Here is a 57,671-nt window from a genome sequence, read left to right on the forward strand (position 1 = left end):
ACGTCCGCGCCGCCGAGGCCGTTCTGCGTGATCTCCTCGCCCGTCACCGCGCGGACCACGTCCGGGCCCGTGATGAACATCTGCGACGTCTCGCGGACCATGAACACGAAGTCCGTCAGCGCCGGGCTGTACGCCGCGCCGCCCGCGCACGGGCCCAGCATCACGCTGATCTGCGGGATCACGCCGGACGCCTTGGTGTTGCGCTGGAAGATGCCGCCGTAGCCCGCCAGGGCCGTGACGCCTTCCTGGATGCGCGCGCCGGCGCCGTCGTTCAGCGAGACCAGCGGGGCGCCGGCCGCGATGGCCATGTCCATGATCTTGTGGATCTTCGTGGCGTGGGCCTCGCCCAGCGCCCCGCCGAAGATCCGGAAGTCGTGCGCGTAGACGAAGACCGTACGGCCCTCGACCGTGCCCCAGCCGGTGACGACGCCGTCGGTGTACGGCTTCTTCGCCTCCAGGCCGAAACTGGTCGCCCGGTGCCGGCGCAGGGGTTCGACCTCGCGGAACGAGCCCTCGTCCAGGAGCAGGTCGATGCGCTCGCGGACGGTGAGCTTGCCCTTGGCCTTCTGAGCGGCGGTGGCCGGTTCGCCGGGTCCCGCGAGGACCCGCTCCCGTATGTCCGCCAGCTCCGCGACGTGGAGTCTCATCTCTCCCCTTACCGGTCTCGAAGCCGTCCCCGGCCGTCCCCGGCCTTCCCTGCCGTGACCGGGGACGCGGCGTGTGGTCGGTCGACTGGACGGTCGGTCAGTTGGTCAGCTTGCGCAGGCCGCTGATCTGGAGCACGGCGAACGCGCCGACCACGAGGGCCTGCATGGGAATCCACACGGTGCCGATCGTGTTCGGGTCGAACCAGCCGAAGACCGCGGTGGCGATGCTCGCCACGGCCCAGAGGAGGTTGGCCTCGATGACGATCTTGGTGGCCGCGGCGGACGGCACGTCCTGGCGGGCCAGGAGGCCGACGAGCAGGCCGTACACGGTGAGGAACACGCCGATGCCGCGCAGGAACCCGGCGTCCATGTCGAGCAGGTCGCCGACGGGGCCCGCGGCGACCAGATAGATCAGGCCGTTGCCGGCGGTGACGACGGCGTCGAGGCCGAGGAAGAGACGCAGCGGACGCGCGGCGGACGAGTTCGTGGCCGCGGTGCCGAGGCGAGCGGTGGTCTGGCTCGTGGTCATGAAAACTCCTGGTCTATACGGCTGGTTGGTACGCCTGGTGGGTGTGGGCGGAGGGCGGCGGCGAGGGTTCCTGCCGCCGAACGGGACATGTGGGGACACGTCCCGCGCGGGAGGCGGCCGCCCGCTTTCCGTTCCGATGGTGGCAACCGGCGCTGATGAGGTGCTGACGCGCCACGTGGGGGCGGCTCCCACCGCAGGTGGCGGGCGACGCGGCCTGGCGGGGCCCTAGGGGGAGGGGGTGCGGGTATGGGCTCAAGGGGTACGGGCGACGGGGTGCGGGGCGGCGTACGGGCGGCGGGGGTGCGGGCCCAGGCGCGGGACGGGGGTACGGGCGACAGGGGGCGGGGCCAGAAGCGCAGGGCCAGGGGTATGGGCGCAGGGCCCAGGGGTGCGGGCGCAGGGGCGCGGGCGCAGGGGTGCCGACGGCAGGGGCCACGGGGCCAGGCGGGGGCCCGGGACACGGGCGACAGGGCTACGGGTCCAGGGCAACGGCTCAGGGGTGCGGGGCCAGGGCACGGGCCCACGGGCAAGTGGCACGGGCTGCGCACAGGACGGACGCAAGGCGAGCCCACCGGTAAGAGATGTGGCTGGGCAGGAGTACGAGGCGCCGCGCCCTCGCCCGCGCGTGGCGGGCCCCTTCCGCGAAGGGCGGCTGCTTCCCCGTAGGGTCCCCGCACGGCGACTGCTTCCCCGCACGGCGGCTGCTTCCCCGTAGGGTGGCTGGTTCCCCGCGCGGCGGGTGCTCCCCCGCACGGTCGGGACGCCCGCGGCGAGCCGCGCGGTTCCCGTCACCGCCGAGGAGGCGAACCGCTCACGCCGGCTGCAACAGCACCGCGGCCGCCTTCGTCAGGGAAGGGTCGTGCGCGAGGATCGCGTGTTCCACCTGGCGCAGGGAGGGGGACGGGTCGATGCCGAGTTCGTCCGAGAGGTGTTGCCGCATGGCGCGGTAGACATTGAGCGCGTCCGCCTGGCGGCCCGAGCGGTACAGGGCCACCATCAATTGCTCGCAGAAGCGTTCCCTCAGAGGGTGGTTGCTGTGTGCCTCGTGCAGTTCCGCGAGCATCGCCGCGTGCCGGCTCAGCCGGAGCTCCGCCTCGAAGCGCAGTTCCATGGCCCGCATGCGGTATTCCTCGTAACGGGCGCAGGCCAGCTGGCAGATGGTGCCGCCGGGGAAATCGCCGAATACCGGACCGCGCCACATGGCGAGCGCCTGGCCCAGCAATTGTGCCGTGGCGATGTCGTCCGTGTCGCCCGCGGCCTCCGCCTGTCGGACGGCCTTGGTGAATTCCGCGGCGTCGAATTCGCCCTCGTGAATCGTGAGACGGTAGCCGGAGGGGTGCATCGTCACCCTCGGGAACGCGAGGTCCGGTTCCAGGCTCTTCAATTTGCGGCGGAGCCTGCTGATGTGCGCCTGTAGCGCGTTGACCTGTTTGTCGGGCAGGTCGTCGCCCCACATCTCCTCGACGAGGATTTCGCCCGGGACCGGGCGGCCCTCGCTGACCAGCAGCGTCTGGATCAGGTTTCTCTGGAGATCTCCCGAGATCTCCGCGGCGCCTAATGCGGTGCGGATCTGCAGCGCTCCGAGAATCGAAAAGCTCAGCATGCCGTTTCCCCCTTGGCTTTCGTTGCTGCAACGTCGGGGCTGTTCACCTGCCGGGTCGCCAGGGCCATCGGTGCTGCGGCGTGGGGGACCGCGTGTGGAGGTCGGCGTGGCGATCTCTGGGCGTCCCCGACCGGGGGAGGCAGGGGGCGGGCCCCGCTGACTCCCTTCCGAGGGGAACCCTCCCACAGTATCATTCCTTTGGGAAGGTATTTTTTTGAACCAGTCGGGCCAAGGGGGCTGAATATGCCTTGACCTGCTGGTTCGCCAGGGGAATGTGCGACACGCCCTGGACGTGGGACCGCCCCGGTCGGCCGATTCGCTCTCGCGGGGGCGCCGGGGCGGCCGCTTCGCCGAGGCGGGGGAGGCCCGGCGAAGTGAATATGGAAGCTGAAGTTCCGCTGGCGGAGAGGGCAGGATTCGAACCTGCGTGGGTCCGATGGACCCGACTGTGAGCCGTAGCTCGAAGTCCCCGTTAAGCCGCTCCGGGCACCTCTCCCAGTTGTATGGTCGTGCGGTTGTGCGGGCGCTGATGCTGGTGCGCCTTGCGGAGAGGGCAGGATTCGAACCTGCGTGGGTCCGATGGACCCGACTGTGAGCCGTAGCTCGAAGTCCCCGTTAAGCCGCTCCGGGCACCTCTCCCAGTTGTATGGTCGTGCGGTTGTGCGGGCGCTGATGCTGGTGCGCCTTGCGGAGAGGGCAGGATTCGAACCTGCGTGGGCCCGATGGACCCGACCGTGAGCCGAAGCTCGAAGTCCCCGTTAAGCCGCTCCGGGCACCTCTCCTCGTTCCCGGCCCGGTTTCCCGTGCCGTTCACGAGAACAACATTGCCAGGCGGTTCTGACGGGACGCTGACGCGTCTCTGACACCGGCCGCGAGGAAGCCCGTACGCCCCCGATTTCACCAGCACACAAGGTTTTCCGCCCTTCCCATCAAAGGGCCCGCGGTGCTCTACTCTCATCGACCGCAACGGCCTCCGAAAGGAATTCGGATCATGACCGTCACCACCGTGGAAAACCCGATTCTCCAGGCTGTCCGCACGCATACGCACGCCGAGAATCCGAGCGCGTTCCTCGCGCTCAACAGCGGCAACAGTTCGTTCTCGCTGCCCGGGACGGACGGCGTCGTCGTCTACCGCAGGACCGGCCGGTTCGCCGTCCAGTTCGGCGGGCCCTTCGCCGCCCCGGAGGAGTACGACACCCTCCTCGACGGCTTCCGGCGCCATGTGAAGGAGGAGGGGCTCACCCACGTCGGCGTCCAGCTCCAGCGCGCCGACGCCGAGCGGTACGCGCGGCTCGGCTTCACCGTCAACCAGATCGGCGCCTCCTGGGCGGTGAGCCTCCCGGAGTTCACCCTGCGCGGCACCCGCTTCATGCAGCTGCGCAACAAGATCTCCCGGGCCCACCGCAACGGCCTGCAGATCCAGGAGGTCCCCGCCCACGCCTTCCAGGAGGCGCTGGAGACCATCGACGGCGCCTGGCTCTCCAGCAAGGGCGCCGCCCGACCCCTGGAGTTCCTCGTCGGCGAGATCGGCGGCGAGGTGCAGGAGCAGCGGCGGCTCTTCGTCGGGACGATCGCCGGGGCGCCGGTCGCGTACATCTCGTACTCGCCGGTCTACGGCAGCAGGGCCGGCTGGATGCACGACCTCAGCCGGCGCGTGCCCGACGGGTCGCCGGGGCTGATGGAGGCCATCAACGCGCACGCCATCGAGGTGTTCCGCGGCGAGGGCGTGAAGTGGCTGCACTTCGGCTTCACGCCCTTCACGGGGCTCGACGCCGCACACGAACTGGACGGCCACAGCCCGGCGTTCCAGTGGCTGATGCACGCCCTGTGGGCGGAGGGCGCCGCGCTCTACCCGGCGCAGACGCAGCTCTCGTACAAGCAGAAGTGGGCGCCGGACGCACTCATTCCGGAGTACGTCGCCTTCGACGGGGCCGCGTCGCTCGTCTCGTTCGCGCACATCTTCCGTGCCTGCAACGCCTTCTGAGAGCCAGGCCGGCCAACCCCGCGAAGTCCCCGACCGACAGGAGTCGACAGCCATGACCGACAGCACCGAGAACACCGCGACCGACGAGACCACCGATCCCGCCGACGCCCTCAAGCACGCCATGATCGAGCAGCTCATGGGCATCATCGGGGCCCCCGACGACCAGGGCGTCGCCGACGCGGCCGACGCCGTGGTGCGAGAGCTCGACGCCCTGCTGCGGGCCGAGCCGGAGCCGGCGGCCTGACCGGCGCGACGCGGCGCGGCGCCGTCGCCGGAGGGCCGCGGGGAAGAGTCCCGGCCAGCTCCGCATCAGCGCCACATCAGCGCCGCACGGAACGCTGCAGAGACGTTCGCCCGGCGTCCGGCCGGTGGGGTACCGCACTGTGCCCCAGCGCAACCGGTGCGCCGGGCGGGCGCCGCCGCCCGGTTCGGGCACTTCTTCCGAGGAGAGCTTCGTATGCAGCGTCCGCACGTCCAAGAGACCGGTGTCGCCGTCGCCCCGCCGCGCACCGAGGTCCCGCAGCGCACCGGGGCATCCGCCACGTTCTCCGAGCTGCTGAAACGGGTCAAGGCCGAGGGGCTGCTCGATCTCGACCCGAAGTACTACATAGGGCGGCTGGCCCGGAACACCACGCTGCTGGTGGCCGGGCTCACCGCGTTCTTCCTGGTGGGCGACTCGTGGTGGACGCTCGTCGTGGCGGTGTGGATGGGCCTCTGCGGAGGCCAGTCGTCGTTCATGTGGCACGACGCCGGTCACAAGGCGATGTTCCGGAACAAGAAGGCCGCCTCCGCCGTCGGCTACTTCCACGCCAACTTCGTCAACGGCGTCAGCTTCGGCTGGTGGGTCAACCACCACAACCGTCACCACAGCAACCCCAACCACCTCGACATGGACCCGGACATCGGCCGGCGCACCGCGATCTTCGACCTCAAGCAGTACGCGAGCAGGACCGGTGTGCAGCGCTTCATCGTGCGCTACCAGAGCGTGCTGTTCTTCGTGCTGCTCGTCCTTGAGTCGTTCAAGATGCACAAGACCGCCGTCAAGTCGATCCGGCAGGGGCTCACCAAGCGTCCCGTGCTGGAGTCCACGCTGCTCCTGCTGCGTGCGGCGATCTATCTGACCTGCGTCTTCACCGTTCTGTCGCCGGTGCTCGCGATCGCCTTCATCCTCGTCCAGCAGGCCACCCTCGGCGTCTACTTCGGCATGATCTTCGCCCCGAACCACAAGGGCATGGACGTCCGCGACGGCGACGAGGAGACCCTGGACTGGCTGGAGCGCCAGGTCCTCACCTCGCGCAACATCCGCCCCTCCTGGTTCATCGACTTCCTGTACGGCGGGCTCAACTACCAGGTCGAGCACCACCTGTTCCCGGCCATGCCGCAGAAGAACCTGGGGCGCGCCCGCGAACTCACCCGTGAGTACTGCGCCGAGCGCGGAGTGCCGTACCACGAGGTCGGCTTCTTCGCCTCGTACCGCGAGGTCGCCGGCTACCTGCACGAGGTCAGCGCGCCCGTGCGCCGCGGCGAGGTCGACGCGCACCTGGGACGGGCCGCCTGATGGTCGACACGGTCACCAGACCGGGGGCCGGGCGTGGCACCGGCGCCCGCGAGGGCGGCGCCACGCAGGCCTCGATCGGCGTCCGGCTCGACCGGATGCCGATCACGCCGACGCACCGCAGCATCACCGCGGTCATCGGCGTCGGCCTGCTCTTCGACACCTTCGAGAACAACCTGTCGGGCACCATCGCCAAGGTGCTCCAGGACGACTTCGCGTTCGGCGCCACCGAGCTGAAGCTCGTCCTCGCCTCCGCCTTCATCGGCCAGTTCATCGGCTCGCTGCTGCTCGGCAAGATCGCCGACCGGTACGGGCGGCGCCGGGCGTTCCTGATCAACCTCGCGATCTACTCGGGCTTCTCGCTGCTCGGCGCCTTCTCGCCGAACGCCGCCTGGCTGATCGTGACCCGCTTCTTCGCGGGGGTCGGCATCGGCGCCGAACAGAGCCTGTCCGACTGCTACTTGTCCGACGTGCTGCCCGCCAAGAAGCGCGGAAGGTTCATCGCCTGGGCCTACACCCTGGCCTTCTGCGGGGTGCCCGCCGTGGGCTTCGCCGCCCTGTGGCTCGTCCCGCTGTCGCCTCTCGGCATCGACGGCTGGCGCTGGCTGTTCGTGATCGGGGCGCTCGGCTCGGCCGTGGTGTGGGTGCTGCGCAGGAAGCTGATCGAGTCGCCGCGCTGGCTCGCGACGGCCGGGCGCGAGGACGAGGCGGACGCGCTCGTGTCGCGGATGGAGGCCGAGGTGCCCGAGGGCGCCGCGGTCGCCTACCGCGCCGAGGTGGAGGCCGAGGCGGCCGCCGCGGAGAAGGCCGCCGCCGAAGCCCCCGCCACCCGGCTCCGCGACATCTTCCAACCGCGGCTGCGCCGCCGTACGGTCATGCTCTGGATCTTCTGCGCGCTCTCGGTGGTCGGCTACTACGGCTTCGGCACCCTCGCGCCGCAGATCCTGGCGGCCAAGGGGTACGGGATCGTCGCGGGTCTAGGCTTCACCGCGGTCTGCTTCCTCGGCTACCCGGTGGGCTCCGCGCTCTCGCTGCCGATCATCGACCGCATGGAGCGCAAGAGACTCGTGGCGCTGTCGGCCGCGGCGATGGTCGTGGCCGGGCTCGGCTTCTCCTTCGCGGGCTCGGCGGCCTGGATCATGGTGTTCGGCTTCGTCTACACCGTGTTCAGCAACGTTTTCTCCAGCGTCTCGCACGTGTACCTCGCCGAGCAGTACCCGACCGCCATCCGGGCCGCCGCGTCCGGCGCCGCGTACTCGCTGTCGAAACTCAGCGCCGCCGCGCTGCCGTTCGTGCTGCTGCCGGTCCTGACGTCGTACGGGCCCGGCGCGCTGTTCGGTGTCATCGCCGCCGTGATGACCGCGCTCGCCGTGACCGTCCTGACGCTGGGCGACCGCACCACCGGCGTCTCGGTCGACCGGGTGCCCACCGGCTGACCACCCGATTCCCCGCCCCGAAACCCTTCCCCACGACGGACTGATGAGGAACATGGCATGGCCTACGTCATCGCTCAGCCCTGCGCCGATGTGAAGGACAAGTCCTGCATCGACGAATGCCCCGTGGACTGCATCTACGAGGGCGGCCGCGCCCTCTACATCCACCCCGAGGAGTGCGTGGACTGCGGGGCCTGTGAACCCGTCTGCCCGGTGGAGGCGATCTACTTCGAGGACGACGTGCCCGCGTCCCTCGGCGACCACCGCGCCTCCAACGCCGCGTTCTTCGCGGAGATCGGCTCGCCGGGCGGCGCGTCCGCGCTCGGCGCGCTGCCGCACGACTCCGCCCTCGTGGCGTCCCTGCCGCTGGCGGTGGCGTCATGAGCGGGCTGCTCGCCGGCAAGCGGATTCTCGTGACGGGTGTCCTCACCGAGGGCTCCATCGCCTTCCACGCGGCCAGGATCGCCCAGCTCGAAGGCGCCGAGGTGGTGCTGACCGGCTTCGGGCGGCTCTCCCTGATCGAACGCACCGCGGGCCTGCTGCCGAAGCCGGCCCCGGTCATCGAGCTGGACGTCACCGACCAGGCGCACCTGGACGGGCTCGCGGAGCGGGTGCGTGAGACCTTCGGCGACGCGGGCCGGCTCGACGGCGTCGTGCACTCCATCGCGTACGGGCCGCCGGGCGCCTTCCACTTCCTGGACGGCGCCTGGGAGGACGTGTCGACCGCCGTGCACGTCTCCGCGTACTCCCTGAAGTCCCTGACCACCGCCTGTCTGCCGCTCATGGAACCGCGCGGCGGCTCCGTGGTGGGTGTCACCTTCGACGCCACGGTGGCCTGGCCCAAGTACGACTGGATGGGCGTCGCCAAGGCGGCTCTCGAGTCCACCAGCCGCTACCTCGCCCGCGACCTGGGGGCCCGCGGCGTCCGCTGCAACCTCGTGGCCGCCGGACCCCTGCGGTCCATGGCCGCGAAGTCCATCCCCGGCTTCTCCGAGCTGGCCGACGACTGGCACACCAGGGCCCCGGCCGGCTGGAACCTCAACGACCCGGAACCGGCGGCCCGCGGCATCGTCGCGCTGCTGTCGGACTTCTTCCCCCGCACCACGGGGGAGATCGTGCACGTCGACGGCGGGGCCCACATGATGGGCGCCTGACGCCGCAAGGCGCACACGGAGGTGCGCACGGCAGTGGGGGGAGTCCAGGTGATCACCTGGACTCCCCCCACTCGGCGTTGTGCCGGCCCCGCGTGTCGGTCACTCGGTGGCGCCGTCCGGCAGGATGCGGCGGAACCCGGTGTACGGGACGAGCGCCTGCGGCAGCTCCACCGAACCGTCCGCACGGGCACCCTGCTCCAGGAGCGCGGCCACCGTGCGGCCGATGGGCAGCGCCGAGCCGTTGAGGGTCGCCGCGGGTTCCTTGCGGCCCTCGGCGGTGCGGACGCGGATACCGGCGCGGCGGGCCTGGAACGTGCCGCAGTCGGAGACGGAGGAGATCTCCCGGTAGGAGCCGCTGCCCGGCAGCCACACCTCGATGTCGTACGTCATCCGGGCCGAGAACCCGAGGTCGCCCGCGGGCAGGAGCACCACCCGGTAGGACAGCTCCAGGCGGCGCAGGCACTCCTCCGCGTGGCCCACCATGAGTTCGAGCTGCGCCCGCGCGTCCTCGGCGGCGCAGACGCGGACCAGCTCCACCTTCTCGAACTGGTGCAGCCGCAGGATGCCGCGGGTGTCCCTGCCGTACGCGCCGGCCTCGGCGCGGAAGCAGGGGGTGCGGGACGTGAACGCGTACGGCAGGTCGCGGGCGTCCAGCGTCTGCTGGGCCAGCAGGTTGGTCAGCGGGACCTCGGCGGTCGGGATCAGGAACAGCTCGCGGTCGCCGACCCGGGTGGAGAACAGGTCCTCCTCGAACTTGGGGAGCTGCCCGGTGCCCGTCATGGTGTCGCGGTTGACGAGGAACGGCACCGACTGCTCGGTGTAGCCGTGCTCGGCGGTGTGCAGGTCGAGGAAGAAGGCGGCGAGGGCGCGCTCCAGGCGGGCCCCGGGGCCGCGGGCCACGGTGAAGCGGGCGCCGGAGAGGCGGGCCGCCGACTTGCCGTCGAGGATGCCGAGCCGTTCGCCGATGTCGGCGTGGTGGCGGTCGTCGGCGGCCTCGCAGGGCGGCGGCCCGCCCCGGCGTATCTCGACCGCCTCCTTCTCCGAGTCGCCGTCGGGCACGGTGTCCAGCGGGATGTTGGGGATGGCGAGGACGAGGTCCGCGAGCCGGCGCCCCGCCTCCTTGACGGCGGCCTCGGCGCGCTGGACGTCGGCGCGCAGCGCGCGGGCCGCCTCCTTGTCCTGCTCGGAGGGCGGCCCGGAACGGCGTTCGCGCGACGCCTTGTTCATCTCGGTGCGCAATCGCGTCACCTCGGCCTGCGCCTCCGCCCGGCCGCGGTGGGCCTCTTCGAGCGCGGTGACGTCGAGGTCGTGGCGGCGCCGTGCGAGCCGGCGCACGGCGTCGGGTCCTGCGGCGATGAGTTCGCGAGGATCGTGCATGGCTGCTCCTGGGAGGTAGAGGTCCTGGGGAGGGTCCGTAATGCGCCGAGCCGCCCCCCTGGGCGAGGGGCGGCTGCGGCTCCTGCCGTGGCAGGGGTCGGGGGAGGGGGGAAACCGGGAGGGGAGCGGAGTCGCTCCGGTGCTCACGCGGGGGCGAGGGCGAGGACGGTGTTCTGTCCGCCGAACCCGCAGGAATTGCTGAGCGCCAGATCGATGGGCATGGAGGTCGCCGTGTAGGCGAGCTTGATGTCGACCTCCGGGTCGGGCATCACCAGGTTGGCGATGGGGGGCACCAGTTCGTGTTCGATGCTCAGCAGCGTGAACGCCGCCTCCACCGCCCCGGCCGCCCCGAGGAGGTGGCCGGTCACGCCCTTGGTCGAGGTGACGAGCGGGTCCCCCTGGAGGGTCCGTTTCACCATCCTCGCCTCGGCGATGTCGTTGAGCGGTGTCGACGTCCCGTGGGCGTTCACGTGCTGCACGTCGTCCGGGTCGGCCCCGGCGTCGGCGAGGGCCGCGCGAACGGCCGCCTCCACGCCTGAACCGTCCGGATGCGGTGACGTCATATGATGGGCGTCCGCGGTGGCGCCGTAACCGATGATCCGGCCGTGCTGGTGCGCCCCGCGGGCACGTGCGTCCTCGACGCGTTCCATGACGAGGATGCCCGCGCCCTCACCCGCGACGAAGCCGTCCCGGTCGGCGTCGAAGGGGCGTGACGCGTGGGTCGGGTCGTCCTCGCGCCGGGACAGGGCGCCCATCTGCGCGAAGCCGGCCATCACCAGCGGGGTGATCATGGCCTCGCTGCCGCCCGCGAGGACGACGTCGCAGCGGCCGAGGGCCAGCAGGTCCCTGGCCGTGCCGATGGCCGTCGCCCCGGACGCGCAGGCGGTGGCCACCACCAGGTTCGGTCCCGTCGCCCCGAACTCGATGGCCGTCTGACCGGCCAGCATGTTCGGCAGCTGCATCGGCAGCAGCAGCGGCGAGACCCGGGCCGCGCCCTTCTCCCGCAGGGCGTGGTGCTGTTCCTCGACGGTGCCGGGACCGCCGTCGGCGCAGCCGAGCACCACCCCGACCCGGGCGCCGTCCCAGGTCTGCGGGTCGAGCCCGGCGTCGGCGATGGCTTCCTTCGCCGCGACGAGCGCGAACTGGACGAAACGGTCGAGACGGAGGGCCCGGCGGGCCGACAGCAGCGCTTCGGGGTCGAAGCCGGGCACACGGCAGGAGATCCGTACCGGGTTGTCCGCCAGTACGGGGTCGAACGCCGCGCCCGACCGGCCCTCGCAGACCGCCGCCCAGCTCGGCCCGACCCCGATGCCTCCCGGGGTGACGAGGCCGAGCCCGGTGACGGCGATGTCGATGCCGGCCATCAGACCTTCGCGCTCCTCGTCTCCATGAGCTCCACCATGTCGGCCACCGTGTCGGCCTCCAGGAGGTCGTCGTCGCTGACGTCGATGTCCAGTTCGGACTTGAGCAGCAGCGACAGCTCCACCACGGCGAGCGAATCCAGCTCGATGTCGTCCTTCGTGGCCTCCGGGGTGATGGCCTCGGGGGACACCTTGAGCTTGTTGGACAGGATTTCCTTGAGCTGCTCCAGCATGACGATCCCTTTCGGAAGGCGTACGCGCCGTTCGGCGTACGGGTCTTGAGGAGGTACCGCCCGGCGCCGGCAGGCGTCAGACGGACTGCACTTCGGGCCAGACGAGCGTCGCGGCCCCCCAGGAGAGCCCGCCGCCGAAGGCGGTGAGCAGTACCCGGTGCCCGGCCGTGAGCCGGCCGTCGGCCGCGGCCTGGGACAGCAGCAGCGGCAGGGACGCCGCCCCGGTGTTGCCGACGTGCTCGATGTTGCTGAGCTGCCGTTCCGCGGGGACGCCGAGCCGTTCGGCGACCGAGTCGAGGATGCGGGCGTTGGCCTGGTGCGCCGCGAACCGGTCCACGTCGGCCAGGGTCCAGCCCGCGAGCTCGGCCGCCTCCTGCGACGTGGCGGTCATCCGCTCCACCGCGTGCCGGTAGGTGTCGCGGCCGACCATCCGGAAGTACTCGTCGCCCGGCTCGCCGGGGGTGCCCGACGAGCGCTGGCGGGAGCCGCCGGCCGGCACCTCGATGAGATGGCTCAGTTCGCCGTCGCTGCCGAGGACCAGCGGGCCGACCGCGCCCGGCTCCCCGGGCGAACCGGCCCGCAGGACCACCGCTCCCGCGCCGTCCGCGAAGATCACCGCGGTGGTGCGGTCCTCGGGGTTGATGATGGTGGTGAACGCGTCGGCGGCCACGAGCAGCACCCGCTCCGCGACACCCGAGGCGATCAGCCCCGACGCGGTGGCGAGCCCGTACAGGAAGCCCGAGCAGACGGCGGCGACGTCGAACGCCGCGACCTGGCCGAGCCCGAGCCGCGTCGCGACCTGCGGCGCGGTCGCGGGGCACGGCTGGTCGGGGGTGGTGGTGGCGAGCACGACCGCGTCCACCTGCTCGGTGCTCGCCGACTTCAGGGCGCGCAGACCGGCCTCGACCGCCAGGTCGGAGGTGGCGGTGCCCGGCGAGACCACGTAGCGCTCGGCGATTCCGGTGCGGGTGCGTATCCACGCGTCGGAGGTGTCGAGGCGCTGCGAGAGCTCGTCGTTGGTCACCAGGTTCGGCGGCACGTAGGAGCCGATGCCGCAGATCACCGCCGACCGGCCGAGAGGGCGGGCCGCGCCGCTCATGCGCCCGGCTCCGGGCTGCTGAGGACCTCGACGGGCAGGCCCATGTAGGCCATGCGGGACTCGGCCATCTCGTCGGTCCACTGCTCGGCCATGTCGTACCGCTGCTCGGGGGTGGTGTCGAGCATGCGGACGCCCGGCCAGATCTCGTAGTCGCCGATCTTGTCGGCGTGGTCGGCCATGCCCTTCTGGAACAGCTCCTCGCGGTGGATGACGAACTCCCGGTCGGGCACCTCGTCCCAGAGCTTCACGCCGGCGCGCAGGATCTCCAGCAGCCGCGGCCGGTACTCGGGATGGGCGGCCACGTGGTCGCGGAGGATGGTGCTCGCCACGGTGAGGTGGCGGATCTCGTCGATGGCGGTGCCGCGCGAGATCTCCCCCGTGGCGGGGGAGAGCGGTGTCCACTTGCGCTCGCTCAGCTCGGCGGCCGGCGCGAGCACACCCTCGATGACGATGGCGAACACGGCGACGCCGCCGGGGAAGTCCTGCTGGTCGCGGACGATGTCGAGGGTGAAGTCCACCACCGGGTCCAGGACCCGCTCGCGGTAGTCGGCGGCCATCTCGTCGATGTCCTTGAGCAGGGTGCCCGCGGGCTCGCCCAGCTCCACCAGGTGGTTGCGGAAGACGCGGGCGTGCCGCGCCTCGTCGATGAGCTGGGTCGCGTAGAACTCCATCTCGGGGACGCCGGGCGCGAGCGACACGTAGTGGCCGAGCAGCCGTGTGGCGATCTCCTCGGACAGGCCGCGGAAGCCGAACTCCAGGATCAGCGCGTCCCGCAGCGGGCCCGGCGCCTTCAGGAAGTCCGGGACCGTCGCGTCCGCGTGGTGCCCGGTGGCCCCGCGGTCGCGCAGGGTGCCCTGGGCCACCGAGGTGAACCAGTAGGCGAGGTCGCAGTCGTCGGGACCGAGGGTCAGTTCCTTCGCGCCGTCGAGTAATCCCGGCGCCTTGTCCCAGTCGGCCTCGGGGGCCACAGAACCGGTCATGATGCCGTTGTCTCCTTCGTGGTGCGGGCGGGGTGCAGGGCGCCGGCGACGAGGCCGCCCGCGTAGCTGAACAGGGGCGGGGCGCTCTGGGCGGTGGCGCGCACCACGTAGCCGAGCAGGACCTCGCCGTCGCCCGCCCGGTGCGAGGAGTGCACCCGGCAGGTGTAGTGGGCGAGGGCGCCGGCCAGGCGGGGCGCGTGGGCGTAGGAGTCGTCCGTGTAGGACAGGCCGTCGAACTGGGCGCTGCCGTCGGGGCGGGAGCTGTCCGCGAACCAGCGGGCCAGGTCGCCCTGGCCGCCGTCGAGGACGTTGATGACGAACCGCCCCTCGGCGGCGGCGAGCCGCGCGAACGACGATCCCGGCCGCATGGCGACCCCCACGAGCAGCGGCTCGCGCGAGACCAGCGTGACCGTGCTCGCCGTGGTGCCGTGCAGCACCCCGGCGTGGCCGACGGTGAGCACCGACACGGGCGACGCCAGGTGGTACAGCGCCCTGCGGCGCTCGGCGGGGTCCTGCCGCACCGGGCGGCGCAGCTGGGTGAGTGTGCTCATCGCAGGGCCTCCTCACGGGCCGGAGCGGATGTCGGGGCAGCCGCCGAAGCGGGCGCGGGGACCGCCACCGGGGCGGGGCGCTTGACGATGTGGCCGACCGGCTCCGGGTCCTGGGCGTGGCCCACCGGCTTGGGGTGGGCGAGCCCGAGGTCGTCCAGGATGCGCAGGTAGCCGCTCTGGCGGACCGGCTCGAAGGGCAGCGCGAAGGACTTCATGAAGTTGCCGAACAGACCGCGGTCGCCGAAGAGGTGGAAGGGCAGCACGAGCAGCGCCCACTCGGGACCGATCAGCCAGCACCAGGCGGCGGCCACCGCGGCCTGGGTGATGAGGCTGTGCATGACGTTGTAGAGGACGTAGTACACCTTCGAGATCGGCTGCCCGCCGCTGCGCCGGAACGCGATGGCGCCGGGGATGTAGCCGATCAGGTCGATGTACAGGAACAGCGCGACCGCCGGGAGCCAGCGGATCTCGCCGATGTGGGCGATGAGCAGCCCGGTGGAGACCGCGAAGCCCACCAGGTACTCGGCGCGGTGCAGGGAGAACGTCTTCGGTGTCTCGAAGGGATTTGCCTGGTCCATGGCTGGTCAGCTCCTGGCGGGGTTCTCAGGCGCCGACGGCGGCGGGCTGGGAGAGCTCTATGCCGCCCGAGACACGCGTGGCGGGGAAGAGGCCCGTCAGCGACCAGGCGACGGTCTCCTTGATGACCCGCTCGGCTATCGGGTCGAGGATGCCTTCGAGGCTCGGGATGCCGAAGTCGAAGTCGGCGTCGAAGCGGACGGCGACGTCGTCGCCGTTCTGCGTGAGCGCCCAGGTGCCCACGAACGAGTCGAAGTCGCCGTCGCTCTGCTCGAAGCGGATCTCGCCCTGCTCCGGCAGGAAGACGTCGTCCTCGGTCCAGCGCAGCAGACCGGAGCGGAAGTGCAGTTCCCAGTCGGAACTGCAGTTCGCCTCGGGATAGGTGGCGTGCACGGTGGTGGAGTTCACGTGCGGGGCCAGGTCGGGGTACTTCTCCCAGCGCCGCACGGCGTCGAAGACCGTCGCCATCTGCTCCGCGGGGACCACAGCTTCCAGTTCAACGTGTCGCACGATCAGTTGCCGCCTTTCGGCATGGTGGCCGCGCCCCGCACGAGGTCGCGCGTGGCCAGGTCGAAGGAGTTGAGGAGGAACTCCACGTCGGTGTCGCTCAGGACGGCGGGCGGCGTGAACCGCACCACCGAGCTGCCGTTCATGGAGTGGTTCGCGACCACCCCGTGGTTGAAGAGCTCGATGAGCAGCTCGCCGGCGAGTCCGGCCTCGACGAGCTCCACGCCGATCAGCAGGCCCTGCCCCCGCACGTCGACGACGAGTTCGGGGATGTTGCGGTACGCGATCTCGGCGATCCGCGGCAGGAGGGCGGCGCCCAGGTCGGTGGCCCGGGTCACCAGGCGCTCCTCCTTCATGGCCCGCACCGCGCCCTGCACCGCGGCCATGAGGACGGGCTGTCCCGAGAAGGTGGCGGTGTGGACGTAGGGGTCCTTGTCGAAGGGGCGGAACGCCTTGCGGGTGGCGACGGCCGCGGAGACCGGCAGCACACCGCCGCCGAGGGCCTTGCCGGCGAGCAGCACGTCGGGGCGTACGTCCTCGAAGTCGGCGCCCCACCACTCGCCGAGGCGGCCGAAGCCGGACTGGATCTCGTCGAGGATCAGGAAGCCGTCGTGCTCGCGGACCAGTTCCTCGACGCGCTTGAGATAGCCCTTGGGCGGGATGATGACGCCGCCCTCGCCCTGGACGGGCTCCAGGATGACGCAGACCTCGCCCGGGTGGGCGGCGAGCTCGGCCTCCAGGGCGTCGGCGTCGCCGAAGGGCAGGTGGTGGAAGTCGGGGACCAGCGGCCTGAACGGCTTCTGGTAGACCTCCTTCGCGGTGGCGGACAGGGCGCCGAGGGTCTTGCCGTGGTAGCCGCCCGTCATGGAGACGGTCCGCTTGAAGCCGCCGGCGCGGGCCAGCTTCAGGCCGGTCTCCACGGCCTCGGCGCCCGAGAGGCCGAAGTGCACGCGGTTCAGCCCCTCCGGCATGACGGAGACCAGGGCCTCGGCGGCGCGGGCCACCGTCGGTTCGAGGAGGATGCGGGTCGCGGTGGGGTGGGTACGGAGCTGGCGCTCGATCTCCTCCATCACGATGGGGTGGCGGGCGCCCATGATGAACACGCCGTAGCCGCCCGCGTTGAGGAAGCGCTCGCCGTCGCTGGTGGTGAGCCAGGCTCCTTCGGACGCCACCTCCATGTGGCTGCCGAACAGCTCGGCGAGGGTGGCCCTGCCCTTGCTCAGATGGGCCCGGTACAGGCCGAGGACCTGTGCCTCGGTGTCGGCCGCGGTGGCCGCCGCGGTCGCCGGGTTCTCCTGGATTACGGTCACGGTTTACTCACTCCAAGGAAGCGGGTGCGAATTCGGGGCCGCGGGTCAGGCGAGGACCAGCGGACCGCCGTCGAAGTAGCGCAGGAGCGGCTCGGCGGCGGCGCCGCGGCCGGGCGGGTGGAAGGCGATGGCGCCGGACGCCGCCGCCGCGAGGGCGTGGCTGGACGAGCGGATGAAGTCCAGGCCGCCGAGGAGTTCGAGGGACTGCGAGGTGATGCGGGGCAGCGCGTTCTGCACGGCGTAGCGGGCCACGAGCACCCGGGCCACCGACGCCTCGTCGCCCGGCTCGGGGCCGACCGCGCGCGCCACGCCTTCGAGCAGCGACAGGGCGGCCTCCAGCTCGACGCCGAGCGCCGCCCGCTCCTGGACCGAGCCGCGCTCGCGCTCGTGCACCTGCTCGACGAGGGCGGCGGCGGCCCCCAGGTAGCCGGTGGTGATGAGCATCTCGAACCAGACGAACCCGGCGGTCTGGAGGTCGTCCAGGCGGCGCGGGTCGTCGGCGCCGGCCCTGACGACCATGTCCTTGGGGACGAAGACGTCCTCCAGGCGGACCTCGTCGCTCTCGGCGCCGGCGAGCAGCTCGTTGCCCCAGAAGGCGTGCACGGACAGGCCGGGGGCGTCGGAGGGGACCAGGGCGAGCGCCAGCTCGGGGTCGCCCTCCAGGCCGTGGATGGCGATGCTCGCGGTGAGCAGGCTCATCGAGTGGGCGAGGCTGCACGGCTTCTTGGAGCCGGAGAGCAGGTAGCCGCCCTCGACGGGCCGCGCGGTCACCGACGGGGTGAGGATGTTCTGCTCGGTGCGGCCCTCGGCCCAGCCGGAGGCCATGACCTGCTGGCCGGGCACGATGCGGCGCAGCAGCTCGCTCTGGGCGTCGGTGAGCCGGCCCTCGGCGGTGGCCAGGGAGTACAGCATCGCGACGGTGAAGTGGTGCATGGAGACGGCCGCGGCGAGGGACGGCGACAGGGAGCCGAGGGCGAACTGGGTGTGCAGCGCGTCCAGCGGGCTCGCGCCGTGGCCGCCGTACTCCTCGGGTATCAGCAGGCCGACACCGCCGTGGATGCGGAAGAGGTCGATGGCGGGGCTGCCGGGTTTCTCCCGCTCGGCGTAGGGGATTTCTGCCAGTTCCTTCAGCAGGCCGGGGTGGAAGCGCTCGGAGACGGCCCGAGCGGCATCGAGGGAACGCACGTCAGAACCTCCGGAGGTAGGGGGAAGGGGGGGCAGGGTCAGTCGTCGAAGGCGCCGAAGACCGCGTCATAGGGGCTGACGTCGCGCGCGATGCTGACGCCCTGCACGTGGGAGGTCTTGAGCATCGGGTAGTTGGCCTCGCCGAAGGCGCCGCCGGTGCGGCCGGTGCCGCCGTGGCTCGGCAGGTACGGCAGGAAGCCGATGTGGGAGTCGTTGACCTTCAGCAGGCCGCCGTTGACGACGCGGCGCACGAAGGTGTCGATGATGTGGTCGGACCGCGACCAGAGGGAGTTGCGCAGTCCGTACTCGTTGGAGTTGACGAAGCGGAGGAAGTCCTCCAGGAGCGCGTCGTCGTTGTCGGCCTCCGGCACGATGACGGGGATCAGCGGGAAGAACGTCTCCTCGCGCACCACGTCGTAGGTCCGGGCCCGGTCCAGGCCGTCCACGCGGACGACGGTGGGCTGGAGGAAGACACCCGTCTCCGAGGGGGTGCCGTCGAGCTCGGTGCGGTTGCCGCCGGTGACCAGCTCGGCGCCGTTGTCCAGGGCCTGGCGCAGCAGGCGGAAGAAGCGCTCGCTGCGGCGCACCGGGGAGAGGAGCACGTCCTCTTCCTCGGGGTAGCCGGGCTTGACGGTCTTGACCTGCTCCTTCACCTCGGCGATGAGCGCGTCGGCGACGTCGGGGTGGACCAGGACGTAGTTGGGGACCATGCAGATCTGGCCGGAGCCGAAGAAGGACTCCGTGATGGCCTCCGCGGCCCACTTCACGTCGGCGTCCTTCCACACCACGATGCCGTCGTTGCCGGCCAGTTCGAGGATGGGCTTCTTGCCGTTGGCGACGCAGGCCTGCTCGAAGCGCAGGCCCTCCTGGCTGCCGCCGATGTAGAAGATGTCGTTGATCAGCGGGTCGGTGACCCAGCGGTCCATGGTCTGCTTCGGGTTGGAGCACACCGCGTTCAGGACGCCGGGCGGGGCGTCGAGCTCCTCCAGGATCGGGGCAACGATGTCACGCAGCAGCCACATCGTGGACAGCGCGATGCTCCGCGGGGCCCGGACGACCACGGCGTTGCCGGCCATCAGGGCGAGCACGGAGAGCGCGGCGCTGGGGAGCGGGGCGTTCTGCGGCGGGTTGAAGGCGACCACGCCGTCGGGCTGGCGCTGGAGGATCAGCTTGCGGCCGCCGTACTCCTTCTCGACCCGCATCTGCTTGGTGTACCAGCGCAGGCTGCCGGGGGCGTAGATCTGCAGGAGGCAGCTGAGCTCCCAACGGGCCAGCTTCACGGGGTGGGACTCGGCGACCAGCATCTCCAGGAACTCGTCCTGGTGCTTGATCAGTTCCTCGCGGAAGCGGGTGCCGAGGCGCATCCGCCGCTCCTGCGGGACGGCCGCCCACTCCTGGGCCGCCGCCGCGGCGGCCTGGGTCGCGAGGTCGATGGCGGAGTCGTCGGCGATCGCGCACCGTCCCACCACATACGGGTGGTTGGCCGCGTCGGATTCGGGGTCCTGCTCCAGCGTGCGCTTGAGGCTCACGCTGGTGAACACGTCTTCGAGGAGCGAGCGTCCGCTGACGGTGTAGACCCACCCGTCACCGGCGACATCCTTGCCCGCGATATAGAGGTCATAGCTCTTGAGGTCGGAATGTGCCGGAGCACTTTCCTCCTGTATGGCGCCGCGCAGCATATCCAGCCTTTCGGGTGGGGTATCTCCGAGTGGATTCCGATCTGGTGAGCTCTTTGGCGAAGCATCTCGATCGTGGCAGCAGCATCTGACTCGGCGCTGACGCGGTGCTGATCGCGGGAATGGCGAATCTATTGAGCCAACCCTGTGTCCGGTCGCGGCCGTGAAGACTGAGTGACGGGCGTGAGGGGTACGCGCGCGACGTCAGTGGGGCGTCAGGGGTCATTGCTTCCATGGCCGCATGTCTCCCCTACACATGACACTTCAGCAATTCCGCGAACTTCCGCGGGCCGAACTGGCCGAGGAAATGGAGCAGCTCCTCGTCGCCAAGTTCAGGGAGAGCCTGCTCATGGACGAGACCGAGGACCTCCCGCTCGACGTCAGCTACTTCGACCTCGGCCTCACCTCGCTGAAGCTCACCGAGATGCGGCAGACCCTCGAAGACGTCCTCGCCGTCTCCATCAACGCGAACGTGCTCTTCAACGAGCCCACGGTCAGCCGCCTCATCGACCACCTCGTCGACGCGGTGTCCGATCCGTCCCCCCGCACGGCCGGCGCGATACCCGGCACCGCCTGATCCCCAGGGTCCCGGACAGAAGGAGACGTGGAATGCCGCACGAGGAATCAGAGAAGAACCAGGTGTCCGGCCGGGCGCCCGAGCCGATCGCGATCGTCGGTGTTGGCCTGCGATTCCCCGGCGGCAGTAATTCGCTGGACGAATTCGACACCTTCCTGCGCGAGGGGCGCTCCGGCATCGGGCCCATTCCGGGCGACCGGTGGGACGTCGACGCCTTCACTCCGCAGAGCCCGGACGACAAGGGGAAGATTCACACCACGTCCGGTGGATTCCTCGACCGCATAGACCGGTTCGACGCGTCTTTCTTCAACATCTCGCCGAAGGAAGCGCAGTACATGGACCCCCAGCAGCGGATGCTCCTGGAGACCGCCTGGCAGGCCCTTGAGCACGCCAACATCGACCCGGCGCCGCTGCGCCGCGGCAACGGCGGCGTCTACATCGGGGCCAGCTCCATCGACTACGCCCTAGAACTGGACTCCCTGCCCTACGAGGAGCTGGACGGGCTCCTCGCCTCCGGCATCACCATGTTCCCGCTCTCGGGACGGCTCTCCTACTTCCTCGGCTGGCGCGGCCCGAGCATGAGCATCGACACGGCCTGCTCGTCCTCGCTCGCCGCCCTGCACGTCGCCGTGCAGGGGCTGCGCTCCGGCGAGACCGACATCGCGCTCTGCGGCGGCGTCAACGCCCTGCACCACCCGCGCATCCCCGTGATGTTCTCCAACGCGCAGATGCTGTCGCCCGACGGCCGGTGCAAGACCTTCGACGAGTCCGCCGACGGCTACGCCCGCGCCGAGGGCTGCGGCATCGTCGTCCTCAAGCGCCTCTCCGACGCCACCCGCGACGGCGACACCGTCCTCGCCCTGGTCCGGGGCACCGCCGTCGGCCAGGACGGCGACAGCGCGGGCCTGACCGTGCCCAACGGCCCCGCCCAGGAGAAGGTCATCCGCAGCGCGCTCGCCGCCGCCGCGCTGGCCCCCGAGGACATCCAGTACGTGGAGGCGCACGGCACCGGCACCCCGCTGGGCGACCCCATCGAGTTCGGCGCCATCGGCGACACCTTCGCCGACTCGCACACCAAGAGCGACCCGCTGCTCGTCGGCTCGGTGAAGACCAACCTGGGCCACATGGAGCCCGCCTCCGGCATCGTCGGCGTCATCAAGGCGGTCCTGCAGATCCGCTCCGCCACGATCTACCCGCACCTCAACCTCGACACCCCCTCCGGGCGCATCCCGTGGGACCTGTACCCGGTGCGGGTGCCCACCGCCTGCGAGCCGTGGAAGGCGCCGGTCAGGCGCGCGGTCGTCAACAGCTTCGGCTTCGCCGGCACCATCGGCGCCGTCGTCCTCGAACAGCCGCCCGCGCCGACGGCGGACCGGGAGACCGCGGAGCTCGAAGCCCCCGCGACCCCGATGTTCACGCTCTCCGCCAAGACCGCGGCCGCGCTGCGCGAGCAGGTGGACCGCTACCGGCAGCTCCTCGCCGACGACCCCGCGCTGCCGGTCGACGGCCTCTGCCACACCGCCAACGTGGCCCGCACCCACCACCCGTACCGCCTCGCCGGCCCGGTCACCGACCGCGCCGCCCTCACCAAGCTCCTGGACAAGGCCGCCGACCGCGACCACGAGGGCCCCTCCGGCATCCGCAAGGTCGCCTTCATGTTCAGCGGTCAGGGCGCGCAGTACGCGGGCATGGGCGCCGCCCTGTACGAGCGCTTCCCGGTGTTCCGCCGCCACGTCGACGCGTGCGACCGCCTCTTCTCGGCCCACCTGGACCGCTCCGTACGGGACCTCGTCATCGGCACCGCCGACGACCCCGGGGCGATCGACCGCACCGAGTACACCCAGCCCGCCCTGTTCACCCTGGAGTACTCCCTCGCCCAGCTGTGGATGTCCTGGGGCGTGCGCCCCAACGTGCTGATCGGGCACAGCATCGGCGAGGCCTCGGCCGCCGCGGTCGCGGGCCTGTTCAGCCTCGCCGACGCCGTGACGCTGGTGGCGGCGCGGGCCCGGCTGATGCAGGCCGTGCGCGCCGAGGGAGGCATGGCGGCGGTCGCCGCCCCCGCCGAGGACGTCCTGCCGCTCCTGGAGGCCCACCCGGACCTCGCGCTCGCCGCGGCCAACGCCCCCGACCAGTGCGTCATCTCCGGCGCCTCGGACGCGCTCGCGGAGGTCACCGCCGAGCTGGCCGGACGCGGCCTGCGCGTGGACCGTCTCGCCGTCAGCCACGCCTTCCACTCGCCCCTGATGGCCGAGGTGTACGACGACTTCCGCTCCGCCCTGGACGCCATCACCTTCCGCGAGCCGGCCATCAGCCTGATCTCCAACGTCACCGGCAAGCTCGCCCGCTTCCGCGAGATCGGCACTCCCGACTACTGGGTGCGCCACATCGGCGAGCCCGTGCAGTTCCTCTCCGGCATCCGCGCGGTCGCCCGGCGCGGACGCCACGCCCTGGTCGAGATCGGCCCGTCGACCGCGCTGACCGCGCTCGCCCAGCGCTCGCTGCCCGTCGAGGACCACCTGTGGCTGGCCAGCCTGCGGCGGCGCGACCGCGGCGGCGACACCACGCTGCGGGCGCTCGCCGAGTACTACGCCGCCGGGCTCCCGGTCTCCTGGACCGGCTACCACGAGGGCCGTGCCGTCCCCGCCAAACTGGCCCTTCCCACCTACGCCTTCCAGCGCAAGCGCTACTGGCTGCCCTCCGTCACCCCGCGCAGGGGCGCCGCGCAGGGCGGCGCGGCCCACCACCCGCTGCTCGGCGCCGAGACCCGGCTCCCGCAGGGCGGCCGAATACGGGAGTTCACCGCCGAGTTCACCGTCGAGGAACTGGGCGCGCTCGCCGACTTCGCCGCAGGCGACCGCACGACACTGCCCGCCGGCGCCTACGTGGACCTGCTGCTCGCCCTCCAGGACGCCGTGCACGGACACACCCGCGCCGCCGTCCGCGACGTGCGGCTGCGTGAACCGCTCACCCTCACCGCCGAGACCCCCCTCACGCTGACCACCCGGCTCACCGCGCGTGCGGACGGCGACGCCGAGGTCACGGTGGTGACCACCGCGGAGGCGGAGGAGGGCCGGGAGGCGGAGGAGCGCGTGCACGTCACCGCCGTGCTCGCCGCCGCCGTCGACCAGGACGAGCCGGGCCTCACCGCCCTCGCCCTGGAGGCCCCCGTCCTGGAGAGCGACGCCGAGGACCTGTACACCGACCTCGCCTCCGTCGGCCGCCCGCACGGCCCGCGCGCCCGGGTGCTCGTCGGCGCCGCCCGCCACCAGGACGGCGTCGCCTCGGGCGAACTGGAGTGCCGCGGCACCACCGCCGTCCAGCAGGTGCCCGCCGAACTGGTCGAGGCCGCGCTCCAGGCCGCCGTCGCCCTCGACCCCGAGGGCCCGGTCTTCCACGCCAGGGAGATCGCCTCCGTACGGCACTTCAAGAAGCCCCGCGGCGAGCGGCTGCGCGCCGTCGCCCGTGTCCGCACGGAGCAGGACCGCCGCCTCGCCGACATCCTGCTCACCGAGGACGGCCGCCCCGTCCTCGAACTCGGCGGCGTCACCCTCGCCCGCCCCGAGGGCCCCGCGGGCCAGCGGCAGTTCCTGCACCGCCCCGAGTGGGTGCGCCGCGCGCTGCCCGCCCTGGACGACACCACGCCGCGCCACGCGCTGCTCCTGGGCGCGACGGCCGACGCCGGCGCGGGCACGGCACGGGTCACGCCCGTCGCCGACCTGGCCGCGCTCAAGGCCGCCCTGGACGACACCTCCGTCACCGACGTCTGCTGGGTCTGGCGGCCCGAGGCCGGCGCCATGTCCGCCGAGCTGATGCGCGCCGAGTGCGAGCGCAACTACCGGGAGCTGCTCGGCCTCGTCACCGTCCTCGACGCCGCCGCGCAGCAGCGCCCGCCGAGGCTCTGGCTGGTCACCGAGGGAGCCCAGCGGCTGCCCGGCGACCGGCCGGGAGACGGCTCCCACCTCGCCGCCGCCACCCTCTGGGGCTTCGGCCGCGTCCTGCTCACCGAGTCCCCGCAGTACCGGACCACCCTGGTCGACGTCGAGCCCGGCAGCGGCCTGACGGCCCTGTTCGACGAGTGCCGCGCCGAGGCGCCGGGCGAGTACCAGGTCGCGCACCGCGCGGGCGGGCGCTACGTCCGCAGGCTGCTGCCCGGCGACGCCACCCGCACCTGGCCCGGCGGCTTCGCCCTGCACACCCCCGGCTCCGGGGACCTCTCCGACCTCTTCCTCGCACCCGTCGAGGACCGCGCGCCCGCGGCCGGCGAGGTCCAGGTGCGGGTCGCCTCGGTCGCCCTGACCGCGGCCGACGCCCGCACCGCCCTGGAGGGCGAGGAGTCCGGCGGGAACGGCCCCGTCCTCGGCTCGCTGGCCGCGGGAACCGTCCTCGCGGCGGGCGCCGAGGCGGCGTTCACCGCGGGCGACGAGGTCCACGTACGCCATGACGGCGCCCTGCGCGCCACCCTGACCGTGCCCGCCTCCGCCGTGACGCTGGCCCCCGGCACGGCGGCCGGCGGGGAGCGGGACGGAGCCACCGCGTTCCGCCTCGACGAGATCGGCGAGGCGCTGCGCACCGCCGCCGCGGACACCGGCGCCGAGGTGTGGGTGGACGTGCCCGGCGGCCCGGAGACCGAGCCCGCCCCGGCCCGCGTCCGCCCGGACCGCACCTATCTCGTCACCGGCGGTCTCGGCGGCCTCGGCCTGGTCACCGCCCGCAAGCTGGTCGCCCTGGGCGCCCGGCACCTGACCCTGGTCAGCCGCGGCGGCAAGGCCACCAAGGAGGCCGCGCAGGTCCTCGCCGAACTGTCCGAGCGGGCCGAGGTCGCCATCCTGCGGGCGGACGTCAGCGACGCGCGGGACGTGCGGCGCCTCGCCGGCGAACTGGCGGCGGGACCGCACCCGGTGGGCGGCGTCGTGCACGCGGCCGGCTCCTTCGACAAGCGCCTCATCGCCGAGCTGACCTGGGAGGCCCTCGACGCCCAGCTGGCGCCGAAGGCGTACGGCGGCTGGCTGCTGCACGAGGCGGCCGAGGCCTCCTTCCCCGACCTGGAGTTCTTCGTCACGTACTCCTCGATCGCCTCCGTGCTCGGCGGCGCGACCCAGGGCCACTACGCCGCCGCGAGCGCCGGCCTCGACAGCCTCGCCGAATGGCGCGGCCTCAAGGGACTGCCCGGCCTCTCGGTCAACTGGGGCGCGTGGGCGCGGGTCGGCATGTCGGCCCGCCTCGACGAGCAGCTCGCGGCGGAGATCGACCGCAGCGGCGTCCGCTTCTTCTCGCCCACCCGGGCCCTGGACACCCTGGCCAGGCTCTGGCAGCGGCCCGGCAGCCGCCGCGTGGTCGGCGAGTTCGACTGGGCGCGCTATGTGTCGGGCGGCGGCGTCGACGACGCCTTCTACGACCGGCTCGCCCGGCAGGACCAGGCGGGCGCGGACGGCGCCGGCGTCGACCTGGCCGCGCTCGTGGCCCTGCCGAAGCCGGAGCGGACCGCGCTGATCGCCGCGCGAGTGCGGGAGCAGGTCGCGGGGGCCCTGCACATGGACGACGGCGACGATCTCGACCAGAACGCCGAGTTCGTCTCGCTCGGCCTGGACTCGCTGATGGCCCAGACCGTCAAGGGCGGCCTGGAGACGCTGTTCCGGCTGCCGCTGCCGGCCTCGCTGACCTTCGACCACCCCACGGTCCGCAGGCTCACCGAGTTCCTCGACGGCCGCCTGGCCCCGGCGGCGCAACAGCACCCCTGAGACACCCGCCCGGCGGCGGTCGCGGGACAGCCCCCGACCGCCGCCGGGCGGCGGACCCACCTCAGCACACACCCCCACGACATCCACTCACCTCACGACACCCACCGAGATGTCCAAGGCAGCGGGGAGACCACAGTGGAAGACCACACCACCAGAGACTGGACGCTGACGCGCAGCTCCCGGGCCCACGCCGGGGGCCGCGCGGAGCACGCGGCGATCGTCTGCGAGGGCCGCACCACCACGTACGCGAAGCTGCACCGGGAGAGCAACCGGGCGGCCCACGCGCTGCGCGACGCGGGGATCGGGACGGGCGACCGCGTCGCCTACCTGGGCCGCGAGTCGGAGAACTACTACCTCACGATCCTGGCCTGCGCGAAGGCCGGCGCCGTCCTCGTACCGGTCAACTGGCGCCTCACCCGCGCCGAGGTGGACCACATCCTGCGCGACTCGGGCGCCGCGCTCCTCTTCGTGGACGACGAGTTCTGGGAGACCGCGGACCGCGTGAAGCCGCACCTGCCGGGGCTGCGCACCGTCGTCCGCGTCGACGGCACCGACAGCGAGGGCGAACCGGCGCGCGGCACGGGCCTGCCCGCCTGGTACGCCAACCACCCCACCACCGACCTGGAGCCGGGCACCGGGCCCGACGACGCGGTGGTGCAGATCTACACCAGCGGCACCACCGGCCTGCCCAAGGGCGCGGTCCTGCCCCACCGGAGCTTCTTCACGCTGCCCGCCGCGATGCGGGAGCACGGCGTGGACTGGATCGACTGGCTGCCGGACGACGTCAGCCTGATCTCCCTGCCGGGCTTCGGCATCGCCGGCATCGGCTGGTTCATGCACACCTTCAACGCGGGCGCGACCAGTGTGGTGATGCCGCAGTTCATCCCGCAGGAGGCCGTGCGGCTCATCCGCGAGCACAAGGTGACCATCACCTTCGCGGCGCCCGCCATGCTCCAGATGATGATGGCCGAACGCGGCGCGGGCCCCGAGGCGTTCGCCTCGATGCGCAAGATCGCCTATGGCGCCGCGCCGATGTCGGAGACGCTCTTGACCCGCTGCCTCGAGGTGTTCGGCTGCGAGTTCGCGCAGATCTACGCGAGCACCGAGACCGGCAGCGTCGCGGTGTGCCTGCCGCCCGAGGCGCACCGTCCGGGCGCCGGCCTGCTGCGCTCGGTCGGCAGGCCCTGCCCCGGCAACGAGGTGAAGGTCATCGGTCCCGACGGCGAGACGCTGCCGCCGGGCGAGACGGGCCAGATATGCGTCCGCGCCCCCTCGAAGATGCTCGGCTACTGGAACCTCCCCGAGGCCACCGAACGCACGATGGTGGGGGAGTGGCTGCACATGGGCGACGCCGGCTACCTCGACGAGGACGGCTATGTGTACCTGCGGGACCGCATGAACGACACGATCATCGTCGCGGGGCAGAACATCTACCCCGCCGAGGTCGAGAAGGCCCTCGCGGCGCACCCCGCCGTCTCCGACGCCGCCGTGGTCGGCCTGCCCGACACGCGCTGGGGCGAGGCGGTGCACGCCGTCGTCGTCCTGCGGCCCGGCGCCATGGTCAAGCCCCGCGAACTCCTGCTCGCCCTGCGCGGCAAGCTCGCCGACTACAAGATCCCGGGCGCCTTCCACTTCGCCGACGACCTGCCGCGCAACCCCTCGGGGAAGATCCTGCGCCGCGCGGTGCGCGAGCAGCTCACCGCCGCGTCCGCGGGGACCCCCGCCCGGCTTCCGCTGCCCGCCCAGCGCCCCGCGTCGGCACGGGCGGCCCAGCAGCCGCAGCACACCTGACACACCCTCCGTACCGCACACCTCCCGTACCGCACACCGCAGTACCGCACACCGCAGTACCGCACACCGCAGTACCGCACACCGCAGTGCCGCTCCACCTCCGTACCGCACCCACCGGACACCCACCCCGCCCGACGAAACGGAGTACCCCATGCAGTCAACGGCCGGGCCCTTACGCATCGGCGTCCTGCTGCCCACCCGGGAGCAGGCCATCAACGGCACCTACGCGGCCGCCCCGCTGCTCGACTTCGCGCGGCAGGCCGAGGCCCTCGGCTTCGACTCGCTGTGGGCGGGCGACTCGCTCACCGCACGGCCGCGCCTGGACCCGCTCGTGGTGCTCTCCGCGGCGGCCGCCGCCACGACCCGGATCACGGTCGGCACGGCGGCGCTCACCCCCGCCCTGCGCCACCCGCTGATCGGCGCCAACATGATCGCCAGCCTGGACCACGTGGCCGCCGACCGGCTCGTCCTCGGCCTCGGCTCCGGTTTCCCGATGCCCGAGACCGAGGAGGAGTTCGCCTCCGTGGGGGCGTCCTTCGCGGGCCGGGTCGGGCGGCTCGACGAGATCACCGCGCTGTGGCGCACCGCCTGGCGCTCCGGCGAGGAGGGCCGGCCGTCCGGCTTCGAGGGGAAGTTCTGGCAGGCCGAACGCCTTGAGCGGCTGCCCAAGCCGGCCACCCCCGGCGGCCCGCCGCTCTGGCTGGCCGGCAGCGACACCCCCAAGGTGCTCGCCAGGGTCGCGACGAAGTACGACGGCTGGCTGCCGTTCCTGCCCGACGCCGAGGCGTACGGCAGGGCCCGCGCCCGCATCGCCGAACTGGCGGCGGAGGCGGGCCGCGCCCCCGACGCGGTGACCCCCGCGCTCTACGCGACGGTCACCGTCAACCGCGACGAGGCGGCGGCCAAGGCCGAGCTCGAGCACTACATCGAGCACTACTACGGGCGCTCCCTGGAGCAGATGTCGGCCATCCAGGCCTACGGCTGGGGCAGCGCGGAGAGCTGCGCCGAATGGCTCGGCGCCTATGTGCGCGCGGGCGCGAAGCACCTGGTCATCCGGGTCGGATCGCTCGACCCGGAGCCGCAGTTGAAGGAGATCGCCGAGGTGCTGCTGCCCGCGGTACGCGCCATCGCCGAGCAGACGAACGCAAGGAGCGCACAGTCGTGAGCAACGCCACCGCGACCGCCACCGTCGCCGCCCTGGGCCAGGACATGTCGAGCGCAGGACAGTGGTTCCAGCCGGTCGAGCCGTCCCCGGACGCCTCCGTACGGCTCTTCATGCTGCCGCACGCCGGCAGCGGCGCCATCATCTACCGCGACTGGGAGCGGCTGCTGCCCGCGGACATCGCCCCGCAGGCGGTGACCCTGCCGGGCCGCCACAACCGCCGCGACGAGGAGACGTACGAGGACTGGGACCCGCTGCTCGACGCACTGCACGAGGCGGTGCTCGACGACCTGGACGAGCGGCCGTTCGCGTTCTTCGGGCACTGCCTGGGCGCCCAGCTCGCGTTCCGGCTCGCCATCCGCATGGAGGCGGAGCCGGGCCCCTCGCCGATCCTCGTCGGCATGTCGGGCTGGTCGCCGGAGGGCTTCTTCCAGCCCACGGAGGAGCAGAGCCGGATGCCCGACCCCGAGCTGATCGAGTGGATCAAGAAGCTGGGCTCGTTCCCCGCCGAGGTCTACGACAACCCCGAGATGCTCGCCCTGGTCGTCCCCGCGCTCCGCGCCGACCTGCGGGTCGCCGCCCAGTACGTGGACGACGGCGCGGGCACCGCCTGCCCGCTCGTCTCCTACGGCGGCAAGTCGGACCCGCTCCAGGAGCGCCCGGACGCCATGTCGCACTGGGCCGGGCGCAGCCCCGACTACCTGGGGCACAGCGAGTACCCGGGCGGCCACTTCTACATCGACAGCCACGCCGAGGCCGTCACCACGCACTTCTCCCAGCGACTGCAACGGCTGGTCGCCGCGGCGGCTCGCTGAACCACCGGCCGCCCCAACGGGGGAGCGGCCGGTCCAACGGGGTATCGACTCAGGAAGGTCGGTCATGACCACCGAAGCGGAAATCACGAGCGCGGACGTCCGAGCCGTCGTCGCGCCGGAGACCGTGCCACCGCCGGAAGAGGCCGCGGCGGCCAAGCCCTCCTACGGGGCGCTCCTGGTCGTCCTGGCCGGCCTCTTCATCACCAACCTCGACTTCTTCATCGTCAACGTGGCGATCCCGTCGCTCCAGACGAACATGCACGCCACGGCGGCGGAGATCCAGCTGATCGCCGTCACCTTCACCATCGGCCTGGCCGCCCTGCTCATCACCGGCGGCCGGCTCGGCGACCTCTACGGCAGGCGCAAGGTCTACTCGGCCGGCGTGCTGCTCTTCACGGTCGCCTCGCTGGCCTGCGGCCTCGCCCAGAACATGACCGAGCTGATCATCGCCCGCGGTGTCCAGGGCGCGGCGGCGGCGCTGGTCATCCCGCAGGTGCTCGGCATCCTGACGACCACGTACTCCGGCAAGCACCGGGCGGTGGCGTTCAACGCGTACGGCATCGCGCTCGGCGCGGCGGCGGTCTTCGGGCAGCTCATCGGCGGCCTGCTGATCCAGGCCGACCTGTTCGGCTCGGACTGGCGCTCGATCTTCCTGATCAACGTGCCGATCGGGGTGCTCGTCCTCGCGCTCACCCCGAAGCTGGTGCCGGAGTCGAAGTCCGAGGGGCGCACCGGGCTCGACTGGACCGGTGTCGTCCTCGTCACCGCCGGGCTCACGGCCGTGGTGCTGCCGCTCGTCATCGGCCGCGAGGAGGACTGGCCGGTGTGGACCTGGTTCTGCATGGCGGCGGCGGTCCCGCTGCTCGGCGCCTTCTGGGCGAGCCAGCGGCGCCTCGCGGCGCGCGGGAAGTCGCCGCTCGTCAGCCCGTCCCTCTTCCGCGACCGCGCCTTCAGCGTCGGGTCGGTCGCCATCCTCGTCTACTTCTCGGTGATGGCGTCCTTCTTCCTGGTCCTCGCGCTCTACCTCCAGCAGGGGCGCGGCGCCTCCGCCCTGGAGTCGGGGCTGCTCTTCGTGCCGTTGGGGCTCGGCTTCTTCGTGGCCTCCGCCATGGCGCCGAAGTTCGCGGCGAAGCTGGGGCGGCAGGCGCTGACGCTGGGCGCCATGGTGGTGGCCGCGGGCGACATCGCCTTCGCGCAGACCGCCTCGCAGCTCGGCGCCACCGGCTCGGTCGGCTGGTGCGTCCCCGTGATGGTGGTCTGCGGCTTCGGCATGGGCCTGGTCGTCGCCCCGCTCACCTCGCTGGTCCTGGAGAGCGTGGCGCCCGAGCACGCCGCCGCGGCCTCCGGGGTGTTCTCCACCGGCCAGGAGATGGGCAACGTCCTGGGCATCGCGGTGATCGGCGTGGTCTTCTTCGGCGAGGCGGGCGAGCACCCCTCCGCACAGGGCTACGGCGACGGGTTCATGCTGAGCCTGTACGTCCAGGCCGGCATCTGCGTCCTGGTGGCGCTGCTCGTGCAGCTGCTGCCCCGCAAGGCGTCGAAGGCCTGACCACCGCCCCCTTGGGGGGCACGTTTCGAAGCGGCGGGTGCCGCGGAGCGAACACGCTCCGCGGCACCCGCCGTTCGCGTGTTCCCGGGGCCGGAAACGGATGCAAACATTCGGCCAAAAAAGGGTGTTGACAAATCAGCCGGGCGTCAGGGTCGAGTCAGACCTTTCGGACAGCATGACGGAAAGGAATCAGCCACAACCCAGGGGGAAACTTCATGACGATCACTCCTGTCGCACCAGCGGTGAACGAGCGGCTCGCCGCGTGGCCCATGCCCCGCACCTGCCCGTACTCGCCGCCGGACGCCTATGCCGACCTCCGCGGGGGAGCGCCGGTGAAGGTAAGGATCAGGACAGGCGAGGCATGGCTGGTGACGCGCCACGCGGACGTCCGCGCCGTCCTCACCGACCCGCGCTTCAGCTCCGACGACACGCTCCCCGGCTTCCCGGTGCGCATACAACTGCCGCCCGCGCCCCGGGTCATGTCGTTCACGCGGATGGACGGCCCGGAGCACGGACGGCTGCGCCGCATGGCGATGACCGAGTTCACCGCCCGCCGCACCCGCGCCCTGCGCCCCTCGGTGGAGCTCCTGGTGGACCGGCTCGTCGACGAGCTGGCGGCGGGGCCGCGGACCGTCGACCTGGTGGAGCGCTTCTCGGTCCGGCTGCCCTCCCTGGTCATCGCCCGCATGCTGGGCGTGCCCGAGGCCGACGAGTGCGACTTCACCGAGCTGAGCCAGGCCGTCCTGTCCCAGGACGCCACGCCCGAGCAGATCTACGCGGCCTTCGTGGAGATGACCCAGTACCTGGACGGGCTGATCGGGCGCAAGCGCCGCGAGCCCGGACAGGACCTGCTCAGCCGGCTCGCGACGCAGTACGTGGCCACCGGCCTGCTCTCCCACGACGACCTGGTGGCGATGGCCCGCCTCTTCCTGGTCGCTGGCCACGAGACGACCGCCCACCAGCTCAGCCTCAGCGTCCTGAGCCTGCTGCGCGAACCCGAGCAGACGGCCCTGCTGCTGCGCGACCCGGCGCGGTTCGCCCCGGCCGTCGAGGAGCTGCTGCGCTACTGGTCCATCACCCAGGACAACCAGGTCCGGGTCGCCGTGGCCGAGGCGGAGATCGGCGGCGCCCGCGTCGCACCGGGCGACGGAGTGATCCTGGCCTACCCCAGCGCCAACCACGACGAGACGGTCTTCCCGGGCGGCGACCGCCTCGACCTGAGCAGGGACGCGAGCCGGCACATCGCCTTCGGCCACGGGCCGCACCTGTGCCCGGGGGCCTCGCTCGCCCGCATGGAGCTGGAGGTCGCCCTGCGCGCCCTCTTCGGCCGCTTCCCCGGGCTTCGCGTCGCCGACGTCCCGGGCGCCGTGTCGTTCCGCGAGAACACCATCAACTACGGCCTGAACTCCCTGCTCGTCACCTGGTAGGGGCCGTCAGAGGCACGTCAGAACCGTGTCAGCGCCGGGTGCGAGAGTCGTTCGCAGGTGCTACCAGAGCCAGGTGCCACCAGAGCCAGGTGCTACCAGAGCAAGGAGTACGCCCGACATGGCCGACAGCAGCGACGCCGCGGGCCCCACCAGGGCCCTGGTCATAGTTAATCCCGCATCCGGCAGCCACAGCCCGGCCCTCGTGCGCGAGGTGCGGGAGCTGTGCTCCGCCCACCTCGCGCACACCGAGCTCCACCTCACCACCGCCCAGGGCGACGCGACCGTCTTCGTGCGCCGTGCCCTGGAGCGGACCGAGGGGGCGCCCGACCTCGTCGTCGCCATCGGCGGCGACGGCACCGTGCGCGAGGTCGTCCAGGGCCTCCACACGGCCGCCGGACGGGCCGCGCTGATGATCGTGCCCGGCGGCACGGGGAACTCCGCGTACAAGATGCTCTGGGGCGAGCGGCCCTGGAGCGAGGCCCTCAAGGCGGTGCTCGCCGACTCCCGCGCCGGCGGCAGCGCGCGGCTGCGCCGGCTGGACCTGGCGCGGCTCGCCGAGACCCGCAACTGCGTCTTCCTCGGCTCCTGCAGCGGGGTGATCGCCGACGCGCTCATCACCGCGGCGGACAGCCCGCTGAAGGGGCGCGAGCGGTACGCGAAGGCGTTCGCCGACACCGCGGCGGACTACGCCCCCTACCCGGGCCGGGTCGTCGTCGACGGGCGGGTCGTGCACGAGGGCCCGACCGTCCTCGCCAACGTCGGGGGCGGCCCCTACCGGGGCGGCCGCTTCCTCGTCCTGCCCGACTCGCTGCTCGACGACGGACTGCTCGACGTCTGCGTCATCGGCGGCGGCGTCGCCGCCACCGACGTGCCCGGACTCACCCTGCGGGCCGACCACATGAACCACCCGGCGACCGTGTACGCGCGCGGGCGCACCATCACGGTCGAACGCACCGACGGCAAGCGCCTGCCGCTGGAGCACGACGGCGAGTACCAGCACGCCATCGGCGCGTCGGCCACCTTCGAGGTGCTGCCCGGCGCCCTGGCCACCTGGGCGCCGACGGACCCCATCTGACCATCTCTTGCTCCCGTACGACGCTCTCGACCAAGGAGACCTCCCATGAGCGACCTGAACACCACCGTCACCCGCTACCTCGCCATCTGGAACGAGGCGGACGCCGACAAGCGCTCGGCGGCCATCGCCGAGCTGTTCACGGCGGACGCCCCGTACATCGACCCGCTCGCCGCGGTCGAGGGCCACGAGGGCATCGGCGCCGTCATCGCGGGCGCCCGTGACCAGTTCAAGGGCCTCAGCTTCGAGCTGATCGGCACCGTGGACGCCCACCACAACATCGCCCGCTTCCAGTGGGGCCTGGTGACCGAGCCCGGCAGCGAGCCGATCGCCATCGGCTTCGACGTGGCGGTCACCGCCGAGGACGGACGCATCCAGGGCGTCTACGGCTTCCTCGACAAGGTCCCCGCGGCCTGATCACCCGGAGCGGCGGTACGCCGCCGGCGTACCGCCGCTCCGGTCCGCACCAGCACGGAAAGGCAGGGCGTCAGATGTCGGCGGTACTGGCCGAACGGGTGGCCCGGACGCTGTGCGAGCAGTGGGAGGCGCCACGGTCCACGGGCCCCCGCGCCACCGCGGACACACCGCTGCGCGAACTGTCCGCGTGGGCGGCGAGACTGCGCCCCCAGGACGTCCCCTGCCGGGTCCTGAAGCTCGCCGCGAGCCAGGTCCTCTCGCAGATCGCCTCCATCAGGGCGGGCCTCGCCCACCCCCTGGGCCGCAAGCTCGTGGCCGCCTTCGGCCACCCCATGCAGCGCGACCCCAGGACGGCCGCCGGCGTCTTCGCCGCCCTCGGCTCCTGGCTCAACCTCGACGACACCGCGTACGCCGGTCACCTGTCCAACTCGACGGTCGCGGTGCCCCTCGCCTTCGCCTACGCCCGCAAGCTCGACGGGCTCTCCCTGCTGACCGCCGTGGTCGCCGCCAACGAGTGCGCCGCGCGCATCACCGCCTCCGCGACCCTGGGTCCGCTGCGCGGCCAGAGCGCCGTCCACACCCACCTCGCGGGGGCCGTCGCGGGCCGGCTGCACGCCGACCGGGCCCCGGCCCACCTGTGGGAGAACGCCTTCGGTCTGGCCTTCGCCATGCCCAACTGGCCGCTGATGCGCGCCTTCCTGGCCAGCGACGCCCGGCTGTTCAACACCTTCACGCCCGTACGCACCGCCATGGACGCCTGTGACGCGGCGGCGGCCGGGCTGCGCGGCGCCCCCGACATCATCGAGCACCAGGACGGCTTCCTGGCCCGCTTCGCCACCGTCCCGCTCCCGCAGGCCGTCGCCAAGGGCCTCGGCAGCCGCTGGCACACCGACACCCTGTCCTTCAAGATGCACCCCGGCGGCCCCGGCATCGACGCCGCGGTGGACTGCGCCGCGGAGATACACCGCGCGATAGGCCCTCTCCGCCCGCAGGACGTGGCGGAGATCGTCGTCGAGGCGTCGCTGTACACGCTGTTCGCCGGCGAGCGCGCCGCCCAGTACGTCAACGGGCCCGGATCACCGCTCGGCGCCCTCGTCCTCGACGTCCCCTACCCGGTCGCCACCACCCTGATGACCGGCGAGTTCTCCGTGGACGACTTCTCCTCGCCGCGCCTGGACGACCCCGGCCGCTGGGAGCTGGCCCGCCGGGTCCGCCTGGAGCACGACACCGGCATGACCCGCGAGCTCTTCCTCTCCGACGCCCCGTTCGGCGAGGCCGTGCGCGAGGCGGGACCGGACGCCCTGCCCTGGCTGCGCGGCTTCGGCGGCGACGACCTGGTGGACCTGGTCGGCAGCCTCGGCGAGGCGGGCCAGGACTTCTCCCGCTCGACGAAGGCCACCGGCGCCCGCGTCACCGTACGGCTGACCGACGGGCGGACGGTGACCCGCGGGCGCCTGATCCCGGTCGGCGCCGCGGGTCCCGACACTCGCTCGCGCCACTCCGAGATGGTGCGCGAGAAGTTCCTCGCCGTCGGCGGATCGCAGCAGGTGGCCGACACGGTCGGCGCGCTGCACCGCATGCGCCCGCGAGGAGTGCGCCGCTGGATCGAGGCGGCGTTCCTCGACTGACCGCCGCGCTCAGCGCAGCGGCAGGAAGGCGTCGATGATCTCCTGCACCCGCTCGACGACGTCCTGGCGGTCCGCCTGCACCCAGGAGATGTGCTGCGCCCCGAACAGCGCGGCGCGCAGGACGCGGGCGAGCGCGCCGGGGTCGACGTCCTCGGGCAGGTTCCCCGCCTTGCGGCAGCTCTCCAGCAGCTCGGTGAGCAGGTCGGTGAAGCCCACGTAGGGGATCGGCATCTCGCTCTTGATGTACGGGCGCTCGATCTGGAGCCGGGAGCCCGCCTTGATGTAGTCGTCCTCGCGGAAGCCCTGGGCCACCGCGAGCAGGACGTTGACCACCGTCGCGGGGGAGGACTGGTCGTCCTCCAGGACGGGCGCGATGATCTCGTTCAGACGGCGGTAGAACTCTTCCGCCACGGAGGCGGCGATCGCCTCCTTGTTGGCGAAGTGGAAGTACACGGCTCCCTTGGTCATCTCCGCCTTGTCCGCCACGTCCTTGATGGTGACGGCGGGGAAACCGGTGTCGGCGAAGACCGAGGCCGCCGCGTTCAGGATCGTTCTGCGGGTCTGGATCGCCCGCTCCTGCTTGAGGTGCGACGTGTCGTTCGTCGGCATGGAGGTCGGGAGGGGCGGCAGCGGTGTCTTGCGTCGGTTGCTCATGGCGTCCAAATCGTGCGCAGTAGATCTGTCGGATCCGGGTCGGCTCGGGCCCGGTGGTCGAGGCGGCCGTGAGGTGGGCTTATGTCCTCCGGTGCGCCAACTGGTCGCTACGCGGCGGTAGTTGGTGGTGACGGCATGTGGCTTCGGCTCTTGAAATATACCTTCTCGCAGGTATATTAATTCCCGCGCAGCAAGGCTTCACACGTCTGTTCTCCGGCAAGAGTTCGTCCTGATTTGGGGGAAGCGTTGTCTCAGAAGTCGGTCGTGCTCATCGATACTTCCAGAAACCCGGATGCCGCATCAATGGCTCTCCCGGCACCTGGCCTCACGTTTCTCAGGCCGGTGGCCCGCGCGTTGGTGCACCGCAGCTCGATCGCGGAGGTGTTCGTCACCGACGGCTGTCGTGTCAGCGACAGCCGTTTCTCTGTCGCGGCCCAGTGGCCGCGCGACCACGCGCTCTACCACCCGGACGCACAGCGCCTCAGCGATCCGATGCTGTTCGCGGAGACCATCCGCCAGGCACTTCTCTACATCGGCCACGAGTACTGCGACGTGCCGCTCGGCACCCGGTTCGTCGGCCGTGACCTGTCCTTCGACATCACCGACCCGGCGGCGCTGCGGGTCAACGGCACCCCCGTCCCCGTGGTCCTCGACGCGGAGTGGACCTGGGAGGAGGGGCGTCCGAAGGGCGCCCGGCTCGACGTCCGGCTCCTGGTGGACGGAGAGCTCTGCGGCACCGGGTCGATCAGCGTCTACGTGATGGACGACCGCCGGTACGGACTGCTGCGGCGGATGGCCTGGGGCGGCGACACCCCGCCGGCCCCGGTCGTGGGGGAGCTGACCCCGGCGCCCCTCGTGCCGCCGCGCCGGGTGGGCAGGCTGCGGTGGAAGGACTGCGTCCTGGAGCGCTGCTGGCCGGACGGGGACTGGCAGTTGCGCCTCGACCGCGACCACGCGGTGCTGTTCGACCACCCCACCGACCACGTGCCGCTCATGGTCCTCATGGAGGGCTTCCGTCAGCTCGGCCACCTCTGCGTGCACGAGCGGGTGGAGGAGCCGCTGGGCGACCAGGCGTACGCGCTGGTCGGTGTGCAGGTGGAGTGCGCGGCCTTCGCCGAGCTGAACGCCCCGATCCGGCTGCTCGTCGAGCGGAGCGTGCCGGGGGCCACCCCGGCGGACCCGTTCCGCATGCGCGTCGCGGCGCTGCAGGGGGACACCCTGCTCGCCAGGACCGACATGGCGTGGGGGCGGGTGGGCCCGCGCGACCCGGCCGCGGATCACGCGGACCGGCCCGAGCCGGCCTCGATGTCAGGCCTTGCTCCGTAGGGCGTGATCCAGGACGTTCCACATGGCGGTCACCCGGCTGCCCCCCTCCGTCCGCTCCTGGGCGGAGCCCATCCAGAACACTCCGAAGAAGGCGGCCACCAGCAGGTCGGCCACGGCCTTGGGGGAGGCGGCCGCCTCCCAGTGCCCTTCCTGCTGCACCTCGCCCACCAGACGCAGCACCACCGAGTGCGTCTCCTCCAGCAGGGCCGCCGTGTCCTCCGAGGCCTGAGCGGTCTCCAGCGTCAGCCTGAGCGCGGCACGGGCCCGTACGTCGCCCTGGAACAGCTCTCCCAGGGTCAGCATGAGACTCCGCAGCCGGCCGAGCGCGGGGTCGGCCGGGATGTTCGCGGCGCTGAGGGGCGGTTCGACCGCGTCGCTCAGGTGGACGGACAGGACGGCGGCCAGCTCCTCCTTGTTGGAGAAGTGACCGTAGAGGGCGCCCTTCGTCAGGCCGATCTGGTCGGCGATCTTCTGCAGATTGGTGTTCGCGTACCCATGGCGCGCGAACTCGTGGGCGGCGGCGTCCAGGACGGCGTCGTACGTGCGCAAGGCCCGTGCTTGCTTCGGCAAGGTGCACACCTCCTTCACTGGCGGGGGATCGAGGGCGAGCTTCACGCGGATCTCGGAGCGAGGGTCCGACGGCAATAAAGATACGTTCAAGAACGAATTCTAATCGTCCGAAGGGGTGTATGCCACAGATGATTCAGTCACAGAGTTCGACGACGGAGCACCGGCGGTCCGCGGGTACGGGACCCCTGGCGCCCTCAGCGGTCGCGAGCGCCGCCCGCTCGGCCGCCGCCCACGCCGGCGCGGCCGAGCGGAACAGGCGCCTGGACGACGGGACGGCCGCGTCACTCTCCCGCGCCGGTTTCGCCCGCCACTTCGTGCCCCGCGCCTGGGGCGGCGCCGAAGGCACCTTCGCCGCGCTCCTCGACGCGGCGGCCACGGTCGGCGCGGGCTGCGCGTCGGCCGCCTGGTGCGGCGCCCTCTGGGCCGCGCACGGCAGATTCGCCGCCTATCTGCCCCCCGACGGGCAACGTGACCTCTGGGCGGCCTCGCCCGACACGCTGATCACCGCCGTGATGGGCGCGTCCGGCGAGGCCACGCCCACCCGCGAGGGCTGGCTGCTCAGCGGGGCCTGGCCGTACGCGAGCGGCGTCGCCTTCGCCGACTGGCTCCTCCTCACCTCCACCGAACCCACCGAACAGGGGCCGCGCTGCCGGGTGTTCGCCGTGCCCCGCGGCCGGGCCACGGTCATCGACACCTGGGACGCCGACGGCATGCGCGGCACCGGCAGCCACACCGTCGTCGTCGACTCCGTCCTCGTGCCCCGCCACCGCTCCTTCCTCCTCTCCGACCTCACCGAGGGCACCCCGGGCCCCGGGCGGGCCAGGTGCCACACCGTGCCCGCCCAGCTCGGCGGCGGCCTCCTCTTCTGCGCCCCGGCGCTCGGCGCCGCACGCCACGCGCTCGACGCCTGGTCCCAGTGGGCCGCACGCCACGCCCTCGGACTGCCCGAAGAAGGCGTGCTGCGGCTGCACCGGGCCCTCGCCCTGTCGTCCGACGAGATCGAGGCCGCCCAACTCCTGCTGCGCGACGCCGCGCAGCGCGCCGACGCCGCCGCCTGGACGGGGCACGACGTCGCGCGCAACCGGCGGATCGCGGCCTCGGCCGTCGGCCTGCTGGCCCGCGCGGTCGAGCGGCTGCACCGCACCTCCGGCGGACCGGCCCACCCGGTCCCCGCGGCCGTCGAGCGCTGCCGCCGCGACGTGCGGACCATCGCCGGCCACCGGATGCTCCGCAAGGAGCAGGCCGCCACCGACTACGCCAAGAGCGTCTTCTCCGAACTGTCCGCACAGCCCGCCGCCGCGCGGGAACCGGCCCTGGAGGCAACCCGTGCCGAGGTCTGAACGCGCCCGTCTGGTCTTCACCGACGTCGACGAAACGCTGATCACCCGCAAGAGCCTGTTCGACTTCCTCGACTTCTACTGCGCGGGCCGGTACGGCGCCGAAGGCGCCCGCAGGGCGGCCCGCGTGCGCGACGACCTGACGGCGAGGACGGCCGCGGGCCTGCCGCGCGCCGACGCCAACCGGGAGTACTTCCGCGCCTGGCGTGGCGAACCGGTGGCGGCGGTCGAGGAGTGGGCCCGCCGCTGGTTCACCGAGCGCAGCGCCGCCGAGGGCTTCTACGTCCGCGAGGTCGCCGCCGAGCTGCGCGGCCACCGGGCCGCGGGGGCGAGCATCGCCCTGGTCTCCGGCTCGTTCCGCCCGCTGCTCCAGCCCATCGCCGACGCGGTCGGCGCCGAGCACGTGCTGTGCGCGCGCCCGGAGCGCTGCGGCCGGGTCTACACCGGCGCGCTCATCGGCGCCCCGGTCATCGGCGAGGAGAAGCGCCGCCTGGTCCGCGAACTCCTCGCCCAGTACGCCCACATCGACCCCGCGGACTGCTACGGCTACGGGGACGACGCCTCCGACCTGCCCATGCTCGCCGAGGTGGGGCACGCGGTACTCGTCGGGGGCGGCGCCGGGGCCGGTCGCCGCTGACCCCGGGAGTCCGCGCCCGGCGTCGGCGTGGCCCGGCGTCAGCCGACGGAGGCCTTCGCGAGCCCCGTCTTCGCCCCCGCCCCGCACAGCGGAACCACCGCGGTCCGCTCGCCGAGCGCGCCGTCCCGCACGGCGGCCCAGCAGGCCACGCCGGTCGACTCGACGTAGAGTCCGCGCGTCGCCAGGTCGAGCTGTGCCGCCGCGATCTGTTCCTCCGTCACGGTGAGGAAGGCGCCCCCGGAGGCGCGCACGGCCCGCAGGATCTGCCGTGCGCGGGGCGGCCGGGGGATCGCGATGCCCTCCGCGAAGGTGTCGGCCGCCGGGGTCTCGCCGACCAGGTCGTCGGCGCCGGCCCGCCAGGCCTCGGCGAGCGGCGCGACCGCCGCGGACTGCACCGCGTACAGCGCGGGCGCCTTCGCGATCAGCCCGGCCGCGTGCAGCTCGCGCACGGCGAGCGCGGCGCCGAGCAGCAGCGTGCCGTTGCCGACGGGCACGACGAGGACGTCGGGCAGCCGCCCGCCCAGGTCCTCCCAGAGCTCGTGGACGTAGGTCTTGGTGCCCTGGAGGAAGTAGGGGTTGTGCACGTGGGAGGCGTAGAACGTGCCGGGTTCGTCGGCGGCGGCGCGGGCCGCGCGCGCCGCGGACTCCCGGCCCCCTTCGACGACTTCGAGCCGCGCCCCGTGCCCGCCGATCTGCTCCAGCTTCTTGGGCGAGGTGCCCGCGGGCACATAGACGGTGCAGGGGAGTCCGGCCCGCGCGCTGTACGCGGCGACCGACGTGCCCGCGTTGCCGCTGCTGTCGGCGATGACCCGTTCGGGGCCGAGCCGCTGCGCCAGGGCGATGAGCATGACCGCTCCCCGGTCCTTGAAGGAGAGCGTCGGCATCAGGAAGTCGAGCTTGGCCGAGACCGGCCCCGCGAGTTCCACGAGGGGGGTGCGTCCCTCGCCGAGGGAGATCGCGGGCGCCGACAGCGGAAGGCACTCCGCGTACCGCCACAGCGAGTTGACGCGTCCCGTGAGCGAGGCCGGGCGCGCGGGCGTGGGGGAGAAGTCGAGGTCGAGCGGGCCCCGGCAGACCGGGCAGGACCAGGCGAGCGTGCCCGCGGGGACCCGGGTTCCGTCGGTGGGGCAGAAGGCGTCGGGCAGAGCGGTCGTGGCAGTCATGGGCGCAGGCTATTGCGGCGCCCGCCGGGGGAGCGGGAGGGTGGCCGTGGGGGCCTCGGGGCGGCTGGTGCGGGTGAGGCATGAAGAGTGCGTGGCGGGCGTGTTACATGCCGTCCCATGTCTTGTGGGATTCCTATGGATCGGCCAATCTTTCGTCCCGGTGGAGTCAGGAGACCCGCGGTCAGGGCGTGCGCTCGTCAACGGCGCGCGCTCTTGACATGGTCATGATCGACTACCGGCTCCCCGTGTGTGGGCACCACAGGCACCGCATCCCCCACCAACGCACCATCTATCGAGGAGGACCCCTCAGATGGCAGTGATGCGTCCCTCCCGCCGAAGACTGGCAGGGATCAGCGCGACAGCGGTCGCGGCCCTCGCCCTCGGCGTCGTCTCCGCCGTCCCGGCGACCGCCGGGCCGGACCGGGCGGAAGGCGTGATCGAGAACGCCGGAACCCCTGGCGTGATCAAGAACAGCTACATCGTGAGCCTCGACAAGAACGCCCCGAAGGCCCGCTCCGCCGAGGGCAGGGCCCTCGCCAAGGAGTACGGCGCGAAGATCGAGCGGACCTACGACAAGGCCCTCAACGGCTACGCCGTGGAGCTCAGCGAGGCCGAGGCGAAGAAGTTCGCCGCGGACCCGGCGGTCGACGCGGTCGTCCAGAACCGGACGTTCAAGGCCACCGCGACGCAGAACAACCCGCCGTCCTGGGGTCTCGACCGCATCGACCAGAAGTCGTTGCCGCTCGACCAGAAGTACACCTATCCCGACTCCGCGGGCGAGGGCGTGACGGCGTACGTCATCGACACCGGCGTCCGTATCAGCCACAGCGACTTCGGCGGACGCGCCTCCTACGGCTACGACGCCATCGACAACGACAACACCGCGCAGGACGGCCACGGACACGGCACCCACGTCGCGGGCACCGTCGCGGGCACCCTGCACGGCGTCGCCAAGAAGGCGAAGATCGTCGGTGTCCGCGTCCTGAACAACCAGGGCTCGGGCACCACCGCGCAGGTCGTCGCGGGCATCGACTGGGTGACCAAGAACGCGGTCAAGCCCGCCGTCGCCAACATGTCGCTCGGCGGCGGCGCCGACGCCGCCCTGGACACCGCCGTGCGCAACTCCATAGCCGCCGGCATCACCTACGCCGTCGCGGCGGGCAACGAGTCGACCAACGCGTCGACGAAGTCCCCCGCCCGCGTGGCCGAGGCCATCACCGTCGGCGCCACGACCAGCACCGACGCGCGTGCCAGCTACTCCAACTACGGCAGCGTCCTCGACATCTTCGCCCCGGGCTCCTCGATCACCTCCACGTGGAACTCCAGCGACTCGGCGACCAACACCATCTCCGGTACGTCGATGGCGTCCCCGCACGTCGCGGGCGCGGCGGCGATCTACCTGGGCGCCAACCCGTCGTCGACCCCGGCCCAGGTCTCCGCGGCCCTGGTCGACGCGTCCTCGCCGGGCGTCGTCACCAACCCCGGCACGGGCTCGCCCAACCGCCTCCTGAACGTGACGGGCGGCACCACCAACCCGCCGGGCAAGACGTTCACCAACGACACCGACTACGCGATCGGGGACAACGCCACGGCCGAGTCCCCGGTGGCCGTGACCGGCGTCGGCGGCAACGCGCCCGCCGCCCTGAGCGTGCCGGTGACCATCCAGCACACCTACATCGGCGACCTCCGCGTCCAGTTGATCGCCCCCGACGGCACCGCCTACACCCTCAAGAACTACGGGACCGGCGGCAGTGCCGACAACATCAACACCACGTACTCGGTGGACGCCTCCTCGGAGACGGCCGACGGCACGTGGAAGCTGCGGGTCAGCGACAACGCGGCACAGGACACCGGGAAGATCGACTCCTGGAGCCTGAAGTTCTGACGGTCGGCCGCTGATCCGTCCCCTGTGACCTCGACGGCCTGATCGCCCTCGTCCTCGTCCTCGCCCTCACTCTCACCCTCGTCCTCGCGGCACGGCTCCGGGTCGGTGACCCGGACCGCCGCGAGGACGAGTCGTGAGACGGGGTCGACGGCGGGTCGACGCCGGAGCGACGACAGGCCCGACGGCGGGGCCATGGCGGTTCGCAGGAACGTTTTCTTGGGGCGCTGGATGTGCTCCATATCCGGGTAACAGGCCTGCGTAAAGGCCTGCCGGGCCAGAAATCATCACATCGAGTGATTCCTTGGCCTTGGGTTGCAGTCCACAACCCACGGTTGCCAGGCTGTAGCTGTCTGTCAACCTGATGGGAGTGGCCAGTGACTTTCGGTGAGCAGCCGGCATATCTGCGGGTCGCGGGCGATCTTCGCAAGAAGATCGTCGACGGTTCGCTGCCGCCGCACACCCGGCTCCCGTCGCAGGCCAGGATCCGCGAGGAGTACGGGGTGTCGGACACGGTCGCGCTGGAGGCGCGCAAGGTCCTGATGGCGGAAGGCCTGGTCGAGGGCCGCTCGGGCTCGGGGACGTACGTCAGGGAGCGCCCCGTCCCGCGCAAGATCGTCCGCACCGGCTATCGCGCGGCGAACGGCGGATCGACCCCTTTCCGCCAGGAGCAGGCCGCCGACGGCGCGCGCGGCACCTGGGAGTCCCGCAGCGAGCAGGTGGAGGCGGGCGCCGCGATCGCCGAGCGGCTCGACATCAAGCCGGGCGAGCGCGTGATGTGCACCAAGTACGTGTACAGGGACGCGGGCGAGGTCATGATGCTCTCCACCTCCTGGGAGCCCCTGGCCGTCACGGGCCGCACCCCGGTGATGCTCCCCGAGGAGGGGCCCCTCGGCGGCTGCGGGGTCGTCGAGCGCATGGCGGCCATCGACGTCGTGGTGGACAACGTCGCCGAGGAGGTCGGCGCCCGCCCCGGCCTCGCCGAGGAGCTGACGGCGCTCGGCGGAGTCCCGGGCCACGTGGTGGTCGTCGTCCAGCGGACGTACTACGCCTCGGGCCGCCCGGTCGAGACGGCGGACGTCGTGATCCCCGCCGACCGGTATCGCGTGGCGTACCACCTGCCGGTGAAGTAGCCCTCTCCCCGCCAGAAGTACGGCGCGCGCCGGCGCATCCGTCCGGCGCCGCCTCGCCCGCGCGCGTCCCGTGGCGCGATTGCGCACCCTCCGCGTATCTCCTCGTGCCATTCCGTATCCGCTGCGTAAAGGTCGGGCGTAGGCTCGGGCATATGCGGACTGCGGTTTCCTTAGTGATCGAGGCGCTCCGCGCGCCGGAGGCGCCGAGCGGAGGGGCGCGATGAACGACGGCACGGTCCTGCTGCCCTGGCTCGTGATAAGGCAGGACGACAACGGCAACCGCTATCGCGTGGGCAGGTTCGCGACGAAGGCCGAGGCCCAGAAGATCGCGGACAGCCTCGATGAGCGCGGCCACCAACAGCTCTACTGGATCGAGAAGCTCAACACGAACGGCAGCGGGCACTGACCGGGCCCCTGAGTCCTGCCGCCCGCTGAGCCCTGCCCGGCCCCTGACCCTGGCCGGCCCGCCGCTCACGGGCGGCACCTAAGCTCCGGCGCATGAACGAACGCATCGTGGTGGGCGCCGCCCTGTACGACGGCGGCGGGCGCCTGCTCGCCGCGCGGCGCAGCGCGCCCCCGGAGCTGGCGGGCGGCTGGGAGCTGCCCGGCGGCAAGGTGGAACCCGGAGAAAGCTGCGAGGGCGCGCTCGTGCGCGAGCTCCGCGAGGAGTTGGGCGTCGAGGCGGTGGCGGGGGAGCGGGTGCCGGGGGAATGGCCGCTCGCCAAGGGATACGCCCTGCGGGTCTGGACGGCCCGTCTCGTTTCCGGCGAACCGGAGCCTCTGGAGGACCACGACGCGCTGCGCTGGCTCACCCCCGACGAGGTCTGGACGGTGGACTGGCTGGCGGCGGACGTCCCCGCCGTCAAGGCGCTGCTGACCATGCGGGACCACTCGTAGGCGGACCGCCCATACCCCCAAGTGCCCCATTTGTGGTAATTCGTCGCGCTATGCGGGTATGGGCCCCTTGACTCCAAGAAACGGACAGGTCCTGCTTCTGGTCTGGAAGTGATCGGCGTGATCGACACCAAAGGCGACTGCGCCGAATGGGACTTCCCCGCGGATCCCGGCGCGGTCCGCACGGCCCGCGCCGTCGTCCGTGAACAGCTCGGCGACTGGAACCTCACGCCCCTCGGCGACATCACCGTACTGCTCGTCAGCGAACTGGTGACCAACGCCCTGCGCCACGCGTCGGGCCCCATCGGCGTACGCCTCGTCCGGCCCGCGGGCCCCATGGGCGCCCTGCTGGTGGAGGTGTCCGACCCGCTCCCCGACCCGCCCCTCGCCCGCACGGCGGCGCCCGAGGACGAGGGAGGGCGGGGCCTCCAGCTCGTGGCCCGCGCGGCGCAGAGGTGGGGGACGCGGCCGGGCAGGACGGGCAGGACGGGGAAGACGGTGTGGTTCGAGCTGGCCCTGCCGGGTTAGAAGACTTGCAGTGTGCGACGGGTGTCGGGCACAAGAGCGGCACGGGCCAAAAAGCGTCGAGTCCGTGCTGTGATCGTGAACGCCGTGTGGGGCCGTGCCGTAGTGCTGGATACTGCGGTCAGCCGTATGCGGTGACCGGTGCCGGACGCGGTGAGCTGGAGGGGACGGTTCGCGTGAGCGAGATACCAGCGAAGGCGACGGAGCCCGAGGGGCCGTCGGGCGACGCGAGGGCCGAAGGACCGTCGGGCGACACGACGGCCGGCGGACCGCCCGGGGCAGCCGCGGGCGACGGGGCAGCCCACGCGCAGGTGGATGAGACCTGGCAGAGCAGCCCGCCCGGCTCCCTCTACGACTACATCAAGGTCGCCTCGTTCTCGATCGGCCCCGACGGACTCGTCGACCAGTGGAGCGGACGCGCCGAGCGGCTGTTCGGCGTGGCCGCGCGGGACGCCGTCGGCAAGGACCCCATCGAGGCCTTCGTTGCGCCCGAACTGCGTGCGAACGGGCACCGCAAGATGGCGGAGATCCTCGACGGCCGGGAGTGGACGGGCGTCGTCCCCTTCCGTATGCCCGACGAGCGGCGCCCCGACGGAAAGGGCCTGGAGGGCACCGCCGAGGTCTACGTCATGCCGACCGAGACGGAGAACGGCGAGAAGGCCGCGGTCTGCGTCGTCGTCGACATCCGGGCACTCCGGCAGATCGAGACGGACCTCGCCGCCTCGCAGGCGATTTTCGGCCAATCTCCTTTCGGCTTCCTGTTGTTCGGCACCGATCTGAGGGTGCAGCGGGCCAACCGCCGCTTCGCCGACGTCTTCGGCGGCGGCGCCGAGGACCATCGCGGGCGCACCGTCCACGACTATCTGCCGCGCCATGAGGCCGACCGCATGGCCGCCGCCCTGAAGCGGGTCCTCACGACCGGCGAATCCGTGACCGACATGCAGATCGTCGGCCCCACGCCCCACAGCAACGACCGCAGGCACTGGTCGGTCAACCTCTACCGCGTGCACAGCGGCTCCGGCCGCCCCATCGGCGTCGCGGGCCTCGGCACCGACGTCACCCTGCGGCAGGCCGCCGCCCGCGAGGCCGCCCACGCCCGCCGCAACCTGGCCCTCCTGAACGAGGCGGGCGCCCGCATCGGCAACTCTCTCGACCTGGAGACCACCGCGCGGGAACTCCTCGACGTCACGGTGCCCGGCTTCTGCGACCTCGCCTCCGTCGACCTGTACCAAGGCCTGCTCGACGGCGACGAAGCCCCGCCGGGCCTCGCCGACGGCAGCGCGGAGCTGCGCCGCGTGGCGTTCGCGAGCGCCGTCGCCGACGCCCCGTTCCCCGACGGCACCGAGCCCCTCGACGTCGGCGTCGTGCACCGCTTCGCCTTCACCTCGCCCTGCGCCGACGCCCTGCGCGCGGCCCGCCCCCGGCTCGTCACCGCCGACGACGACCACTCGGCGAGCCGCCTCACCGGCGGGCTCGTCCAGTCCACGCTCGCCGTGCCGATGGTCGCCCACGACACCGTGGTCGGCCTCGCCCAGTTCTCCCGCACGAAGGGCAGCGAGCCCTTCGGCGACCGCGACCGCGCACTCGCCGTCGAACTGGCCGCGCGCGCCGCCGTCTGCATCGACAACGCCCGCCTCTACCGCCGCGAGCACGAGCGCGCGCTGATCCTCCAGCGCTCCCTGCTACCGCCCGGCGACCCCGAGGCGGCGGGCCTCGACATCGCCTGCCGCTATCTGCCGGGCAACGCCGCGACCGAGGTCGGCGGCGACTGGTTCGACGTCATCGAGCTGCCGGGCCACCGCACCGCCCTCGTCATCGGCGACGTCATGGGGCGCGGCCTGCGGGCGGCCGTCGCCATGGGGGAGCTGCGCACCGCCGTGCGCACCCTCGCGCTCCTCGACACCGAGCCCGCCGAGGTCCTCTCGGCCCTGGACGAGATCGCCCGCGGCCTCGGCAGCCCGGCGGGGCCCCAGCGCTCCACCCGCGCGGCACGCAAGGCGGCGGACGCGGACCTCGGCGAGGTGTACCTCGCCACCTGCGTCTACGCGGTCTACGACGCCGTCACCCGGCGCTGCACCTTCGCCAACGCCGGACACCTGCCGCCCGTCCTCGTCGAACCCGGCGAACCGGGCGAGCCCGGCCAGCACGCGCTCATGCTCGACGTGCCCCCGGGCATGCCGCTCGGCGTCGGCGGCGAGCCCTTCGAGGACGTCGAGGTCGAACTCCCCGAGGGCGCGCTGCTCGCCCTCTACACCGACGGCCTCGTCGAGTCCCGCGACCACCCCCTCGACGAGGGCCTCAACGCCCTCGTCCGTTCCCTCGGCGACGCCCCGCCCGCCCTTGAGGACGTCTGCGACCACGTCCTGAACACCCTCGACACCCACCACGGCGAGGACGACATCGCGCTCCTGATGGCGCGCGTCCGGGGCCTGCCCGCCGAGCACGTCGGCGACTGGACGCTGCCGCGCGACCCCAAGTCGGTCGGCCGCGCGCGCGAACTCGCCTGCGAGCAGCTGCGGGCCTGGGACCTCGAACGGCTCTGCGACACGGCGGAACTCCTCGTGAGCGAGCTCGTCACCAACGCCCTGCGCTACGGCGAGGGCGAGATCCGGCTCCGCCTCCTCCTCGACCGCACCCTGGTCTGCGAGGTATGGGACGGCGGCTTCGTCCAGCCGCGCCGCCGCAGGGCCAGGGACACCGACGAGGGCGGGCGCGGGCTGCAACTCGTGGGCCTGCTCAGCGCGGGCTGGGGCTCGCGGCGGACGCCCCGCGGCAAGACGGTCTGGTTCGAACTGGCCCTGCCGGACGGCGAGACCGAGCCGATGGACGCGGCCGAGGCCCTGCTGAGCCTCTTCTGAACCGAGGGCCATGCCCTCTCGGGGGTCATGGCACAGGTGGCGTGGCAAAAGTGTCGTGGCGGGGTTTCAGGGCGAAGGTGTCAGGGCGGGCCCCGGAGGGAGCCGCGGGGTCCCGAGGGGCCGCGGGCCCGCGAGGGGGGCTCCGCCGGTGGCCCCGAGGGGCTCAGCGGGTGGCCCCCAAGGGCTCAGCCGCGGTTCAGCAGGTTCGGCAGCTCTCCCGTTCTGTCGTTGTCCGCTGGGCGCAGGCCCGATCGCGGCTGGTTGCGCCAGGCCATGGTGACCATGCCGTCCTCGGTCACCCGTACCTTCGACGACGCGTAACGGGCGCCCGGCCCCGTCTTCGTCCGCAACGTCTCGGCGACCCTGTCCGCCGCCTCCGGGGAAGCGGCCCGTACGCACAGCTTCTCCGTCGATGTCCCGCCCTTCTTCCTCCCGCCGTCCTTCGCGAGCCGGCCGCCGATCGCGAACAGTTCCGCGTCCGCGTCGTCCCGCTTCGCGTAGTACGTCGCCTCGTACACATCGCCCAGGCAGTCGGCCACCGCCGCGTACGCCGCGTCGTCCCGCAGGGACTTCGCCGGGGCGGACACCCCGAGCCCGCTCTGCGAACGGTCGGCCACGCGGACGGAGCCGGAGACCTCGTACGCGACGTCCTCGCCGCGCTTCTCGAAGCGGGTGCCCCCGTCGATCCCGGTCGCCCCGAAGCCCTGCCTCTTCATCGCGCGCCCCACCGCGGACGTGTCGAAGTCGCCGGTCAGCAACGAGTCCTCGCCGACCTGGACCGACGCCGTCACGTCCTTCTCGTCGAAGCCCCAGTCCGCGCCGACGTCCTTGCCCGTGTAGCCGCTCTGGGCGACCTCGAGGATGCCGAAGCCGTCCAGGCCGCGGTAGAGCGAGGGGTCCTCGGCGACGAGCCGCCGGACCTTGCGCACGTCCCGGTACGTCACCGCCTGGTCGGCCGCCGAGGCGGGCACCGCGTCGAGGGCGCGCTCAAGACCCGTACCGTCCGCGCCACCGTCGCCCCCGGGCAGCGAGCACCCGGCGGCGCCCGCGCCGAGCGTCCCCGTGAGCAGGACGGCCAGCAGGGGCCGGGACAGCCGGGATATCAGCATGCGCGGCAGTGTGGCACAGCGCCCCTCGCCGAGAGGCCCCGACCGGCGATGTCACCCCGCGAAATCGACCTCCGGATAACGCTGCGAGGGCGCGTCGAGGAGGCCGTCGTCCGTGCCCTTCAGCCAGCGGTCGAAGAAGGAGCCGACATGGGCCCGCTGGGCGGCGACCGCCCGCGCCGGGTCGACCTTGCCGAGGTGCTTCTCCAGCGTCGCCCCGTCCACCCCGGCCTGCGGCAGCAGCGCGGCCAGGTCGGTGTACGTCTGGTGCAGCGAGCCCCGCAACGTGAGGTTCCGCTTCCAGCCGGTGCTGTGCGACCAGAACGACCGCCAGGACGGCTCCGTCCCGCGGTCGCTGCCGTCCCTGCCCATCAGGAGGAACGGGCGGTCGAGGCCATGCCGCGCGACCGGCGACAGATGCGTGCCGTTCGGCTCGGGGTTGTACTCCAGGGTGCCGTCCAGGTCGACGCCCGCCCGCACCCTGCGGTCCTCGAACATCGTCTGCGCGGCGGCCATCCCGCCCGCCGACTGGCCGAACATGCCCACGCGCCGCCGGTCCACCAGCCTGGACAGGCCGTGCGGCAGCGAGCCGAGGCTGTCGAGGACGAACCGGGAGTCGGCCACCCGGACGCCGAGGGTCTTCCTGAGCAGGTCGGGCATCGTGCCGTTCCTCGCGGCCTCGGCCACCGCCGCCAGCAGCGGTTCGTTCCCCCTGACCGTGCCGTCGGGGAACTCGACCCCCGGGCTCTCATAGGTGTGGTCCACCGTCACCACGACATAACCGCGGCTCGCCATCTCCTCGACCAGCGCCGTGCCCCACGTACGCGGATCGCCGGCCCCCGCGGCGTACACGAGCACGGGCAGGGGGCCGCCCCGGCGGTCGGCGGGGGCGCCCCGCACGGCATGCGTCTCCAGCCCGCCGAAGTCGATCGCGCCCCGCGGGATGCCGTGCGGCGCGGTGGCGTCCCAGAGCGCGGCGGCGCCCGGAGCCATGTACCGCGCCCGGCGGCCGCCGCTGGGCGCGGCCGGGTACCAGACGCTGATCATCAGCTCCCGGCACCGCCGCGCGGGCACCCAGGGATCGTGCCGTGACCGGTCGACGAGCCGTGCGGTCACGGTGCCGATCGCGTGCGGGCCCGTGGGTCTCGGCAACCGGACGCGCGCCGCCTCGGCGGCCGGCCCGCCGTCACCTCGGCGCCGCACCGCCGCGTGGGCGGCCCCGGGCAGCATCCCCGCGGCCATCCCTGCCGCGGCGATCCCCATCACCGCGCGCCGCGTCACCACGCCGCGCCCGCCTTCCGAGCGCCCCGCCGAACCCACCGAGTCCGTCGCCCCCGCCAAGCCCGCCGAACCCACCGAGCCCGCCAAGCCCGCCGCCCCCACCGAACCCACCGGAACCGAAGAACCCGCCGCCCCCGCCGAAGCCACCGAACCCGCCGCCCCCGCCGGGCCCGAAGAACCCGCCGGAGCCACCACACCCACCGAACCCGCACATCCCGGAGAAGAAGTCATGACCCCATGGTGATCGCGGCACCCGCCCCGCGACCATGGGGGAAAGCACGGATTCGCCGCCTGGGGGAGTCCCCCAGAGCCTCTCAGGGGCGCGAAGGCGGCAGCCCGCGCCCGCGTTCGTCCCCACGGGCAACCACAAGCCCCACCCGGTAGCCGCCCCGCGGACGCCCCCGGCGGGCCGGCCTACTTGCCCCGCCGCCGAATCCGACTCCCCAGCCAGACCAGCGGGTCGTACTTCCGGTCGACCGCCCGCTCCTTCAGCGGGATCAGCGCGTTGTCCGTGATCTTGATGCCCTCGGGGCAGACCTCCGTACAGCACTTGGTGATGTTGCAGTAGCCGAGCCCGTGTTCGTCCTGTGCCGCCCGCTTGCGGTCGATCCCGGAGTCGGCGGCCGCGTCCAGCGGGTGCATGTCCAGCTCCGCGACCCGCATCAGGAACCGCGGCCCCGCGAACGCGCCCTTGTTCTCCTCGTGGTCGCGCACCACATGACACGTGTCCTGGCACAGGAAGCACTCGATGCACTTGCGGAACTCCTGTGAACGGTCCACGTCCACCTGCTGCATGCGGTACTCGCCCGCCCCCAGGCCCTCGGGCGGCACGAACGCGGGGACCTCCCGCGCCTTGGCGTAGTTGAAGCCGACGTCCGTCACCAGGTCACGCACCACGGGGAAGGCCCGCAGCGGCGTGACCGTGACGACCTCCTCGGGGCCGAAGACCGACATGCGCGTCATGCACATCAGCCGGGGCCGCCCGTTGATCTCCGCGGAGCACGAACCGCACTTGCCCGCCTTGCAGTTCCAGCGGACCGCCAGGTCGGGCGCCTGGGTGGCCTGGAGGCGGTGGATGATGTCGAGGACGACCTCGCCCTCGTTGACCTCGATCGCGAAGTCCTCCAGGCCGCCGCCCGCGCTGTCCCCGCGCCAGACCTTGAATCGCGCTTCGTACGAACTCACTCGTACAGCTCCTCTTCAGCCAGGTACTTGACCAGCTCCTCCTTCTCGAAGAGGGCGAGCAGGTCCGGGCGGATGGGCTCGGTCGTCACACGGACGAGGTCGATCTGGCCGCGCACCGCGTCGGTGGCCGCGAGGCCGCCGGTGGGGTCGGCGAGGCGGCAGAGCAGATTGGCGCGCCGCCACTCGCGGTCCATCGCCGGGTGGTCCTCCCGGGTGTGGCCGCCGCGGCTCTCCGTGCGCTCCAGGGCGGCGCGCGCCACGCACTCGCTGACCAGGAGCATGTTGCGCAGGTCGAGTGCGAGGTGCCAGCCCGGGTTGAACTGGCGGTGCCCCTCGACGCCGGCCCGCCGCGCCCGTACCCGCAGTTCGGCGAGTTTCTCCAGGGCCTGCGCCATCTCCGCCTCCCGGCGGATGATGCCGACCAGGTCGTTCATGGTCTGCTGGAGCTCCTGGTGCAGCGTGTACGGATTCTCCGGCGTGGAACCGTCCTCCGGCCCCTCGGCGCTGAACGGCCGCAGCGCCTCGGCCGCCGCGGTGTCCACCTGCACCTCGTCGACCCGCGGGCGGTCGTCGGCGCCGGGCCCCGCCGCGTACCTGGCCGCGTGCAGGCCCGCGCGCCGCCCGAAGACCAGCAGGTCGGAGAGGGAGTTGCCGCCGAGCCGGTTGGAGCCGTGCATGCCGCCCGCGACCTCGCCCGCGGCGTAGAGGCCGGTCACCTCGCGCGCGGCGGCGGTGTCGGAGTCCACCGCGATGCCGCCCATCACGTAGTGGCAGGTGGGCCCGACCTCCATCGCCTCCGCGGTGATGTCGACGTCCGCCAGCTCCTTGAACTGGTGGTACATCGACGGCAGCCGCCGTTTGATGACCTCGGCGGGCATCCGAGTCGACACGTCGAGGAAGACGCCGCCGTGCGGTGAGCCGCGACCGGCCTTGACCTCGGCGTTGATGGCGCGCGCGACCTCGTCGCGGGGGAGCAGTTCGGGGGGCCTGCGGTTGTGGTCGGGGTCGTCGTACCAGCGGTCGCCCTCCTCCTCCGACTGCGCGTACTTCGCCTTGAAGACGTCGGGGACGTAGTCGAACATGAACCGCTTGCCCTCGGAGTTGCGCAGGACCCCGCCGTCGCCGCGCACGGACTCCGTGACGAGGATGCCCTTGACCGACGGCGGCCAGACCATGCCCGTCGGATGGAACTGCACGAACTCCATGTTCAGCAGGGGCGCTCCGGCGAGCAGCGCGAGCGCGTGGCCGTCTCCGGTGTACTCCCAGGAGTTCGACGTGACCTTGAAGGATTTGCCGATGCCGCCGGTCGCGAGGACCACGGCGGGCGCTTCGAGGACGAAGAAGCGGCCCGACTCGCGGTCGTAGCAGAAGGTCCCGCTCACCCGGTCACCGTCCTTCAGGACGCGCGTGACCGTGCACTCCTGGAAGACCTTCAGGCGCGCCTCGTAGTCGCCGTGCTCGCGGAAGTCCTCCTGCTGGAGGGAGACGATCTTCTGCTGGAGCGTGCGGATCAGCTCAAGTCCCGTGCGGTCGCCGACGTGCGCGAGGCGCGGGTACTCGTGCCCGCCGAAGTTGCGCTGGGAGATCCGTCCGTCCGGCGTACGGTCGAACAGGGCGCCCCAGGTCTCCAGCTCCCAGACCCGGTCGGGCGCCTCGCGCGCGTGCAGCTCGGCCATCCGCCACTGATTGAGGAACTTGCCGCCGCGCAGGGTGTCGCGGAAGTGCACCTGCCAGTTGTCGCCGGAGTTCACATTGCCCATGGAGGCCGCGATGCCGCCCTCGGCCATCACGGTGTGGGCCTTGCCGAACAGCGACTTGCAGATCACGGCGGTACGGGCGCCCTGCTCACGCGCCTCGATCGCGGCCCGCAGACCCGCGCCCCCGGCGCCCACCACGACGACGTCCCACTGCTGTCGCTCCACCTCTGCCATCAGAACAACCTCGGATCGTCGAAGGCGCCGGACGCGAGCAGGTACACGTAGAAGTCGGCGAGCGCGACGCTCACCAGCGACGCCCAGGCCAGTTGCATGTGACGGGCGTTCAGTCGCCCGACCCACTGCCACACGCGGTACCGCACCGGATGCTTGGAGAAGTGCTTCAGCTTGCCGCCGACGATGTGCCGACAGGAGTGGCAGGAGAGGGTGTACGCCCAGATCAACGCGATGTTGACGAGGAAGACGAGGGTGCCGAGGCCCATGTGGCCCCACGCGTGGTGCTCGTCGCGGAAGGCCAGCACGGTGTCATACGTGAGGATGACGGCGACCGGCACCGCCGCGTAGAAGAAGTACCGGTGGATGTTCTGCAGGATCAGCGGGAAGCGCGTCTCACCGGAGTACTTCTTGTGCGGCTCGGCGACCGCGCAGGCCGGCGGCGAGGCCCAGAAGCCGCGGTAGTAGGCCTTGCGGTAGTAGTAGCAGGTCAGCCGGAAGCCGAGGGGGAAGATCAGGATCAGCAGGGCGGGGGAGAGGCCCCACCAGTTGCCGAAGATCTCCCAGTTGGGGCCCGACCGCATGGGTGCGCAGTTGTCGGCCAGGCACGGCGAGTAGAACGGCGACACATAGGGCGCCTGGTAGTAGTCCGCGTTCGCGAACGCCCGCCAGGTCGAGTAGACGACGAAGGCGAGCAGTCCGGCGGCGGTCGCCGCGGGCGCCAGCCACCATCGGTCGGTCCGCAGATGGGCGGCGGCGATCGCGGCGCGTGTGCCGTCGCGCACTCCGCCGCCGGGGGCCGTTCCGCTCTTCGGTCGGGGGTCGGTGCCGGTGGCCAACGAGGCTCCTTCGTCCTGGCGTACCTCGGGTTGCGGGAGAGAGGCTCTGAACGGGGCGGTGGGACGGCGGCTCAGGGAGCGTGCCGGTCGCGCGCGCCGAGGCCCTCGTCGTCGAGGTCCCCGGCGTTCGCCCACAGCGCGGTGTCGTACGGCGTGTCGGAGATGGTCACGAGGTCGGGCCCGCGCGGCGGCACGGGAGGCGTCGCCGAGCAGCGCAGCAGGTCGACGCTCTCGCGCAGCCGGTCGGTGTCGGTGCGTACGCGGCGTACGTCGACGGCGGTCAGCCGGTCGCCGGACTGCTGCTCCAGCCTGGCGACGGTGCGGACCAAGTCGTCGACGCAGCGCTGAACGGCCGTCAGTTCTTCGTGCAGAGCCATGACTTGCCCTCACTTCAGGTGTGCGGTGGCAACGCTCATGCGGCTGCGAGTGTCGCGCGTCACATCCCGGCTTGTGAAGAGATCTGCACCGATTGCCGGATCGAGGACGGTGAATGCGCCGGATCACGCTCCGATCGCGTCGAAGACGCCCGTTCGGGACCGCCGGCGATCCCCTGGCGCCCGTTGGGCCACATGGGTGGCATCCGCGCCCCCGCACGCCGCGCCTCCGGCGCACGGCCGCTCCGGTCCCCTTCAGTGTGGCGATAGATGTGATCAGCTCCATATACCGCCAAACGTGATCAAACCCGGCCCGGTCCCGGTAGTGGCCGGACGAGCCTGGACCCCGGAGGTACCAGCCATGTCCCACGACCGCGTCAGAGTCGGATCTGTCGTGTTCCTCGCGACGGGGGTGCTGGCCCTGCCCGCCCTCGCCGGATGCACCTCGGGCGACCACGGGAGCCGGCCGGTCGCGCGCCAGGACATCGCGCCCGCGGCCCGGGACAGCGTCGCCGACGGCGGCACCATGAACTGGGCGGTGGAGGACCTGCCCGAGACGCTCAACAGCTTCCAGTCCGACGCCGACGCGGGCACCTCGCGCGTCACGGGAGCCGTCCTGCCGTCCCTGTTCCGCCTCGACGCGCGCGGCAGGGCGCAGCGCAACGCCGACTTCCTGGAGTCCGCGAAGGTCATCGAGCGCGAGCCCAAGCAGGTCGTCCTGTACCGGCTGAACCAGCAGGCGGTCTGGAGCGACGGCCGGGAGATCGGCGCCGACGACTTCGCCGCGCAGTGGCGGGCCCTGTCCGGCAAGGACCCCGCGTACTGGACGGCGCGGAACGCCGGCTACGACCGCATCGAGAAGATCGAGCGCGGCGCGAACAACCTGGAGGTGCGCGTCACCTTCGCCAAGCCGTACGCGGACTGGCGGTCCCTGTTCTCCCCGCTGTACCCGAAGCAGGTCATGGGCAGCCCCGACTCCTTCAACGACGGGGCCCGCCGCAAGCTGAAGGCCACCGCGGGCCCCTTCGCCCTCACGCGGATCGACAGCAAGGCGGGCACGGTGACCCTGGAGCGCAATCCGCGCTGGTGGGGACGGCCGGCCAAGCTCAGCAAGCTGGTGCTGCGCGAGGTGCCGCGCGACGAGCGGGCCGAGGCACTGGTCAAGGGCACCGTCGACCTGGCCGAGGTCGACGCGCCCGAGGCCGAGCGGATCGCCCTCGCCGCCCGCGACAAGGGCGCCCAGGGCCCGCCCGCCCACGGCCCCGGCTCCGACCTCACCCCGGCCAAGGCGCTGCGCTCCTGGGCGATCGCCCACGGCTCCGACGAGGAGGCCGCGGAGGCGGAGGCGCAGGCGCGCGAGAAGACCGGCAAGGCGGTCAAGAAGTACGCGGACGAACAGGCGGGCCTGCGCGGCTACGAGGTCCGCAAGTCCCTCGAACCCGCCTACACCCAGCTCGCCCTCAACGGCTCCGAGGGCCCGCTCGCCGACGACAGGGTGCGCCGCGCGGTGGCCCGTGCCCTGGACCGCGAGGAGATCGCCAAGGCCGTCCTGAAGCCGCTCGGCCTGCCCGCCGAGCCGGTCGGCAGCCACCTGGCACTCGCCGGGCAGGAGGCGTACGCGGACAACAGCGGGGCCCTCGGCAAGCAGGACACCGCGGAGGCGCGGGCGCTGCTCGCCGACGCGGGCTGGACGCCGGGCGGCGCCCTGAAGGACAAGCTCAAGGACACGGACAAGGACCCCGGCGCGGACAAGGAGAAGGCCGAGGAGAAGGAGAAGAAGAAGGGCGAGGCCGGCGCGGAGAAGGGGGAGTCGGGCTCGGGGTCCGGCTCCGAGGCGGACGACGGCACGTACATCGTCGGCGAGGACGACGGGAAGCCGGGCGAGAGCCACGTCTCCGTCCTCGCCCCGGCGCCCGCCGCGGCCTACCAGAAGGCCGCGCTGACCCGCCAGGCCGACGTCCTGGCGATGCCGGACGAGACCGACAAGGAGAAGAAGAAGGAGCCGGGCGAGCACCGGACCCAGGCCGAGGCCAGGGCCGAGAA

The 57,671-nt window shown here is 72.2% G+C and carries 49 protein-coding genes and 3 tRNA genes (1 of these 52 running past the window's edge); 26 read left to right on the plus strand and 26 right to left on the minus strand.

All coding sequences use genetic code 11. The features are described from left to right. The 6 genes from DCW30_RS18110 to DCW30_RS36725 form a co-directional block, all read right to left on the minus strand. The coding region (locus tag DCW30_RS18110; protein ID WP_277820332.1) for a carboxyl transferase domain-containing protein at positions 1-647 on the minus strand (647 nt) is incomplete at its 3' end. A gap of 97 nt (positions 648-744) precedes the next feature. Then, entirely contained in the window at positions 745-1,176 is a 432-nt protein-coding gene (locus DCW30_RS18115) for a hypothetical protein (RefSeq protein WP_062771219.1), read from the minus strand. Positions 1,177-1,987: 811 nt separating this feature from the next. Next, on the minus strand, positions 1,988-2,779 hold the full coding sequence (locus tag DCW30_RS18120) for an AfsR/SARP family transcriptional regulator (RefSeq protein WP_062771080.1): 792 nt from the start codon (positions 2,777-2,779) through the stop codon (positions 1,988-1,990). A 399-nt stretch (positions 2,780-3,178) separates the two neighbouring features. Then, a tRNA-OTHER gene (locus DCW30_RS36715) sits at positions 3,179-3,275 on the minus strand. 49 nt (positions 3,276-3,324) lie between these two features. Continuing rightward, positions 3,325-3,418: transfer RNA gene (locus DCW30_RS36720), tRNA-OTHER, on the minus strand. Positions 3,419-3,467: 49 nt separating this feature from the next. Beyond that, positions 3,468-3,561 (minus strand) — tRNA-OTHER (locus DCW30_RS36725). A 209-nt stretch (positions 3,562-3,770) separates the two neighbouring features. Here DCW30_RS36725 and DCW30_RS18125 point away from each other — a divergent pair. The 6 genes from DCW30_RS18125 (at position 3,771) to fabI (ending at position 8,905) form a co-directional block, all read left to right on the plus strand. After that, positions 3,771-4,763 carry a DUF2156 domain-containing protein gene (locus DCW30_RS18125; RefSeq protein ID WP_076684759.1) on the plus strand — a complete coding sequence of 331 codons (993 nt, stop codon included), beginning with the start codon at positions 3,771-3,773 and terminating at the stop codon, positions 4,761-4,763. A 52-nt stretch (positions 4,764-4,815) separates the two neighbouring features. Further along, positions 4,816-5,007 carry a hypothetical protein gene (locus tag DCW30_RS18130; RefSeq protein WP_062780856.1) on the plus strand — a complete coding sequence of 64 codons (192 nt, stop codon included), beginning with the start codon at positions 4,816-4,818 and terminating at the stop codon, positions 5,005-5,007. Positions 5,008-5,220: 213 nt separating this feature from the next. Further along, positions 5,221-6,321, plus strand: a complete 1,101-nt coding sequence (locus DCW30_RS18135) for a fatty acid desaturase family protein (RefSeq protein ID WP_076684758.1) — start codon at positions 5,221-5,223, stop codon at positions 6,319-6,321. Between the two features lie 95 nt (positions 6,322-6,416). Continuing rightward, positions 6,417-7,754 carry an MFS transporter gene (locus DCW30_RS18140; RefSeq protein WP_076688922.1) on the plus strand — a complete coding sequence of 446 codons (1,338 nt, stop codon included), beginning with the start codon at positions 6,417-6,419 and terminating at the stop codon, positions 7,752-7,754. A gap of 57 nt (positions 7,755-7,811) precedes the next feature. Next, positions 7,812-8,135, plus strand: a complete 324-nt coding sequence (fdxA, locus tag DCW30_RS18145) for a ferredoxin (RefSeq protein WP_062780858.1) — start codon at positions 7,812-7,814, stop codon at positions 8,133-8,135. Beyond that, positions 8,132-8,905: an enoyl-ACP reductase FabI gene (gene fabI, locus DCW30_RS18150; protein WP_076684757.1), complete on the plus strand. Its 774-nt coding sequence runs from the start codon at positions 8,132-8,134 to the stop codon at positions 8,903-8,905. Before fdxA ends, fabI begins: the two co-directional genes overlap by 4 nt. Positions 8,906-9,004: 99 nt before the next feature. Here the strand turns inward: fabI and serS are convergent, their stop codons facing one another. From serS to DCW30_RS18205, 11 genes are all read right to left on the minus strand, one after another. Further along, complete coding sequence (serS, locus tag DCW30_RS18155; protein WP_076684756.1) at positions 9,005-10,282, minus strand: serine--tRNA ligase; 1,278 nt, start codon at positions 10,280-10,282, stop codon at positions 9,005-9,007. Between the two features lie 143 nt (positions 10,283-10,425). Then, on the minus strand, positions 10,426-11,646 hold the full coding sequence (locus DCW30_RS18160; protein ID WP_062780861.1) for a beta-ketoacyl-[acyl-carrier-protein] synthase family protein: 1,221 nt from the start codon (positions 11,644-11,646) through the stop codon (positions 10,426-10,428). Beyond that, positions 11,646-11,876 carry an acyl carrier protein gene (locus DCW30_RS18165; protein WP_062780863.1) on the minus strand — a complete coding sequence of 77 codons (231 nt, stop codon included), beginning with the start codon at positions 11,874-11,876 and terminating at the stop codon, positions 11,646-11,648. The genes DCW30_RS18160 and DCW30_RS18165 overlap by 1 nt, the downstream gene beginning before the upstream one ends. A 76-nt stretch (positions 11,877-11,952) precedes the next feature. Continuing rightward, positions 11,953-12,975 carry a beta-ketoacyl-ACP synthase III gene (locus DCW30_RS18170; RefSeq protein WP_076684755.1) on the minus strand — a complete coding sequence of 341 codons (1,023 nt, stop codon included), beginning with the start codon at positions 12,973-12,975 and terminating at the stop codon, positions 11,953-11,955. Beyond that, a complete protein-coding gene (locus DCW30_RS18175; RefSeq protein ID WP_062780865.1) occupies positions 12,972-13,955 on the minus strand; it encodes a ferritin family protein in 984 nt (327 codons plus the stop codon). The genes DCW30_RS18170 and DCW30_RS18175 overlap by 4 nt, the downstream gene beginning before the upstream one ends. Beyond that, positions 13,952-14,506, minus strand: a complete 555-nt coding sequence (locus DCW30_RS18180) for a flavin reductase family protein (protein WP_062780866.1) — start codon at positions 14,504-14,506, stop codon at positions 13,952-13,954. The genes DCW30_RS18175 and DCW30_RS18180 overlap by 4 nt, the downstream gene beginning before the upstream one ends. Further along, positions 14,503-15,084, minus strand: coding sequence for a hypothetical protein (locus DCW30_RS18185; RefSeq protein ID WP_062780867.1), 582 nt, complete (start codon positions 15,082-15,084; stop codon positions 14,503-14,505). Before DCW30_RS18185 ends, DCW30_RS18180 begins: the two co-directional genes overlap by 4 nt. Positions 15,085-15,109: 25 nt before the next feature. Next, on the minus strand, positions 15,110-15,592 hold the full coding sequence (locus DCW30_RS18190) for a type II toxin-antitoxin system RatA family toxin (protein ID WP_076684754.1): 483 nt from the start codon (positions 15,590-15,592) through the stop codon (positions 15,110-15,112). Between the two features lie 2 nt (positions 15,593-15,594). Next, positions 15,595-16,899 carry an aspartate aminotransferase family protein gene (locus tag DCW30_RS18195; protein ID WP_062780870.1) on the minus strand — a complete coding sequence of 435 codons (1,305 nt, stop codon included), beginning with the start codon at positions 16,897-16,899 and terminating at the stop codon, positions 15,595-15,597. A 45-nt stretch (positions 16,900-16,944) separates the two neighbouring features. Beyond that, positions 16,945-18,084 (minus strand): acyl-CoA dehydrogenase family protein, encoded by a 1,140-nt coding sequence (locus DCW30_RS18200; RefSeq protein WP_076684753.1) that lies wholly within the window; start codon positions 18,082-18,084, stop codon positions 16,945-16,947. A gap of 38 nt (positions 18,085-18,122) precedes the next feature. Next, entirely contained in the window at positions 18,123-19,763 is a 1,641-nt protein-coding gene (locus tag DCW30_RS18205) for an aldehyde dehydrogenase family protein (protein ID WP_062780872.1), read from the minus strand. Between the two features lie 253 nt (positions 19,764-20,016). Between DCW30_RS18205 and DCW30_RS18210 the strand changes: the two genes are divergently transcribed. The 10 genes from DCW30_RS18210 to DCW30_RS18255 all read left to right on the plus strand — a co-directional run bounded on the left by DCW30_RS18210 (position 20,017) and on the right by DCW30_RS18255 (position 35,936). Then, positions 20,017-20,337, plus strand: coding sequence for an acyl carrier protein (locus DCW30_RS18210; protein ID WP_232626823.1), 321 nt, complete (start codon positions 20,017-20,019; stop codon positions 20,335-20,337). Positions 20,338-20,369: 32 nt separating this feature from the next. Then, a complete protein-coding gene (locus tag DCW30_RS18215; protein WP_076684752.1) occupies positions 20,370-26,075 on the plus strand; it encodes a type I polyketide synthase in 5,706 nt (1,901 codons plus the stop codon). Between the two features lie 135 nt (positions 26,076-26,210). Beyond that, a complete protein-coding gene (locus DCW30_RS18220) occupies positions 26,211-27,866 on the plus strand; it encodes a fatty acid--CoA ligase (RefSeq protein ID WP_076684751.1) in 1,656 nt (551 codons plus the stop codon). Positions 27,867-28,017: 151 nt separating this feature from the next. Next, positions 28,018-29,031 (plus strand): LLM class flavin-dependent oxidoreductase, encoded by a 1,014-nt coding sequence (locus DCW30_RS18225; RefSeq protein WP_076684750.1) that lies wholly within the window; start codon positions 28,018-28,020, stop codon positions 29,029-29,031. Positions 29,032-29,075: 44 nt separating this feature from the next. Then, on the plus strand, positions 29,076-29,843 hold the full coding sequence (locus DCW30_RS18230; RefSeq protein WP_076688920.1) for a thioesterase II family protein: 768 nt from the start codon (positions 29,076-29,078) through the stop codon (positions 29,841-29,843). A gap of 64 nt (positions 29,844-29,907) precedes the next feature. Continuing rightward, entirely contained in the window at positions 29,908-31,392 is a 1,485-nt protein-coding gene (locus DCW30_RS18235; RefSeq protein ID WP_198503532.1) for an MFS transporter, read from the plus strand. Positions 31,393-31,607: 215 nt separating this feature from the next. Then, positions 31,608-32,819: a cytochrome P450 gene (locus tag DCW30_RS18240; RefSeq protein ID WP_076684749.1), complete on the plus strand. Its 1,212-nt coding sequence runs from the start codon at positions 31,608-31,610 to the stop codon at positions 32,817-32,819. Between the two features lie 118 nt (positions 32,820-32,937). Next, positions 32,938-33,894, plus strand: a complete 957-nt coding sequence (locus DCW30_RS18245; protein ID WP_076684748.1) for a diacylglycerol/lipid kinase family protein — start codon at positions 32,938-32,940, stop codon at positions 33,892-33,894. 45 nt (positions 33,895-33,939) lie between these two features. Next, positions 33,940-34,308 (plus strand): nuclear transport factor 2 family protein, encoded by a 369-nt coding sequence (locus DCW30_RS18250; RefSeq protein ID WP_062780878.1) that lies wholly within the window; start codon positions 33,940-33,942, stop codon positions 34,306-34,308. A 74-nt stretch (positions 34,309-34,382) separates the two neighbouring features. After that, positions 34,383-35,936: an MmgE/PrpD family protein gene (locus DCW30_RS18255; RefSeq protein ID WP_079107679.1), complete on the plus strand. Its 1,554-nt coding sequence runs from the start codon at positions 34,383-34,385 to the stop codon at positions 35,934-35,936. A 9-nt stretch (positions 35,937-35,945) separates the two neighbouring features. On the opposite strand, the gene DCW30_RS18260 is transcribed toward DCW30_RS18255, so the two are convergent. Next, positions 35,946-36,590: a ScbR family autoregulator-binding transcription factor gene (locus DCW30_RS18260; RefSeq protein ID WP_198503535.1), complete on the minus strand. Its 645-nt coding sequence runs from the start codon at positions 36,588-36,590 to the stop codon at positions 35,946-35,948. A 342-nt stretch (positions 36,591-36,932) separates the two neighbouring features. Between DCW30_RS18260 and DCW30_RS18265 the strand changes: the two genes are divergently transcribed. Continuing rightward, entirely contained in the window at positions 36,933-37,916 is a 984-nt protein-coding gene (locus DCW30_RS18265) for a ScbA/BarX family gamma-butyrolactone biosynthesis protein (protein ID WP_076684747.1), read from the plus strand. Here DCW30_RS18265 and DCW30_RS18270 read toward each other — a convergent pair. Next, entirely contained in the window at positions 37,899-38,495 is a 597-nt protein-coding gene (locus DCW30_RS18270) for a TetR/AcrR family transcriptional regulator (RefSeq protein ID WP_232627185.1), read from the minus strand. The genes DCW30_RS18265 and DCW30_RS18270 overlap by 18 nt on opposite strands. Positions 38,496-38,614: 119 nt before the next feature. Between DCW30_RS18270 and DCW30_RS18275 the strand changes: the two genes are divergently transcribed. Both DCW30_RS18275 and DCW30_RS18280 read left to right on the plus strand, forming a co-directional pair. Next, positions 38,615-39,826, plus strand: a complete 1,212-nt coding sequence (locus tag DCW30_RS18275; protein ID WP_076684745.1) for an acyl-CoA dehydrogenase family protein — start codon at positions 38,615-38,617, stop codon at positions 39,824-39,826. Further along, positions 39,813-40,460, plus strand: coding sequence for an HAD family hydrolase (locus DCW30_RS18280; RefSeq protein ID WP_062780881.1), 648 nt, complete (start codon positions 39,813-39,815; stop codon positions 40,458-40,460). Before DCW30_RS18275 ends, DCW30_RS18280 begins: the two co-directional genes overlap by 14 nt. A 38-nt stretch (positions 40,461-40,498) precedes the next feature. On the opposite strand, the gene DCW30_RS18285 is transcribed toward DCW30_RS18280, so the two are convergent. Next, complete coding sequence (locus DCW30_RS18285; RefSeq protein WP_076684744.1) at positions 40,499-41,623, minus strand: threonine synthase; 1,125 nt, start codon at positions 41,621-41,623, stop codon at positions 40,499-40,501. A 310-nt stretch (positions 41,624-41,933) separates the two neighbouring features. Between DCW30_RS18285 and DCW30_RS18290 the strand changes: the two genes are divergently transcribed. The 6 genes from DCW30_RS18290 to DCW30_RS18315 all read left to right on the plus strand — a co-directional run bounded on the left by DCW30_RS18290 (position 41,934) and on the right by DCW30_RS18315 (position 48,915). Further along, the gene (locus DCW30_RS18290) at positions 41,934-43,508 is read left to right on the plus strand and encodes a S8 family peptidase (RefSeq protein ID WP_076684743.1); all 1,575 of its coding nucleotides are present in this window, start codon (positions 41,934-41,936) and stop codon (positions 43,506-43,508) included. 374 nt (positions 43,509-43,882) lie between these two features. Continuing rightward, positions 43,883-44,638, plus strand: a complete 756-nt coding sequence (locus DCW30_RS18295; RefSeq protein WP_076684742.1) for a GntR family transcriptional regulator — start codon at positions 43,883-43,885, stop codon at positions 44,636-44,638. A gap of 220 nt (positions 44,639-44,858) precedes the next feature. After that, positions 44,859-45,044, plus strand: a complete 186-nt coding sequence (locus DCW30_RS18300; RefSeq protein WP_076684741.1) for an SPOR domain-containing protein — start codon at positions 44,859-44,861, stop codon at positions 45,042-45,044. A 92-nt stretch (positions 45,045-45,136) separates the two neighbouring features. After that, entirely contained in the window at positions 45,137-45,535 is a 399-nt protein-coding gene (locus tag DCW30_RS18305) for a (deoxy)nucleoside triphosphate pyrophosphohydrolase (protein ID WP_062780886.1), read from the plus strand. A 108-nt stretch (positions 45,536-45,643) separates the two neighbouring features. Beyond that, entirely contained in the window at positions 45,644-46,060 is a 417-nt protein-coding gene (locus DCW30_RS18310) for an ATP-binding protein (protein ID WP_076684740.1), read from the plus strand. Between the two features lie 173 nt (positions 46,061-46,233). Then, positions 46,234-48,915: a SpoIIE family protein phosphatase gene (locus tag DCW30_RS18315; protein ID WP_076684739.1), complete on the plus strand. Its 2,682-nt coding sequence runs from the start codon at positions 46,234-46,236 to the stop codon at positions 48,913-48,915. 185 nt (positions 48,916-49,100) lie between these two features. Here DCW30_RS18315 and DCW30_RS18320 read toward each other — a convergent pair whose 3' ends face one another. The 6 genes from DCW30_RS18320 to DCW30_RS18350 form a co-directional block, all read right to left on the minus strand. Next, the gene (locus tag DCW30_RS18320) at positions 49,101-50,024 is read right to left on the minus strand and encodes a hypothetical protein (RefSeq protein WP_076684738.1); all 924 of its coding nucleotides are present in this window, start codon (positions 50,022-50,024) and stop codon (positions 49,101-49,103) included. Positions 50,025-50,075: 51 nt separating this feature from the next. Next, the gene (locus DCW30_RS18325; protein ID WP_240437943.1) at positions 50,076-51,305 is read right to left on the minus strand and encodes an alpha/beta hydrolase; all 1,230 of its coding nucleotides are present in this window, start codon (positions 51,303-51,305) and stop codon (positions 50,076-50,078) included. Between the two features lie 411 nt (positions 51,306-51,716). Next, on the minus strand, positions 51,717-52,487 hold the full coding sequence (locus DCW30_RS18335) for a succinate dehydrogenase/fumarate reductase iron-sulfur subunit (RefSeq protein ID WP_062780890.1): 771 nt from the start codon (positions 52,485-52,487) through the stop codon (positions 51,717-51,719). After that, entirely contained in the window at positions 52,484-54,418 is a 1,935-nt protein-coding gene (locus tag DCW30_RS18340; RefSeq protein WP_076684735.1) for a fumarate reductase/succinate dehydrogenase flavoprotein subunit, read from the minus strand. The genes DCW30_RS18335 and DCW30_RS18340 overlap by 4 nt, the downstream gene beginning before the upstream one ends. After that, a complete protein-coding gene (locus DCW30_RS18345) occupies positions 54,418-55,254 on the minus strand; it encodes a hypothetical protein (protein ID WP_076684734.1) in 837 nt (278 codons plus the stop codon). Before DCW30_RS18345 ends, DCW30_RS18340 begins: the two co-directional genes overlap by 1 nt. Before the next feature lie 71 nt (positions 55,255-55,325). Next, complete coding sequence (locus DCW30_RS18350; RefSeq protein ID WP_076684733.1) at positions 55,326-55,631, minus strand: hypothetical protein; 306 nt, start codon at positions 55,629-55,631, stop codon at positions 55,326-55,328. Between the two features lie 358 nt (positions 55,632-55,989). On the opposite strand from DCW30_RS18350, the gene DCW30_RS18355 reads away from it, so the two are divergent. Next, on the plus strand, positions 55,990-57,671 hold the 5' portion of the coding sequence (locus DCW30_RS18355; protein ID WP_076684732.1) for an ABC transporter family substrate-binding protein. 664 nt of this gene lie beyond the right edge of the window; only the first 1,682 of its 2,346 coding nucleotides appear in the window; it begins with the start codon at positions 55,990-55,992; the stop codon falls past the right edge of the window.

Source organism: Streptomyces alfalfae, from assembly GCF_004127445.1.
GTDB lineage: Bacteria > Actinomycetota > Actinomycetes > Streptomycetales > Streptomycetaceae > Streptomyces > Streptomyces alfalfae.

What these genes read in the sequence shown, in the direction of transcription:
- DCW30_RS18350 (WP_076684733.1), bottom strand. Translation starts at nt 55,631, where the DNA reads ATGGCTCTGCACGAAGAACTGACGGCCGTTCAGCGCTGCGTCGACGAC.
- DCW30_RS18235 (WP_198503532.1), top strand. Translation starts at nt 29,908, where the DNA reads ATGACCACCGAAGCGGAAATCACGAGCGCGGACGTCCGAGCCGTCGTC.
- DCW30_RS18285 (WP_076684744.1), bottom strand. Translation starts at nt 41,623, where the DNA reads ATGACTGCCACGACCGCTCTGCCCGACGCCTTCTGCCCCACCGACGGA.
- DCW30_RS18290 (WP_076684743.1), top strand. Translation starts at nt 41,934, where the DNA reads ATGGCAGTGATGCGTCCCTCCCGCCGAAGACTGGCAGGGATCAGCGCG.
- DCW30_RS18225 (WP_076684750.1), top strand. Translation starts at nt 28,018, where the DNA reads ATGCAGTCAACGGCCGGGCCCTTACGCATCGGCGTCCTGCTGCCCACC.
- DCW30_RS18185 (WP_062780867.1), bottom strand. Translation starts at nt 15,084, where the DNA reads ATGGACCAGGCAAATCCCTTCGAGACACCGAAGACGTTCTCCCTGCAC.
- DCW30_RS18175 (WP_062780865.1), bottom strand. Translation starts at nt 13,955, where the DNA reads ATGACCGGTTCTGTGGCCCCCGAGGCCGACTGGGACAAGGCGCCGGGA.
- DCW30_RS18170 (WP_076684755.1), bottom strand. Translation starts at nt 12,975, where the DNA reads ATGAGCGGCGCGGCCCGCCCTCTCGGCCGGTCGGCGGTGATCTGCGGC.
- fdxA (WP_062780858.1), top strand. Translation starts at nt 7,812, where the DNA reads ATGGCCTACGTCATCGCTCAGCCCTGCGCCGATGTGAAGGACAAGTCC.
- DCW30_RS18320 (WP_076684738.1), bottom strand. Translation starts at nt 50,024, where the DNA reads ATGCTGATATCCCGGCTGTCCCGGCCCCTGCTGGCCGTCCTGCTCACG.
- serS (WP_076684756.1), bottom strand. Translation starts at nt 10,282, where the DNA reads ATGCACGATCCTCGCGAACTCATCGCCGCAGGACCCGACGCCGTGCGC.
- DCW30_RS18300 (WP_076684741.1), top strand. Translation starts at nt 44,859, where the DNA reads ATGAACGACGGCACGGTCCTGCTGCCCTGGCTCGTGATAAGGCAGGAC.
- DCW30_RS18275 (WP_076684745.1), top strand. Translation starts at nt 38,615, where the DNA reads ATGATTCAGTCACAGAGTTCGACGACGGAGCACCGGCGGTCCGCGGGT.
- DCW30_RS18140 (WP_076688922.1), top strand. Translation starts at nt 6,417, where the DNA reads ATGCCGATCACGCCGACGCACCGCAGCATCACCGCGGTCATCGGCGTC.
- DCW30_RS18210 (WP_232626823.1), top strand. Translation starts at nt 20,017, where the DNA reads ATGACACTTCAGCAATTCCGCGAACTTCCGCGGGCCGAACTGGCCGAG.
- DCW30_RS18255 (WP_079107679.1), top strand. Translation starts at nt 34,383, where the DNA reads ATGTCGGCGGTACTGGCCGAACGGGTGGCCCGGACGCTGTGCGAGCAG.
- DCW30_RS18260 (WP_198503535.1), bottom strand. Translation starts at nt 36,590, where the DNA reads ATGAGCAACCGACGCAAGACACCGCTGCCGCCCCTCCCGACCTCCATG.
- DCW30_RS18130 (WP_062780856.1), top strand. Translation starts at nt 4,816, where the DNA reads ATGACCGACAGCACCGAGAACACCGCGACCGACGAGACCACCGATCCC.
- DCW30_RS18250 (WP_062780878.1), top strand. Translation starts at nt 33,940, where the DNA reads ATGAGCGACCTGAACACCACCGTCACCCGCTACCTCGCCATCTGGAAC.
- DCW30_RS18180 (WP_062780866.1), bottom strand. Translation starts at nt 14,506, where the DNA reads ATGAGCACACTCACCCAGCTGCGCCGCCCGGTGCGGCAGGACCCCGCC.
- DCW30_RS18240 (WP_076684749.1), top strand. Translation starts at nt 31,608, where the DNA reads ATGACGATCACTCCTGTCGCACCAGCGGTGAACGAGCGGCTCGCCGCG.
- DCW30_RS18115 (WP_062771219.1), bottom strand. Translation starts at nt 1,176, where the DNA reads ATGACCACGAGCCAGACCACCGCTCGCCTCGGCACCGCGGCCACGAAC.
- DCW30_RS18305 (WP_062780886.1), top strand. Translation starts at nt 45,137, where the DNA reads ATGAACGAACGCATCGTGGTGGGCGCCGCCCTGTACGACGGCGGCGGG.
- DCW30_RS18245 (WP_076684748.1), top strand. Translation starts at nt 32,938, where the DNA reads ATGGCCGACAGCAGCGACGCCGCGGGCCCCACCAGGGCCCTGGTCATA.
- DCW30_RS18215 (WP_076684752.1), top strand. Translation starts at nt 20,370, where the DNA reads ATGCCGCACGAGGAATCAGAGAAGAACCAGGTGTCCGGCCGGGCGCCC.
- DCW30_RS18135 (WP_076684758.1), top strand. Translation starts at nt 5,221, where the DNA reads ATGCAGCGTCCGCACGTCCAAGAGACCGGTGTCGCCGTCGCCCCGCCG.
- DCW30_RS18160 (WP_062780861.1), bottom strand. Translation starts at nt 11,646, where the DNA reads ATGGCCGGCATCGACATCGCCGTCACCGGGCTCGGCCTCGTCACCCCG.
- DCW30_RS18120 (WP_062771080.1), bottom strand. Translation starts at nt 2,779, where the DNA reads ATGCTGAGCTTTTCGATTCTCGGAGCGCTGCAGATCCGCACCGCATTA.
- DCW30_RS18340 (WP_076684735.1), bottom strand. Translation starts at nt 54,418, where the DNA reads ATGGCAGAGGTGGAGCGACAGCAGTGGGACGTCGTCGTGGTGGGCGCC.
- DCW30_RS18230 (WP_076688920.1), top strand. Translation starts at nt 29,076, where the DNA reads ATGTCGAGCGCAGGACAGTGGTTCCAGCCGGTCGAGCCGTCCCCGGAC.
- DCW30_RS18205 (WP_062780872.1), bottom strand. Translation starts at nt 19,763, where the DNA reads ATGCTGCGCGGCGCCATACAGGAGGAAAGTGCTCCGGCACATTCCGAC.
- DCW30_RS18125 (WP_076684759.1), top strand. Translation starts at nt 3,771, where the DNA reads ATGACCGTCACCACCGTGGAAAACCCGATTCTCCAGGCTGTCCGCACG.
- fabI (WP_076684757.1), top strand. Translation starts at nt 8,132, where the DNA reads ATGAGCGGGCTGCTCGCCGGCAAGCGGATTCTCGTGACGGGTGTCCTC.
- DCW30_RS18165 (WP_062780863.1), bottom strand. Translation starts at nt 11,876, where the DNA reads ATGCTGGAGCAGCTCAAGGAAATCCTGTCCAACAAGCTCAAGGTGTCC.